Source organism: Streptomyces sp. NPDC028308, assembly GCF_055565855.1.
Genome location: NZ_JBVHTO010000005.1, coordinates 396,035 through 453,585, shown reverse-complemented (window position 1 = coordinate 453,585; position 57,551 = coordinate 396,035). Strand labels below are relative to the sequence as shown.

45 protein-coding genes and 3 pseudogenes (2 of these 48 running past the window's edge) are annotated in these 57,551 nt (G+C 69.8%); 27 read left to right on the top strand and 21 right to left on the bottom strand.

The genetic code is table 11. The features are described 5' to 3' along the window. The 12 genes and pseudogenes from ACZ4VA_RS14350 to ACZ4VA_RS14295 form a co-directional block, all read left to right on the top strand. On the top strand, positions 1 to 1,616 hold the 3' portion of the coding sequence (locus tag ACZ4VA_RS14350; RefSeq protein ID WP_468081450.1) for an MMPL family transporter. It extends 748 nt beyond the left edge of the window; the window shows 1,616 of its 2,364 coding nt (coding positions 749-2,364); its start codon lies off the left edge, out of view; it ends in the stop codon at positions 1,614 to 1,616. 30 nt (positions 1,617 to 1,646) lie between these two features. Then, complete coding sequence (locus ACZ4VA_RS14345; protein WP_468081448.1) at positions 1,647 to 2,507, top strand: SDR family NAD(P)-dependent oxidoreductase; 861 nt, start codon at positions 1,647 to 1,649, stop codon at positions 2,505 to 2,507. A gap of 286 nt (positions 2,508 to 2,793) precedes the next feature. Beyond that, positions 2,794 to 3,108 (top strand): annotated as a pseudogene (locus tag ACZ4VA_RS14340) (Mom family adenine methylcarbamoylation protein); the annotation flags it as partial. A 174-nt stretch (positions 3,109 to 3,282) separates the two neighbouring features. Further along, the gene (locus ACZ4VA_RS14335; RefSeq protein ID WP_468081500.1) at positions 3,283 to 4,410 is read left to right on the top strand and encodes a tyrosine-type recombinase/integrase; all 1,128 of its coding nucleotides are present in this window, start codon (positions 3,283 to 3,285) and stop codon (positions 4,408 to 4,410) included. Positions 4,411 to 4,424: 14 nt separating this feature from the next. Further along, the gene (locus tag ACZ4VA_RS14330) at positions 4,425 to 4,754 is read left to right on the top strand and encodes a helix-turn-helix domain-containing protein (RefSeq protein ID WP_468081446.1); all 330 of its coding nucleotides are present in this window, start codon (positions 4,425 to 4,427) and stop codon (positions 4,752 to 4,754) included. 10 nt (positions 4,755 to 4,764) lie between these two features. Next, the gene (locus ACZ4VA_RS14325) at positions 4,765 to 7,110 is read left to right on the top strand and encodes a hypothetical protein (protein ID WP_468081444.1); all 2,346 of its coding nucleotides are present in this window, start codon (positions 4,765 to 4,767) and stop codon (positions 7,108 to 7,110) included. A 198-nt stretch (positions 7,111 to 7,308) separates the two neighbouring features. Then, positions 7,309 to 11,445, top strand: coding sequence for an AAA family ATPase (locus tag ACZ4VA_RS14320; protein ID WP_468081442.1), 4,137 nt, complete (start codon positions 7,309 to 7,311; stop codon positions 11,443 to 11,445). Then, the gene (locus ACZ4VA_RS14315) at positions 11,442 to 12,278 is read left to right on the top strand and encodes a serine peptidase (protein ID WP_468081440.1); all 837 of its coding nucleotides are present in this window, start codon (positions 11,442 to 11,444) and stop codon (positions 12,276 to 12,278) included. Before ACZ4VA_RS14320 ends, ACZ4VA_RS14315 begins: the two co-directional genes overlap by 4 nt. A gap of 381 nt (positions 12,279 to 12,659) precedes the next feature. Continuing rightward, the gene (locus ACZ4VA_RS14310) at positions 12,660 to 13,001 is read left to right on the top strand and encodes a hypothetical protein (protein WP_468081438.1); all 342 of its coding nucleotides are present in this window, start codon (positions 12,660 to 12,662) and stop codon (positions 12,999 to 13,001) included. Between the two features lie 112 nt (positions 13,002 to 13,113). Then, entirely contained in the window at positions 13,114 to 13,452 is a 339-nt protein-coding gene (locus ACZ4VA_RS14305) for a hypothetical protein (RefSeq protein WP_468081436.1), read from the top strand. Positions 13,453 to 13,567: 115 nt separating this feature from the next. Then, positions 13,568 to 14,245, top strand: coding sequence for a helix-turn-helix transcriptional regulator (locus tag ACZ4VA_RS14300; protein ID WP_468081434.1), 678 nt, complete (start codon positions 13,568 to 13,570; stop codon positions 14,243 to 14,245). 340 nt (positions 14,246 to 14,585) lie between these two features. Further along, a pseudogene (locus ACZ4VA_RS14295) lies at positions 14,586 to 15,478 on the top strand (tyrosine-type recombinase/integrase); the annotation flags it as partial. A 112-nt stretch (positions 15,479 to 15,590) separates the two neighbouring features. Here ACZ4VA_RS14295 and ACZ4VA_RS14290 read toward each other — a convergent pair. The 3 genes from ACZ4VA_RS14290 to ACZ4VA_RS14280 form a co-directional block, all read right to left on the bottom strand. Next, complete coding sequence (locus tag ACZ4VA_RS14290) at positions 15,591 to 16,079, bottom strand: hypothetical protein (RefSeq protein ID WP_468081432.1); 489 nt, start codon at positions 16,077 to 16,079, stop codon at positions 15,591 to 15,593. Further along, positions 16,048 to 23,181, bottom strand: coding sequence for an RHS repeat-associated core domain-containing protein (locus ACZ4VA_RS14285; protein ID WP_468081430.1), 7,134 nt, complete (start codon positions 23,179 to 23,181; stop codon positions 16,048 to 16,050). Before ACZ4VA_RS14285 ends, ACZ4VA_RS14290 begins: the two co-directional genes overlap by 32 nt. Before the next feature lie 911 nt (positions 23,182 to 24,092). Further along, positions 24,093 to 24,284, bottom strand: a complete 192-nt coding sequence (locus ACZ4VA_RS14280) for a hypothetical protein (RefSeq protein WP_468081428.1) — start codon at positions 24,282 to 24,284, stop codon at positions 24,093 to 24,095. Between the two features lie 121 nt (positions 24,285 to 24,405). Between ACZ4VA_RS14280 and ACZ4VA_RS14275 the strand changes: the two genes are divergently transcribed. Both ACZ4VA_RS14275 and ACZ4VA_RS14270 read left to right on the top strand, forming a co-directional pair. After that, the gene (locus ACZ4VA_RS14275; protein ID WP_468081426.1) at positions 24,406 to 27,291 is read left to right on the top strand and encodes a helix-turn-helix domain-containing protein; all 2,886 of its coding nucleotides are present in this window, start codon (positions 24,406 to 24,408) and stop codon (positions 27,289 to 27,291) included. A gap of 245 nt (positions 27,292 to 27,536) precedes the next feature. Continuing rightward, a pseudogene (locus tag ACZ4VA_RS14270) lies at positions 27,537 to 29,021 on the top strand (NPCBM/NEW2 domain-containing protein); the annotation flags it as partial. Positions 29,022 to 29,064: 43 nt separating this feature from the next. On the opposite strand, the gene ACZ4VA_RS14265 reads toward ACZ4VA_RS14270, so the two are convergent. After that, entirely contained in the window at positions 29,065 to 30,015 is a 951-nt protein-coding gene (locus ACZ4VA_RS14265) for an ROK family protein (RefSeq protein WP_468081424.1), read from the bottom strand. 202 nt (positions 30,016 to 30,217) lie between these two features. Here ACZ4VA_RS14265 and ACZ4VA_RS14260 point away from each other — a divergent pair, with 202 nt between their 5' ends. Further along, complete coding sequence (locus tag ACZ4VA_RS14260) at positions 30,218 to 31,300, top strand: LacI family DNA-binding transcriptional regulator (RefSeq protein WP_355790319.1); 1,083 nt, start codon at positions 30,218 to 30,220, stop codon at positions 31,298 to 31,300. A gap of 248 nt (positions 31,301 to 31,548) precedes the next feature. On the opposite strand, the gene ACZ4VA_RS14255 is transcribed toward ACZ4VA_RS14260, so the two are convergent. The 5 genes from ACZ4VA_RS14255 to ACZ4VA_RS14235 form a co-directional block, all read right to left on the bottom strand. Next, on the bottom strand, positions 31,549 to 32,853 hold the full coding sequence (locus ACZ4VA_RS14255) for a DUF6986 family protein (protein ID WP_355790323.1): 1,305 nt from the start codon (positions 32,851 to 32,853) through the stop codon (positions 31,549 to 31,551). 181 nt (positions 32,854 to 33,034) lie between these two features. After that, positions 33,035 to 33,997, bottom strand: a complete 963-nt coding sequence (locus ACZ4VA_RS14250; RefSeq protein WP_355781848.1) for an electron transfer flavoprotein subunit alpha/FixB family protein — start codon at positions 33,995 to 33,997, stop codon at positions 33,035 to 33,037. Positions 33,998 to 34,076: 79 nt separating this feature from the next. Further along, entirely contained in the window at positions 34,077 to 34,862 is a 786-nt protein-coding gene (locus tag ACZ4VA_RS14245) for an electron transfer flavoprotein subunit beta/FixA family protein (RefSeq protein WP_355781851.1), read from the bottom strand. Positions 34,863 to 35,095: 233 nt separating this feature from the next. Continuing rightward, positions 35,096 to 35,605, bottom strand: a complete 510-nt coding sequence (locus ACZ4VA_RS14240) for a flavin reductase family protein (RefSeq protein ID WP_355781853.1) — start codon at positions 35,603 to 35,605, stop codon at positions 35,096 to 35,098. A 242-nt stretch (positions 35,606 to 35,847) separates the two neighbouring features. Further along, positions 35,848 to 36,261, bottom strand: a complete 414-nt coding sequence (locus tag ACZ4VA_RS14235) for a TlpA family protein disulfide reductase (protein WP_355781856.1) — start codon at positions 36,259 to 36,261, stop codon at positions 35,848 to 35,850. Positions 36,262 to 36,336: 75 nt separating this feature from the next. Here ACZ4VA_RS14235 and ACZ4VA_RS14230 point away from each other — a divergent pair, with 75 nt between their 5' ends. Beyond that, entirely contained in the window at positions 36,337 to 36,753 is a 417-nt protein-coding gene (locus tag ACZ4VA_RS14230; protein WP_356165822.1) for a DUF4395 domain-containing protein, read from the top strand. A 184-nt stretch (positions 36,754 to 36,937) separates the two neighbouring features. Beyond that, positions 36,938 to 37,666, top strand: a complete 729-nt coding sequence (locus tag ACZ4VA_RS14225) for a lysophospholipid acyltransferase family protein (RefSeq protein WP_355781862.1) — start codon at positions 36,938 to 36,940, stop codon at positions 37,664 to 37,666. 6 nt (positions 37,667 to 37,672) lie between these two features. On the opposite strand, the gene ACZ4VA_RS14220 is transcribed toward ACZ4VA_RS14225, so the two are convergent. The 5 genes from ACZ4VA_RS14220 to ACZ4VA_RS14200 form a co-directional block, all read right to left on the bottom strand. Continuing rightward, positions 37,673 to 38,365, bottom strand: a complete 693-nt coding sequence (locus tag ACZ4VA_RS14220) for a B3/B4 domain-containing protein (protein ID WP_468081418.1) — start codon at positions 38,363 to 38,365, stop codon at positions 37,673 to 37,675. A 13-nt stretch (positions 38,366 to 38,378) separates the two neighbouring features. Then, on the bottom strand, positions 38,379 to 38,972 hold the full coding sequence (locus ACZ4VA_RS14215) for a transglutaminase-like domain-containing protein (protein ID WP_468081416.1): 594 nt from the start codon (positions 38,970 to 38,972) through the stop codon (positions 38,379 to 38,381). Between the two features lie 88 nt (positions 38,973 to 39,060). Further along, positions 39,061 to 40,131: a threonine aldolase family protein gene (locus ACZ4VA_RS14210; protein WP_356165831.1), complete on the bottom strand. Its 1,071-nt coding sequence runs from the start codon at positions 40,129 to 40,131 to the stop codon at positions 39,061 to 39,063. Next, complete coding sequence (locus ACZ4VA_RS14205; protein ID WP_468081498.1) at positions 40,128 to 40,886, bottom strand: SDR family NAD(P)-dependent oxidoreductase; 759 nt, start codon at positions 40,884 to 40,886, stop codon at positions 40,128 to 40,130. The genes ACZ4VA_RS14210 and ACZ4VA_RS14205 overlap by 4 nt, the downstream gene beginning before the upstream one ends. A gap of 35 nt (positions 40,887 to 40,921) precedes the next feature. Beyond that, positions 40,922 to 42,319, bottom strand: coding sequence for a DUF6421 family protein (locus ACZ4VA_RS14200; protein WP_355781874.1), 1,398 nt, complete (start codon positions 42,317 to 42,319; stop codon positions 40,922 to 40,924). A gap of 473 nt (positions 42,320 to 42,792) precedes the next feature. Between ACZ4VA_RS14200 and ACZ4VA_RS14195 the strand changes: the two genes are divergently transcribed. Further along, a complete protein-coding gene (locus ACZ4VA_RS14195; protein WP_355781876.1) occupies positions 42,793 to 43,476 on the top strand; it encodes a glycerophosphodiester phosphodiesterase in 684 nt (227 codons plus the stop codon). A gap of 48 nt (positions 43,477 to 43,524) precedes the next feature. Here ACZ4VA_RS14195 and ACZ4VA_RS14190 read toward each other — a convergent pair whose 3' ends face one another. Next, complete coding sequence (locus tag ACZ4VA_RS14190) at positions 43,525 to 44,064, bottom strand: GNAT family N-acetyltransferase (protein ID WP_355781878.1); 540 nt, start codon at positions 44,062 to 44,064, stop codon at positions 43,525 to 43,527. Between the two features lie 211 nt (positions 44,065 to 44,275). Here ACZ4VA_RS14190 and ACZ4VA_RS14185 point away from each other — a divergent pair, with 211 nt between their 5' ends. Next, positions 44,276 to 44,668, top strand: a complete 393-nt coding sequence (locus ACZ4VA_RS14185) for a VOC family protein (RefSeq protein ID WP_356165842.1) — start codon at positions 44,276 to 44,278, stop codon at positions 44,666 to 44,668. Positions 44,669 to 44,747: 79 nt separating this feature from the next. Here the strand turns inward: ACZ4VA_RS14185 and ACZ4VA_RS14180 are convergent, their stop codons facing one another. Next, complete coding sequence (locus ACZ4VA_RS14180; protein WP_388904699.1) at positions 44,748 to 45,377, bottom strand: MarR family winged helix-turn-helix transcriptional regulator; 630 nt, start codon at positions 45,375 to 45,377, stop codon at positions 44,748 to 44,750. Then, complete coding sequence (locus ACZ4VA_RS14175; protein ID WP_356165845.1) at positions 45,374 to 47,023, bottom strand: FUSC family protein; 1,650 nt, start codon at positions 47,021 to 47,023, stop codon at positions 45,374 to 45,376. The genes ACZ4VA_RS14180 and ACZ4VA_RS14175 overlap by 4 nt, the downstream gene beginning before the upstream one ends. A gap of 230 nt (positions 47,024 to 47,253) precedes the next feature. Here ACZ4VA_RS14175 and ACZ4VA_RS14170 point away from each other — a divergent pair, with 230 nt between their 5' ends. From ACZ4VA_RS14170 to ACZ4VA_RS14155, 4 genes are all read left to right on the top strand, one after another. Beyond that, complete coding sequence (locus tag ACZ4VA_RS14170) at positions 47,254 to 47,835, top strand: DUF5134 domain-containing protein (protein ID WP_468081411.1); 582 nt, start codon at positions 47,254 to 47,256, stop codon at positions 47,833 to 47,835. 104 nt (positions 47,836 to 47,939) lie between these two features. Beyond that, positions 47,940 to 48,875 (top strand): M56 family metallopeptidase, encoded by a 936-nt coding sequence (locus ACZ4VA_RS14165; protein ID WP_356165850.1) that lies wholly within the window; start codon positions 47,940 to 47,942, stop codon positions 48,873 to 48,875. 454 nt (positions 48,876 to 49,329) lie between these two features. After that, positions 49,330 to 50,013 (top strand): phosphatase PAP2 family protein, encoded by a 684-nt coding sequence (locus tag ACZ4VA_RS14160; RefSeq protein WP_356165853.1) that lies wholly within the window; start codon positions 49,330 to 49,332, stop codon positions 50,011 to 50,013. Positions 50,014 to 50,093: 80 nt separating this feature from the next. After that, positions 50,094 to 50,786, top strand: coding sequence for an HAD family hydrolase (locus ACZ4VA_RS14155; RefSeq protein WP_356165952.1), 693 nt, complete (start codon positions 50,094 to 50,096; stop codon positions 50,784 to 50,786). A 40-nt stretch (positions 50,787 to 50,826) separates the two neighbouring features. Here the strand turns inward: ACZ4VA_RS14155 and ACZ4VA_RS14150 are convergent, their stop codons facing one another. Further along, positions 50,827 to 51,072: a DUF2630 family protein gene (locus tag ACZ4VA_RS14150; RefSeq protein ID WP_356165856.1), complete on the bottom strand. Its 246-nt coding sequence runs from the start codon at positions 51,070 to 51,072 to the stop codon at positions 50,827 to 50,829. Positions 51,073 to 51,271: 199 nt separating this feature from the next. On the opposite strand from ACZ4VA_RS14150, the gene ACZ4VA_RS14145 reads away from it, so the two are divergent. Beyond that, positions 51,272 to 51,964 (top strand): TetR/AcrR family transcriptional regulator, encoded by a 693-nt coding sequence (locus tag ACZ4VA_RS14145; RefSeq protein WP_355791394.1) that lies wholly within the window; start codon positions 51,272 to 51,274, stop codon positions 51,962 to 51,964. Here ACZ4VA_RS14145 and ACZ4VA_RS14140 read toward each other — a convergent pair. Next, complete coding sequence (locus tag ACZ4VA_RS14140; RefSeq protein WP_356165859.1) at positions 51,952 to 53,454, bottom strand: LVIVD repeat-containing protein; 1,503 nt, start codon at positions 53,452 to 53,454, stop codon at positions 51,952 to 51,954. The two genes, ACZ4VA_RS14145 and ACZ4VA_RS14140, sit on opposite strands and share 13 nt — an antisense overlap. A gap of 192 nt (positions 53,455 to 53,646) precedes the next feature. On the opposite strand from ACZ4VA_RS14140, the gene ACZ4VA_RS14135 reads away from it, so the two are divergent. After that, the gene (locus ACZ4VA_RS14135; RefSeq protein ID WP_356238495.1) at positions 53,647 to 54,306 is read left to right on the top strand and encodes a DUF305 domain-containing protein; all 660 of its coding nucleotides are present in this window, start codon (positions 53,647 to 53,649) and stop codon (positions 54,304 to 54,306) included. A 28-nt stretch (positions 54,307 to 54,334) separates the two neighbouring features. Here ACZ4VA_RS14135 and ACZ4VA_RS14130 read toward each other — a convergent pair whose 3' ends face one another. Then, on the bottom strand, positions 54,335 to 54,790 hold the full coding sequence (locus ACZ4VA_RS14130; RefSeq protein WP_355792734.1) for a DUF6214 family protein: 456 nt from the start codon (positions 54,788 to 54,790) through the stop codon (positions 54,335 to 54,337). Between the two features lie 225 nt (positions 54,791 to 55,015). Between ACZ4VA_RS14130 and ACZ4VA_RS14125 the strand changes: the two genes are divergently transcribed. Beyond that, positions 55,016 to 56,365 (top strand): FAD-dependent oxidoreductase, encoded by a 1,350-nt coding sequence (locus ACZ4VA_RS14125; protein ID WP_468081407.1) that lies wholly within the window; start codon positions 55,016 to 55,018, stop codon positions 56,363 to 56,365. A 258-nt stretch (positions 56,366 to 56,623) separates the two neighbouring features. Here the strand turns inward: ACZ4VA_RS14125 and ACZ4VA_RS14120 are convergent, their stop codons facing one another. Beyond that, entirely contained in the window at positions 56,624 to 56,983 is a 360-nt protein-coding gene (locus ACZ4VA_RS14120; protein ID WP_355796058.1) for an ArsR/SmtB family transcription factor, read from the bottom strand. Between the two features lie 163 nt (positions 56,984 to 57,146). On the opposite strand from ACZ4VA_RS14120, the gene ACZ4VA_RS14115 reads away from it, so the two are divergent. After that, positions 57,147 to 57,551, top strand: partial view of an NADH:flavin oxidoreductase/NADH oxidase gene (locus tag ACZ4VA_RS14115; protein WP_468081404.1) — the beginning only. The gene runs 603 nt beyond the window's last position; only the first 405 of its 1,008 coding nucleotides appear in the window; its start codon is at positions 57,147 to 57,149; the stop codon falls past the right edge of the window.

Below are 57,551 nucleotides of genomic sequence, written 5' to 3'. Positions count from 1 at the left end.
TGACCACCGCCACCCCCGTCTCCACCTTCGCCCTCAGTCTCACCACAGCCGTCGGTCTGGCCCTGGCCGTGGACTACAGCCTTTTCCTCGTCGCCCGCTACCGCGAGGAGATCGCCGGCGGCTGTCCGCACCCCGAGGCCGTGATCACCGCCGTCCGCACCGCCGGTCGCACCGTCGCCGCCTCCGCCGGCGTCGTCGCCATCTCCCTGCTGGGTCTCCTGCTCTTCCCCATCCCGCTGATGCGCTCCCTTGGCATGGCCGGCATCAGCGTCGTCCTGCTGGCCGCCGCGGCGTCCCTGCTGATCGTCCCTGCGGCCCTCGCCTGCCTCGGCGAACGCCGGGCCGGGCGCGACTTCCTTGCCCGTCGCCGACAGGCCGCCCGGTCCGCGGCCCGCTGGCACAGCCTGGCGAGCGCCGTCACGCGCCGCCCGCTTGCCGTCCTCACGCTCACCGCGGCCCTGCTGGTCCTGCTCGCGCTGCCCTTCCGCGATGTGAACCTCGGCCTGAGCGACGAGCGGGTGCTGCCCGCCGACTCACCCGTCGTCACCGCCACGGAAGACCTGCGCACAGGCTTCCCCCAGGTAGGCACCGAGGTTGACGTCTTCCTGCCCGGCTGGCGCCCCGCAAGTCCCGACGATGCTGATCGCCTCGACGCCTACGCCCGGCGCCTTTCCGAGCTGCCCGGCGTCCAGGGATTGCGTACCGCGACCGGCACCTACCTGGACGGCAAGTCCGTCGGCGCCCGCTGCGATCCCACCACTGAACTAGCTGCGTCCCGCCCCTGCGCCGGGGTACGGCGGTTCACCCTGCCCACCGGGACTTGGCTGGCCCTCAACTCCGCCCCCCGGCCCTACAGTGCCGCAGCTGCCCACCTCCTGCACACCATCCGTACTCAGCCAGCCCCCGCACCCGCCCTCACCGGCGGCGCCACGGCAGAACTCCTCGACACCCGCGACGTCACATTTCAGTGGCTTCCCGCAGCCCTGGCTGTTGTCGTTGGCGCGACCTTGGCCTTGCTGCTCGTCTTCACCCGAAGTCTCTTCCTGCCGCTCAAGGCCCTGGTAATCAATTTCCTTAGCCTCACGGCGACCTTCGGCGCGATGGTCTACGTCTTTCAGCAAGGTCATCTACGCCACTTGGTCGGTGCCTTCACCGTCACCGGCACCACTGACCTCGCGCTGCCGTTCATCGCGTTCTTCCTCGCGTTCGGCCTGTCGATGGACTACGAAATTCTGCTCCTGGCCCGCGTCAGCGAGGCGTACAACCGCTCCCGCGATACCGCCCGAGCGACAGCCGAGGGGCTGCAGGCCGCTGCGCCTCTGTTCACCGCCTCCGCCGCCGTAGTCCTCGTCGTCCTGCTGGCACTCGCGGCAACAGACGTGACCGACATCAAGATCATCGCTGTCACAGTGGCCCTGTCCGTCCTCTTGGACGCGGTGGTGATCCGCCCCCTGATGGTGCCGGCCGTCATCAAGCTGGCGGGAGCTGCCAACTGGTGGCTGCCGTCTGTCCTGCGGCGCCGTCTTCCCCCGCCGGCGGCCTCCGAGCCTCTTGGGCACGACACCGTCGAGACAACCGTCTCCAAGCCCGCAACCGACGCATCCCTGGTCATCTGACCAGGCGCGGACGAGCCCCGAAAGGGTCCCATGCTCCGCTATGACCTCACTGGACGCACCGTCGTCATCACCGGCTCCACCGGCGGACTCGGCTCTGCAGTCGCCCATGCGTTGCGCTGCCGAGGTGCGCACCTCGCCCTCCTCGCCCGCGACGGGGCCGCTGTCGCCGCTCAGGCCGATGCGCTCGGCGGTTCCCGCGTCGCCTGGGCAGCGCAAGCGGACGTGACCGATCTCGACAGCGTCCGGTCGGCGATCGACCGCGCCGCCGCTCACTTCGGTCGCATCGACGTCGTCATCGCCAACGCCGGCGTGAGCGCCGTTGCTCCGATGGCCACCCTCAACCCTGAGGTTTTCGAACGCGTCGTCGACGTCAACCTGACTGGAGTCTGGCGGACCTTCAAAACCGCGTTGCCGCACGTCGAGCGCCAACGCGGCTATCTGCTGGCCACCTCCTCCATGGCGGCCTTCGTGCACTCCCCGCTCCAGGCCCCCTACACGGCCAGCAAGGCCGGAGTCTGGGCGATGTGCAACAGCATCCGTCTAGAAGTGCGGCACCTCGGCGTTGGCGTCGGGAGCCTGCACCCCACATTCCTCAAAACGCCAATGCTGGACGCGATCCACGCGGATCCGGCAGGTCGGCGCCTGTGGGGCGGAAACGAACGGGGACTGTGGCGGATGTGCACCGTCGACAAGGCCGTGCGCAGCATCGTGTCGGGCATCGAACGCCGGGCGCAGACAATCACCCCGCACCGCGCCCACGCGATCGTCGCAGCAGCGCCCGGTTTCTTCCGGCCGTTCGTTGACCAGGTCGGATTCACGACCAGAACCATCACCGAGGCCAGCGCTGCCGCCTCACCCAGCGGCGGCCTTCCGCCCACACCCCAACCGTGAGATGTGAATTTGAGGAACAAAGCGTTGGATTTGAGGTAGTCGAGGACAAGACCGTCCATGATTGGGCCGGCACGTCCCGCCCCTGCTCGCTGTTCTTCTTCGTCCCTCGCCGCGACGTGCTGCTGTCCCTTAGCCGACCTGTACGCAGAGGTGGACGAGGTCCTACCAACGGGAGCCACGCGTCGCTTGAACTGCGACCCACCTGTCGATCACATCGTTGACGCACAGGTAGAACACCCAGTGACCTGCGAGCTGCACGTCTACCGGTGCGCAGAAGGCCCCTTTCACCGAATCCGTCGAATGCTCCCGGTTCGTTTTGCTCGATGAGTGCCCTTCGAATTCTGAAAGCTGGTTTCTCGCCCGCTGCCACGCCGCGCTTCTCGATGACGGCGTGCGCGGCGTCGTGTCCTTCGCCGACCCCGTCCCAAGGCACACCGCATCCGGCGTCCTGGTGATGCCCGGACACGTGGGGACTATCTACGCCGCGACGAACGCCATCTACACCGGCCGGGCCACCGCCCGGACGGTGAAACTCCTGCCCGACGGCACGGTCTTCAATAGCGGAGTACGCGCGGGTTCCAGAGGCGTGCTGACAACCTGAGAACGTGCATTTCAGCAGATCGATGAGGGTGTTATGCACCCTCGATCCTTCGTGTGGAATCTCTGCAGTAACTCGTAAAATCTGCGAGTGATCGCAGTAATATGCGTTCTCGTGTCAGATTCTGAAAGTCGCGTGCTGACCCTCGTGCGCCCGGACCCGGAACCGACGGCCGTGATGGACCCGGCCGACGTGTCGGTGGAGACCGGGCTCGCCGACGTGGTCACGCTGCAACGGCGGCGCCAGGCCCGGATCTCGGTGCACGACGAGGAGAGCTTCTTCCTCGACACGCTGTCCGAGTACCAGTGGGCGCGCGACGCGGCAGGGCTGGCGCCCACGACGCTGGACGGGCTGATCAAGCCGGTGATCGAGGTATGCGAGTTCTACGGCACCGTGCCGTGGCAGCTGACATCTCGCGAGGTCGACCGGTACTTCGCCGGGCCGGGCAAGCGGGCCCAGTCGACCCTGCGTGGCAAGATCAACAAGCTCGATGCGTACTTCGCGTTCCTGGAGCAGCGCTACGCCGGCGAGATCATGCGCCGCTTCGGCGCCTCCGTCGGGTCGCCGATCGACCCGTTCAACCGGCCGCGTCACCGCGGGGACTTCGGGCTGCGCATCCCGCCGTCCCAGACGGCGATTAAGGACTTCTTCAGCCGGTGGCGCGAGGACCTGCCGAACGCACGGAAGTACGCGGTTGCCTGCCGCGACTACGTGATGACGAAGGTCGCTTACCTCTCCGGCGTCCGGGCGGCGGAGCTGTGCGGGGTGTGCCTGGGCGACATCCACTGGGAGCACGGCCAGTGGGGCAGATTCGTCGTCATGGGGAAGGGTGCCCGGGGCTCCGGTCCCCGCCCCAGGGAGGCGTACCTCTTCCAGGAGGGCCGTGCCCTGCTGTGGTGGTACATCGAGGAGATCCGGGGCGAGTTCGGGGACGACGCGGAGCACCCGCGGGCACCGCTGTGGCCCTCGGAGCGCAAGTCGAAGGCGATCGCCGACCTGAACGTGCCGATCGCACCAGCGATCGTGCCGTCGACGTTCCGGAAGGCGTTGCACACCGCGGCCGCGCACTACCTGACGGGCCCGGTCACCGACCTGTTTCCGCACCTGCTGCGGCATGCCTGCGCGACCCACAACTACCAGCGTGGGATGACACTTTGGGAGGTCCAGAAGGTCCTCGGACACGACTGGGCAACTACGACTCTTCGGTACATGGCAACTGCGCACGCTGACCCGGAGCTCGCGAATCTGGCGGCCAGCTCCCGGGCTGCCCAGCGACTTGTGATGGACAAGGGGAACCTTCGGTGAAGTGGAATCTGCGGATGATCGCCGCCCAGCGGGACCTGTGGCGGCCGACCGAGGTGCTCGCCGCCTTTCAGCAGGTCGGGTTCAACCCGTCGCTGAGCAAGGTGGCCGCACTGTGGAGTGGCACGCCAGTCACGGTGCGCCTCGATGACCTGGACAAGATGTGCGCCGCGCTGAACTGCACGGTCGCCGACCTACTCCAGGCCGAGCCGCTCGCGACGGGCCAAGCCGCGCCGGAGTCCGGCCAGCGCGCGGTCGGTGCCGAGGAAGGGCCAGGGTCGGGTCCGGTGCGGCCCGTGCCGCGCGGTCGCCGTGGTACCGGTTCGCGCTCGCTCCCGCCGAGCTGAGAGCTGGCCGATGACGGCGAACCGTGGGAAGGGCCTGGCACGGAGCTGCCCGGTGTGCCTGGGATGGCTGGTGATCCACTGGAATCGGGTATGCGACGTGTGCCGGCCCTGGGCGAGGAAGTACCCCGAGCGCCGGGTGTGCCCACGGTGTCGGCACGAGGCACACCTCAACTCGGACGGGTTGTGCAAACCGTGCCTCGCAGCGATTCGGACCGAGGACGACGCCGAGTGGGCCCTCGGTTTGGAGGGGGCGCAGCCGCAGCCGGTCCAGCTCACGGTTGGCGGTACGTACGGCGACCGGTCGGTGTCGTCCCGACCCCTGCGTCGGCACACCAAGAATGGCTTGAGCGTGGGGGTCGAGTGGTGGACCAAGCTCCGGAAGCAGCGGGCCGCTCCCGCTGGCCCGCCGGTGCTAGAGACGCAGGTGCGCGGCCAGATCCCGCTCTTCACCGTGCCCAGGGTGCTGGGCGACGCCGCCGTCAGCGCGATCGTCGGCCGGCCGATCGCCGGGTGGGAACAGGCCCGGCAGGTGATCGAGGCAATGGAGGCCGAACACGGGTTGACCGCGGGCTGGCGCCGCAAGGTCGCGGAGATGGTCCGCCTTGCCCTGGCCGTGGGCGAGGCCGAGGGTGCCGAGCGGCTCCCCGAGGCCATGCTGCGGGACCTGCCAGCAAACGGGGACGCGGTCCGCCTCATCCTGCTGCGCGCCGGTCTCCTGGACGAGGCTCCCGAGCCCATGCGGTTTTCCGGGAGGAATCAGCCCGCACGCACCCCATACAGCGCTGATCTGGCGCCGCTGCCGCCTCGTGCACCACGCCAGTGCGCGGACTGCTGCGCCTGGATTCCTGCCGGTCGGCGGGCAGGATTCGTCTGTGATCCGTGTCGGCACTGGCGGGAACGGACGGGGCGGGGCCGGTGCTGTCGCTGTGGTCACGACGGGCTGGCTCTGCGCGACGACCGATGTCGCAGCTGCCATCCCTACCGTCTCCTCGACGAAGCCCGCCCCGCCTCACGGCGGTTCACGCAGCTGGTGTTCTCGCTGCCGACTGGCAAGGGCGGGCCGTTTGAGGCATTCCCCGTCGGCAACACGGAGATGCCGGACTACGACGCGCGGCGACCTGCTCTGCATACGAGCCCCGGACAGATGCCACTGTTCACCCTCCGGCGTGACTGGGCCCCAGTGCTTGCCCGGCTGCGGAGCATGCCCGTGGGCGAGCCGCCGCTGACCTCGACCGCCCGCACTTTGATCGAGGATTTCACCCGCGATCGACCGGCGCAGCGACCGGACTACAAGAAGAACACCCGCACGCTCACGATCCTCGCCTACTGGCTCGGCGCCGAGACGGCCTTCTTCGAACGCGACGTATACGACCTGGCCCGAATCGACGTGAACCTCGCTGCCAAGTCCGTCTGCCAGTTCCTGCGCATCCGGGGCCTGCTAGTGGAGGACCCCGGCCTGCATCAGGACGCGGATCAGGCATGGATCGAGGCGGCCCTGGCCGCGCTGCCGGAGCCGGTTGCGAGCGAAGTGCGCACCTGGGTGAAGGTCCTGCGCGAACAGGGCCCCCGCGAGGGCGAGCCGCGCGGGTACGACGGCATCCGCCGCTATCTCACCAACCTCCAGCCCACTCTCACCGCTTGGACCGCGACGGCCGGCGTGACCTCCTTGAAGGAGATCACGAACGATCACGTCGAGGACGCCGTGGACGACCTGCTCGGCTATGCCCGCCGTGGGCTGGCGACAGCCCTGCGCAGTTTGTTCCGCGCGCTGAAGCGCGAACGAATGATCTTCCGCAACCCCGCCCGGGACCTCCCGGTCGGCGACATCAAGGGCATCCCGAAGTCCATCCCCTCCGACCTCCTGATGGGACTGCTCGATCAGGCCACGACACCGCTCGGCCGCCTCGTCGTGGCTCTCGCCGCCGTCCACGCGCTGCCCGGCAAGGAGATCCGGGCCCTGTGCACCACGGGCCTGGATCTTTCCCGGGGCACTCTCGAAGTTCGGCGCGGTCTGCTGCGGCACACCCTTTACCTGGAGGAGCTCACCCACCAACTCGCCGCTGACTGGACGACCTACCGTCACCACCGCTGGCCAGCCTCGTCCAACCCCCACCTGCTGGTCAGTCAGAAGAGCGCGGTCGACCCCGACCACCCGGCCGTCAGCATCGGCACCCTGAGTGGAGCCCTGCCCCGCGGGCTGACGCTGAGCGGCCTGCGCCAGGACCGCATCCTCAACGAAGCTGCCGAAAGCGCCGACCCGCTCAGGCTGATGCGTCTTTTCGGCATCACCGAACAGACCGCCATGCGCTACGTCACCGCCGCCCACCCCGAGCGCACCACCAAGCTGCCTCGGTGAAGCGTCAGTGCAGGGATCCTCGACACGCCGTGATCGTGCAGCAGCTGCACCATCGTGCCGATGCGACCGAGAGCGGCGTCCCTTATCTCGACTCGGACGGCGAAGTACCTGAACCACGCTCCGTCGACCATGAAGTACCGCATTTTCGTACTATGCCTGCTGAGCGGAGGCCATGCTAGTAGCGCCGTAAGGGGGCGTATGACGCAAGGTGACGCGGTGATCATCGGTGTGGGCACGTTCCGTGACCATGTACCCAAGGGCGAGGAGGTGCCGGTCGGGACACCGACATGGCCCGCGCTGGAGTTCGTGGAATCGCTGGTTCCGCGTGTGCGTGACGCGTTCGGCCAGCTCGGCTATCGAGTGCGGTGCCGCATCGACCCCGTTCAGGAAGACTTGCGGGGTGCTTTGGTCCCTGCTGACGGTGAAGGCGGGGGCGGGCACCGGATTGTGCATGTGATTTCCCACGGCCAGGCCGACCCTGACCGGATGCGGCTGGACATGGTGCCAGCCGACGGTCAGGTTGGCCGCGACACCAACGTTGCCGGATGGATCTCCGACAGTGACGCTGAGGGGCGCCTGTCGCTGTTCCTGGTCGATCTGTGCGGTTCAGGCGTGGCCGCCCGGCTGCCGTCCTCCGCATACGAGGCCGGGCAGCAGACCTACGCGTGGGTAATCGCGGCTTCGGACGGCCGGGAGGAAGCCTACGACGGCCGCTTCAGTACTGCCGTCGCCGAGGTGCTGGAAGACCTGGCTCACACGGGACTGGGCACCGACCCCTCGCAAGAGTTCGTCGACTTTCATCTGGTGGCCCGGCACATCGGGATGCGGCTAGAGGCGGCCGGGGGCCGGGTGCAGACGGTGCGAGCCACGCTGATGGACCCCAGTGCCCCCAAGCCGAAGCTGCCGTTCTTCCCCAACCCCGCACATCCCGCCTTCGCCGCCGACCCTGTCCGCACACGGCGAGCTGCCCTGGACCCGCCGGTGAGGGACTTCCTGGAAGAACTCGACCCGGTCGACGCCCGGCACTTCACCGACAAACCCGGCCGCCACTTCACCGGCCGCCGCAGCCAACTCCGTCTGCTCGCACCTTGGCTGGACGCCCCCGACGCGCCCCGCCTATGTGTGGTCACAGGAAGCCCCGGCACCGGCAAATCCGCCCTGCTCGGCGCCCTCATGTGCGCTGCGCACCCCCAGCTTGCCGAACAGGCCGCACACATCCGCGAACGCCTCCCCGGCGCGTGCCGGCCAGCGTTCCACGAGCTGCTGGCAGCCGTCCAGGCCCGCCAGCGCAGCCTGCCGGCCGTCCTGAGCGCACTCGCACGCCAGCTACACCTGCCCGCACCAGACGACGAATGGACCGCTGAAGAGTTCATGGACGCCCTGCGGGCCATGCCGGAACCGCCGGTACTGGTAGTCGATGCCCTCGATGAGGCGGTCAACCCCAGCCACGTCACCGAGGGCCTGCTGCTGCCCCTTACCGGTGCCTGCCGTCCCGACGGGCAACCGGTGTGCCGGTTGCTGCTCGGCATGCGCCCTTGGGAACAGTTCGACCAGCTCAAAGCCCGCGCGGAAACCACCGGCTTGCTCATGGACCTCGACCGGTCCCCCACAGACGAACTCGAAGAGGACCTGACCGCCTACCTCGACGACGTCCTCACCCACACCAACGGCTACCGGACCGGGCCAGCCCGCCCGGTCCGGGAACATCTCGCCAGCACCGCTGCCGCCCGCCTTGCCCGCACCCCCCAGCAGGGGGAAAAGTGGGGTGAGTTCCTGGTCGCATCCGTCTTCACCAGCTACCTCGTCTCTACCCCGGCAGCCAGAGACATCCCTTCCGCGCAGAACTTGGGTAACAGGGTCCCCGTCACCCTGCCGGACGTTCTCGAACTCGATCTCAGCTCCCGCTCCACCCCCGCCACCGCCCGGGCGCTCCTGGTCGCGATCGCCCACGCCAAAGGCAACGGCATCCCCGCCGAACTTGCCTATCCCCTCGCCAAAGCCCTGCGCCAAACCGCCGACCCAGAGTGCTTCCCTCAGATCCTCGACGAGTCCATGTTCTACCTCCGCACCCACATCGACTCCGACGGCACCACCCTTTACCGCCCCTTCCACCAAGGCCTCGCAGACCACCTCCGCACCCACCCCTACCACCGTGCCTCCCTCCAGGACACCAACGCGCCGCGCGACGAGATCCCTGCGGCCGAACTCGTCCTGAACACGCTGCTTGCTCCCCGCACCCAGGCCGACCGCATCGTCTGGGCCAACGCCGCTCCATATCTGCTCCGCCACTCCATCGAGCACGCCGCAGACGCTGGCAAAATGGAGGAGCTGATCACTGACGCTGAGTTCCTTGTCCACGCCGACGCCTCCACCCTCACTGCGGCGCTCTCCAGCGCCACCTCGCCCACCGCTGCCCTAACCGCAGCCGTGTACCGAACCTCCTTGCATCTCCATCGCCACACCCACCCCGGATCCCGCCGCACGATCCTCGCCACCGATGCTGCACGGCACCGTGCCACCTCCATGCACCATCAACTCACCAGGCCACTTCCCGTCCGAGCGTGGCGGCCCCGATGGGCAACCGGCAGCGCCCTCATGGCAGGACTTCAGCACACCCTCGCTGGCCATACCGACAAGGTGACCGCAGTGGTGGCCACCACCCTCAACGACCGGGCTGTCGCCGTTTCTGGCAGCGTCGACGGCACGGTGCGGGCGTGGGACCTCATCACCGGGGAGCCGCTCGACCAACCCTTAATCAAAGGCCCCCGCGGCGTCTTCGCGATGGCGTGCACCCCTCTCGACGGCCGGACCGTCGCCGTCACTGGCAACCTAGCCAGCACAGTGCGGGTGTGGGACCTCAACTCCGGCGAGCCGCTCCACCAGTTCCTCACCGACCACTTTCAATTGGTGTGTTCGGTGGCGTGCACCGTCCTGGACGGCCGAGCTGTGGTCGTGACCGGCGGCATCGACGGCAGGGCGCGTGTGTGGGACCTCACCTCCACCAAGCCGTACCGCCAAGACCTCTATGACACTAGTCCGGCTGGTGAGGCCGAGGTGGCGTGCACCGCCCTGGACGGCCGAGCTGTGGTCCTCAAAGCAGGCACGGTTGATGTGTTTGACCTCACCTCCGGCCAAGAGTTCGGTAAGCCCCTCAATGGCCGCGCGCAGGACGTGTCTGCGGTGGCGTGTACCGCCCTGGATGGCCGGGCTGTGGCCGTCACCGGCAGCACCGATGGCACGGTGCGCGTGTGGGACCTCACCTCCACCAAGCCGCTCCGTAACACCTTCACCGGCCACACGCGGAAGGTGTCTGCGGTGGCGTGTACCGCCCTGGATGGCCGGGCTGTGGCCGTCACCGGCAGCACCGATGGCACGGTGCGCGTATGGGACCTCACCTCCGGCGAGCCGCTCCAGGAAAACCCCAGCCACGTCGGGGAGTTCAGTGCGCTTGCGTGTACCGCCCTGGATGGCCGGATTGTGGCCGTCACCGGCAGCACCGATGGCACGGTGCGCGTGTGGGACCTCACCTCCACCGAACCGCTTAACCAGCCTCTCGCCGGCCACACGAAAAGTGTGAGCTCGGTGGCACACACCCGTCTGGACGGCCGGGCTGTCGCCGTCACCGGCAGTACCGATGGCACGGTGCGCGTGTGGGACCTCAACTCCGGCGAGCCGCTCCGCCAGATCCTCGTAACCGACCGTTACGGGAAAGGGGTGACTGCTGTGGCGCTCACTGCCCTCGCAGGCTTGACCTTCATGGTCTCCGGCGACGACGACGGCATGGTGCGCATGTGGGACCTTGCCAGCGGGGAGTTACTTCGATCCACCCGCAGCGAGTATCGAGGGGTGTCCTCGGTGGCGTGCGCGGTCCTGGACGGCCGGGCTGTGGCCGTCATCGGCGGAACCGACGGCACGGTCCGTGTGTGGGACCTCGTCCATAGCGATCAACTCGACGACATCCTTACCGGCCACACGGGAGGGGTGTCCGCGGTGGCGTGCGCCGTCCTGGACGGCCGAACCGTCGCTGTCACCGGCGGAACCGACGGCACGGTGCGCGCGTGGGACCTCAACTCCGGCCAACGGATCGGCCAGCCCTTCACCGGCCACACGGGAGGGGTGTCCGCGGTGGCGTGCGCCGTCCTGGACGGCCGAACCGTCGCGGTCACCGGCGGAACCGACGGCACGGTGCGCGCGTGGGATCTGGTTGGCGGTGCTTGTTCCATCGTGGCCGTGGGGCTTGAGGTCCACGCGGTGGCGGCTACAGATGGTGCTCTCGTACTGGGGCTCGACGCTGAAGTCATGGTGATGGACCAAGGAAAGGAGTCATACGGATGAGGATTCTTGGCATCCATGGGGTAGGCAACTTCCGTGCCTCTCAGCCGCCAGACGCAGCAGCCGCGCACCTGGCGGACCTTTGGGCCAGCGCGCTTTGGCGCAGCGAGCACAGAGAGGATGGTCAGGGACCAGAGCCGCGTGTAGAAGTGGCGGTTGCCTATTACGCCGACTTGCTGCGGCGTCAGGGCACTCAAGGAGGAGACGACCTGGACTCCTTCGATGAGTTCGAGCGCGAACTGGTCTCCTTGTGGCTGGACGCATGCGGACTCCCTGATGCCACGGCTGCTGGACGCGCCACCGCTCCGCTGCGCCAGGCTCTGGCATGGCTGGCCAGAACCCGCGGTCTAGGACAGCCTGCCACTGAATGGTTCGTTGCCGTCTGCTTCCGCGAAGTCGCGGCCTACCTACGGGGGCCAGCGCGCCAACAGGTTCGCTCCCGTATCGCCGACGCCCTGGCCGCGCACCAACCTACCGTCGTGATCGCCCACTCCCTCGGCTCCGTCGTGGCGTACGAGACATTGTGGGAACACTCCGAGCTAAGCGTGGATCTGCTGGTCACGCTCGGTTCACCGCTAGCCCTACCCCACGCCGTCTTCCCGCGCCTGCAGCCCACGCCCGTCGACGGGAGGGGCCAGCGGCCCCCAAGCGTGGCTTGCTGGGTCAACCTCGCAGACCCCGGGGACCTCGTCGCCATCCCGCCTCAAGGCATCTCGCGTTGTTTCGAGGGCGTTCAAGAGCCGAGGAATCAACCCATCCACGCCTTCGATTTCCATAAGGTCGCCAACTACCTCGCCTCGCCACAGCTCCGTAATCTCCTCCAGAAGTACGCATAACCGACCTCCCGCTGACAACTAAGTATTCACAGAACGTGCCCGCCGGGTAACAGCAGGCGCGCCAGCGTTCGGTAGCGGGTCCGTCGCTGCCGCCTGGCCGGACGGTGCAACGCTGGCGGGCGTCGACGTTGCCGCTCTTGCACGTGGACCAGCGCCCGCTCGTCGGGTTTCACCGCCAGCCGCTCAAAGCCGCGGACACCATCGTCCACATCCTCGGGTGGGCGGTGAAGAAGCAACGGGCACTGTGGGCTGCCGCTGGCAAGCCTTCCTCCGTCCGGCTGGACCGGCAAATTCGTGCCGGGCAGAACCATGCTATGGGCCGCACTAAGCTATCCGGACGCAACCAGCGACCTCCGACCATCGCGAATCCGCCCCAGAGTCGTGGTTCTGCCGCGATCCTGGGGCGGGTTCACGTTTGCGTGCGTTCAGGATTCCGGGAACTCGCACGCTTCCGACCGGGCCGCCCAGAAGATCCGCCGCCAGGAACAGGGCTACCGATACGCCCAGGAACAGCTCATCGCGCTCGGAGCCCCGCGGCCACGCCCCGGCACCAAACCCGCCGTCTGGCTGCGCGAGGCCCTGGCCGAGGTCGGCACCCGCAACGTCCGGCACCGCGGCGCCCACCGATGGGTGTTCCCGCTCGGTCGCACGCGCCGCGAACGCGAGGAGATCCGGCTCGGGCTGCCAGCCCGACGGCCTCACCCCAAGCAGCCCGACACCTAACGCGTCCCATCGCGAACCGAGCGCTTCGATGGTTCCCCTCCGGGGAAGCGGCAAGCGCGCCCCCTTTTACCGCCCCGTCCGGCAGTCCCGCCTGAAAGGCATACTGAGAGTCATGGCCACCATCACCGAGCTCCTCCTCAAGCTCGCTGCCGAGTCCGCCACCGCCAAGGATGCACGGCTGCGCCGCCTGGTGTACGAGGGTAACGCTCTCTACCACCAGGGGCTTGAAGAGACGCGTAGCGAGCTTGCCGTTCGCTCCCGCGCGCGGACCACCGAGCAACTGTGTGAGGACAGCGCCGCGGCAGGCTTTCCTGGAGCAGAGAACAGGGAGGAGGCGTTGAGCCTTCTGGCTCTGGGCTCATGGCAGCACACTCCGGGTGCGATGGCGTTCGACGAGTTGGCGGCACATGCTGCGCGTCAGGGTGTCTGTCTCCTCGCTGAGAAGTTCTGAGCACTGCATCGTCGGAAAGAGCGGCCGGCAGCTGGACACCCTTCCGACATTGATGCCATTATGGGTTTTGGGTCGGAGGGGCCGGCCCATCGCGCTCAGGACGGATGCGACCACCATGGCTGGCAAGCCGAAGAAGCAGGACCCCGTCGACTCCAGGGAGATCGCCGCGGAACTCGGGCTCAGCGTCGGTCGCATCAACTCGCTGTATGCGGAGCGCGAGAAGAACGGGTTCCCCGCCCATGTCGACCAGCGCGGCCGCGCACGGCTGTGGGACGCGACCGAAGTCCGCAAGTGGTACGAGGCCAGGGAGCGTTCGCGGCTGCAGCAACTGGCTGTGCCCAGCGGGGACCCGGACGAACTCCTGAACCCCGCGCAGGTCGCAAGATTGCTGGGCTACGCGAACCGCAGCCAGATCAGCACCTACCTGATCGAGCACCCGGGCTACTTCCCGGAGCCCGACGAGGTTGAGGAACTCGGCACCAACCAGCGGAAGAAGTGGCGCCGCCGGACCATCGACGCCTGGCTCGCCAGCCGGCCCGGCAAGGGCAAACGCGCGGGAGCGACGCGGCAGGCACCCGCCCTGCCCCACGTGCCGGCGGACGGCGATCCCGACGAGTTGCTGTCAGGTACCCAGGCCGCGGCGCTTCTCGGCTTCAAGAGTCTCAACTCCTTCGCCAGCTCCCTGTCCCAGGGCAACTTGCCGCTGCTGGAAGAGACCGACGGCCTTACTGACCGTGGCAGGCGGGCATGGACGCGCCGGCGCATCCTCGAGCAGAAGGCTCAGCGCGGCTGACGAGGCGGGTACATTCACCGCCCCCGCAATCGCAGTCTTCGGGTATGGGGTTCGTTGTCCCCGCTTGGGCCCGGAGACTGCACGATGGCCGGTATGGCGCGGCTCGCCACCACGCCCCGCGACGGACTTCAACCCGTCGCGAGCCAGCCACCGCACGGAGCCCCGCCCACCTGGGCGGGGCTCCACCTGCTGAGGCACGCCGACCCTCCGACGGTCCCTGCCGTGGAATCGGTGACGGGATAGGCGCCGGAAGCGCTGCTGATCTCGGCCGTGATGCCCGTGTGCCTCCATCGGCCCGCACGTAGAGGACCACCGTCCAGACCAGCCACGCACTGACGCCTGGCTCAACCAGTTCCGCACCACCTGCCAGTGCTGCACGCTCGATATCGACGCCCAACGCGACCCGCCTCGCTGCTGCGCCGCTGGCCAGTGCTGCCACATGCTGCTCTCCCCGCTGACGCTCACCTACATCCACTCCGTACTCAAGTCCGCCCTGGAACACGCCGTCCGCGAGGAAGAGATCCCGCGCAACGTCGCCCGCAACGTCCGCACCGGCAGCCCCACGTCCCCGACGCTTCGAACCCCTCACCACCGACGAAGCCCGCCGACTCCTCACTACGGCCCAGGGCCATAGGCTGCACGCGCTGTTCGAACTCGCCCCTCCACCGGACTCCGTAAGGGCGAGATCCTCGGCCTCCACTGGGAAGACCTCAACCTGAACGCGGGCACCGCCGCCATCCGCCGAACCCTCAGCGCACCAGCGCAGGAGGGCTCACGACGCTGCCCACCAAGACCCGGGCCTCCGAACGCCGCATCGCCCTCCCCACCCGCTGCGCCGAGTCCCTGCAGCTCCACCATGAACAGCAGCAGCGCGAAAGTGAGGCTGCCGGCAGTGCGTGGCAGCACAAGGGGCACGTGTTCACTACAGCGCAGGGCAGACCGATTGACCCGACCAACCTCACCCGCACCTTCACCACATTCCTCCGCAAGGCCGGCCTTCGCCGCATCCGATTTCGCGACCTCAGGCACTCGACTGCGACCCTGCTTCTGGAACAGGGAGTCGAACTCGTCATGATCAAGGAACTCCTCGGTCACGCGCACACCGGCGGCACCGCCACCGTCTACGCCCACGTCCGACTCCGCCTCCAGCGCGACGCTATCGACACTCTCAGCACCGCACTCGGCAGCCCCGAAACCATCGAGACGGCCAACAGCGACGGAGATGAGCCGCCATCCCGCGCCGCCTTCGTCCGCAGACGTTGCCGTCAACTACTGCCGTCACGACGTGCAGAAGCCCCGCCAGAAGCGCGATCTGGCGGGGCTTCATATTTGCGCTTGCGTGCCCTCACAAGCCCCAGGCGGACTCACTGAACTGCCGCACTTCGCACACGCTCGTCACCCACTCGGAGATACGATTCCCATCCTCGTCGACTTCACTGTGAGGCTCTACGTACCGCCACGGCTCTTGCGGGTCGAACGGTTCATCGAGCTCATCCAGGAAGATGAGCGAATTCTGGACGTGGATCATCTCCCCGTCCCGATACATTGGCCAGCAGGAGATGAAATTACTGGTTGCTGGATCGGTGATCGAAGCAATGAGGCAGGAGATCTCCTTCTCGGAGCCTTCGAGTTTCCTCAGAGCACCCTCCCAGCTTCGACGGTATTCATCCACCGCCCAGAAGCTCAGATCCATCAGGAACGTCTCCGTGAAACTGCCGACCCAGATCCTGCCGACAGCCTCAGATGGTGACGGGGTCGCGCCCTCCGAAACCGATTCGTCGATCACCTCGATCGAGAATCCGCTATTCCTTGAGGTAGTTGAGATCTGGGTCATAGGTTCCGATCCGTTGCCCTCTACGGTTGAACATCTTCCAGCCAGCCGTCACGTTATGTCCATCGATATCACGCGAGATGTAATTCTTGCCATTGGAGAACACATCTTGGCCATGTGAATCGATTTTAAGCCCCCTCGCCTTCTGTGGGGGAATTCTTGTCCCATATCCAAGCGCAGCCGCCTGATCCGCCGCAGTCCCGGCGTATAGCTCTCGGTTGCCCCGACTGCGCTCATCTACCTTGTCCGGGTGGTAGGGGTCACCCTTGAGTGCAGGGGAAGAGGTATACCCCTCCGGAAGGTCACAGTTGCTGTTGTGAACGAGTACCGGAGTCTGCCCCGCCAGCACATAGTACGTGTGGAGGCCCTCAATGGTGAGGTTGCGGGTTTCTTGACGCTCATGGAAACCACGCGTCTGCTCGATCTTGACGACCGTGCCTGCGTCAGTGCGCAGGGTCATGCCGGGTTTGAGGTCGTCGGCGTCGATCCATGCGCGTTGCGAGGGCGACCAGAAGGGGTGGTGGTCGGTGGCTACGATGACGCCGGTCTTGTGGCCGGTGTCAAGGGTGAGCTCGGTGAAGTCTTTGTCGTCCTTGGTGATGATGGTGGCGAGGACAGTGCGGGCTTCGGTTTTTCCGGTTTCCGGGTCGGTGGCAAGGATTCTTTCGCCGGTTTTAACATTCTTGATTTTCTTGTGGCTGCCGTCGGCGAGTTCGACTTCAGTGTCCGGGGTGAAGCTGTTGAAGCATTTGTTGATGTGCTCAATCCCAGCTTTCCCCTGACGAAGGGCTCTTATTCCGCCAACCAGTCCGGCGCCGCGTCCGTCCGAACCCGTGTACTGGGAGGTCCGTATGAACTCGGCAGTGAGTGCCTTCTTTTGCAGTGCATCTGTGCAGGCGTCGGAGCCGGGACCGGCACAGGAGTTCACGAAGGCGGCGATGGCGGTATCGCCGGTGTAGTTCCACCTATCGCCCGCTTTGGCGAGCTCCTTGGTGTAGCTCTGAAGCCACGCCGCGTAGACGGTCGGAGGAAGTATCTTCTCGGCGACGGCTGACACCTCTTCGATTACCTGGGTGACCTCGCTTGTGTAGAAGGGGGCCAGGAGGTTGATGGTAGGGGCATAGAAGTCTGAAGTGCTCGGTCCCGCTGGTGTGTCCGGGTTGCAGGAGTTTCCACCGGCACCGCAGAACTCTCGGAGGCCACTGGGGTCGCTGTAGTTGATGGGGTCGTTGTGGCTGTAGCTGTAGGCGGAGAGGTTCTGCGGGTCGTAGGGGGCAAGCAGCGGGTCGGGGCTGAGGAAGCGGCCGAGTGCGGGGTCGTAGGCGCGGGCGCCGAGGAGGGACAGGCCGGTGGAGGTGTCTTCGGTTTTGCCGAGGAAGCCTCGGTCGGTGCCGGAGGGGAGGCTGCCGGAGCGTTCGTCGCCGAATGGCGTGTAGCGGCGTCTTGTGGTGGTGCCGGTTGATGCGTCGATGGCGAGCTGGGTGGATGCCTGGGTGTCGGCGGTCAGGTAGGTGACCTTGCCGGTGCCGGCGTTGGTGGTGCGCATCGCCACGGCGGAGGTGCCGCAGGTGTAGTAGCGGGTGGCGGTGACGGCCTTTCCGTCGGTTGTGGTCAGTTGTGTGCCGCCAAGGTAGGCGACGGTTTCGGCTGGGGTGGTGCGGACGATGAGGGTGCCGTCGGCGTCGTAGGTGTAGCGGGTGAGTTCGCTGCCGCTGGACTTGGTGGTTTTGACGGTGGCGAGCTGGCCGGTCGGGGTCCAGGTGTAGTCGGTGGTTTTGGCGTTGGTTGCGCTGGTGCCGGGTTCGACGCGCTTGAGTGTGGTGCCGTCGGGGTTGTAGGTGAGGGTGTCGGTGGAGACGGTGGTTCCGTTGACGTTGTTCTTGGTGTTGCGGATGGCGTGCGGGTGCTGGGCGTTGGGTGTGGTCCAGGTGCCGGAGTCGTCGTAGCCGGGGTAGAGGTAGTCGCGTTGCTTGAGGGTGCCTGCGTTGTCCTTGTCGGTGATGGACTGGAGATTGCCGAGGCGGTCGTAGCTGTAGGCGGTCTGGTAGGGAGCGGTGCCCTTGAAGTCCGAGTTGGTTACGCCGGTGCAGGAGGCCGTGGTGGTGGTGAGGGCGTTGGTCAGGCGTTGTTGGTCGTCGTAGGTGAAGCACTGCGACTGTGCGGTCTGGGTGTTGGCTTGTTCGCGCAGTTCGGTGAGCTTGCCGGCGAGGTCGTAACCGTAGGTGTCGACCTGCTGTTCGGCGATGAGCTTGTTGATGTTGGTGGTGGTTGAGATGCGGGACAGCCAGCGGGTGCCGTTGGTGTCGTCGTAGCCGTAGCTGCGGGTGGCGTTGACGCCGGTGGTGCTGTAGTCGGCGCCGTATTGCCGCTGGCGAACGCGGTCGTAGGGGTCGTAGTCGGTGTTATTGACGTAGACGGTGCCGTTAAGGCTGGAGGTGGTGCGGGTGGGGTGGTTGTACTCGTCATAGCTGGTGGTGACGGTCTCGGCGGGGAGGCCGCCGGCTGCGGGATATCCGACGGTGGTGACGTTGTCGGCGGCGTCGTATCCGAGGGTGGTGGTGTAGCTGCCGGCCAGGCCTGTCACGCTGGCCGGGATGATCTGGGTGGCGGAGGTGGGGCGTCCGCGGGTATCGAATGCGTCGGTTTTGGTGGTGTAGGCGTTTCCGTCGGCGTCATGGCTGGTGGTCTGGTAGACGCGGCCCTTGCCGTTGGCGATACCGATGCCGTCCCAGGCCCAAGCGGCGAGTTCGGTGCCACCGGAGGTGATGCCGGTTGCGCGGCCCAGATTGTCGTAGGAGTAGCTGATGGTTTTCTGGCCGGTGTTGCTGGTGGTGGTGGCGTTGCTAGTGGTGGTGGCGATCCGGCCGGCTTCGTCGTAGGTAGTGGTGGAGTACCCGGAGTCGGGATCGTCGGTCGAGGTGCGGTCGCCGGCCCAGTTGTAGGTGTAGGTGGTGTTGTTGCCGCGGGTGTCGGTGATGTGGGCGAGTTCGCTCTTGTCGGTGTAGCCGTAGCTGGTGGTGTAGGCGGAGGTTCCCGAGTGCTCGACGACCTTGGCTGTCTGTCCGTAGACGTCGGTGTAGGTGTCCGTGGCCGCGCCGATCGCGGGTTGGACCGTGGTCTTTTCACCGGCGTAGGTAGTGACGACCTTGCCCTGGTCCTTGGGGACGTTGAAGGCCTTGAGCTGGGACAGCGTGGTGCGGCCGGCCCAGTCGACGACGAAGTCGTTGAAGGAGGGCAGCTCTGCGGCCTCGGGGCTGGAGGGTCCGCCGCTGCCCGCAGTGCCCTGGTTGCGGAAGACATTGGAGGTGCCGGCGACATTCCCGGAGGAGTCGTAGCGGGTGACCGTCACCTGCCGGTACGGCACCGTCTGCTTCGTCGCGGAGTCGAAATCGTCCGGCAGCGGTACCTGGGTCTCGCGGGCTCGGCCGAGGGCGTCGGTGTAGGCGTGTGAGGTGACGTACCGGGAGCCGGATTGCAGCACGCTCGAGGTAACGTGCGGGTAGCCGTCCACGCTGTCGGGGACCCCGGAGCTGTTTGTCGAGGTCGGAATCGAGTAGGCAAACTTCTGCGAGGGTGAGCTGCCGGTCTCTGTCGGCTCCCACACCTCGGTGATACGGCCGGCCGAGTCGAGTGTGATCTTGGTGAGGTTGCCGTTGGTGTCCTTGGACTGGTACGGCACGCCCCAGTAACGGGACAACCATGTCGTCGTGGTCAGCGGGCCACGGGCCGATGCGGCACCGTCCGGGTCGGGCGTGGTGGTGGTGATGCCGTTCAGTGGCCAGGTGTTGGCCGGGCTGTACGTGGTGGTGGTGCGGTTGCTCTGGTCCTCAACGGGACGGCTGTTACCGCCCTCTTCGACCCAGGTAACGCGGCCTGCTCTGTCGTAGCCGCCGGTCAGCCTGCGGTACGAGTCAGAGCCTGTGCCGCCCTTGGTGTAAGTGCGGACCTCGGTAGCGTTGCCGTCGGTGGGGTGGTTGTCGGCGACTGCGGTCGAGTTGTCGTAGAGGGTGGAGCTGTAGCCGTCCTGATTGGCGTCGCTGATGCTGGAGCAGCCGACCGAGTAGTGCTTGACCTGGTCTTGGACGACCATCCAGCGCTGGGCGCCAGTGGAGTCGTAGTTGTCGGTGTTGTAGGCGCGTCCGTAGGTGGTGCAGCGGTCGTCGTTTACGCCACTCTCGCCCCAGTCGTGGGTGCGCATGGCCAGGCCGAAGGTGGTGGAGGCACCTTCGTTGTCGTCGTATTCCTGCTCGACGCCGTGTTCGCGCCAGGTGCCGTTGGACTGCAGGGTGCTGGTGACGGCTTGGGACTGGCGGACGAAGCGGGCGTCGGGCAGGCCGTCGTACTGGGCGGTGTTGTGCCTCCAGTAGGAGTAGATGGTGTGAGCTTGACCGGTTCCCTGGTCGTCGCGGGTGGAGGTGGACAGCGTCTGGCCGCTCAGCCACTCGGAGTCGGTGTGGTCGGTGCCGTAGCCGTCGTTGACCTTGACCGACTTCGTGGCCGAGGGGTCGGTCTTGGAGGTGCGGTCGCCGTCCAGGCCACGGTAGAGCCAGTACTTGGTAGAGTGCTTGTTGACGCTGGCACCAGATGTGACCTCGAACTCCTGGTAGCCGCGCCAGCTAGACCAGGACTCGTCCTCATCGGGGCTGAGCGGGTCGTCCGTGAAGCGCCAGCCTGCACCGTCCTCGTAGGTGTAGGTGGTGGTCATCAGCGGCGCGCCGTCCTGGTTGGTGGTGACCGTCGGGTCGACGACCACCTTGGTGACCAGGAACTTCTTGAACCAGCCGGAGCGTGATTCGGTCTCGCCCTCAGGCGTCCACTTCTGCCAGAAGCAGTCCATGGTGTTGGACGACTGGCTGGGCAGGTTGTCCGATGTGCAGGGGTTGGCGAAGCCGTAGGAGACGGTGGTGGTGGCACCGGTGTCGCCGTGGATCTCGCTGACGCGGCGGAAGTTGAGTTCGGTGGAGCCGACCTTGTTGTCGAGGTCGACGCCGTTGAAGTTGATGACTGGCAGCACGGTGCCGGTGCCGTTGCCGTAGGTCTCGCGCTGCAGGTAGTCCAACCAGAGAGTCTTGCCGACCGCCCCGTCGGGGTTGGGCATGCCGTGCTTGGTCTGGAACTGCTCGACAAGGTCCCAGCCGGTGCCGTCCTGGTCCGAGACGTAGGTCTTGATGTCCCAGAGCATGTCGGTGGAGAAGAAGGTGGGGTAGTACGTCTTGCCGGCGCAGTTGTAGTCCGCGGAGGTGCCGTCACACATGAGGTCGATCGGCACGTCGGGATAGGAGGTCGGCTTGTCCTTGAAGGTGGGGCAGGTGGCGGCTGTTTTGCGCAGGGGGTCGTCCTGTGTCATCCGCTCGATGCACCGGTTGACGTGGGACAGCTCGACCTTGGCGGGCGCCGCGCTGCCGGCGATCTGGGAGGCCCAGCCGTACTGGATCTCCTTCACGTAGCCGGAGGAGACGTACGAGCGTGCCTTGTCCGTGTCGGCGACGGACCGGTAGTGGTTGTACTCCTTGTCGTAGAAGTACATCGATTCGACCTCGTTGGCGTCGACGACGCGGTCGAGGTTCCAGCGCCAGGCCTGCGTGCACGGCTCCGGGAACTGGTCGCGGCACGGCTCCCCGGCGTCGTTGCCGACGACGGGGACGGTGAACACGGAGGCGGTGGCGGTGGTGGTGCGCTCGGAGCGTCCCCAGCCGAAGTAGTAGCGGTGCCCGTCCTGGGAGGAGATGACCCAGTACTCGCCGTCACGGCCGGCGCCGTAGCCGCCGAACAGGCGCTGCACCCGCCAGCCCGGGTCGGCCTGGACGTGGTAAGAGCCGGTGCCGGTGTTGTCCTGGATGAGCTCGGAGCTGACACCGTTGAGGTTGATGACGTAGACGGCGCCGTCAGGTTCCTTGGTGCTGTTCGGGGAGTCCCAGCACAGGTCGCCGATGGTCTTCAGGCCGTCCTGGCTGCAGTTGCGATACCGGCGCTCGATGAAGCCGACGCTCAGATCCCAGCCCATGCCGACCCAGGACGCCTGGTTGTTGGACGCGGAGGTGCGTCCGTCCACCGACTGCGAGTTGTACGACATCGCCAGCGAGGGGGCGGAGCCCATCGGCGGGGACGGCAGCCGGATCGGCAGGTTGTAGTTGAACGCTCCGGAACCCGGTGACACGCTCCACGAACCCGTGGGCGACAGAGTGGAGGCGCGGTAATCACCCTTGTCGGAGGACGAGCTGGTGGTAAGCGCGTAGACGCTTGTGCCTGCACTGGTGCCCAGCTGCGTCGTCACGCCTTGCTCGTCCGGTTCGGCGGTCACCGTCGCGGTCAGTGTGCCCGTGGCCGTGTCATTCTCGGCAGGCACGACGTCCCGCTGCTGACACTCCGCCGCATCGGGGGTCTGCAACGCGCAGGCCGGCAGCTTCACCAGCCGCAGCCGGGAGGCGAAATCTCCTCCGTAGGCGTACTTGAAGCCGGAGTAGTCGATGTCGACGCGGACCTGGCCAGGCTCGTCGACCCCGTCGGTACGGGTTACCTGCAGGCCCATGCCGATCCCGCCGGCAGGTGCAACCTCCTCGCGGTCCAGCACCCGTACGTCGACCTGATCCGGCGATACCGACGGTATGGAACTACCGGCCGGGTCGTCCGTTGTGCTCGCCGACGGCGTGGGGACGGGTGACGAGAGCGAAGGGTTCGTGGACGGATCTGCGCTTTGTGTGCTGCTGGCTGTCGGTGAGGCGGTGTCCTCGTCCAGCTGCCGCACGGCGCCGAGTTGCGGCTCAGCCGCCTCCTCTGCGGGCAGCGGCGCGACCTCGACCACGTCGCCGACCTGAGTTTCGGGCTCACCGCTCGCCGATGGTGACGGACTGACCGTGCCCGGACTTCCGGGCTCCACATTCGACAGGTCGACACTCGCCTCGGCCTGCTGCGGCCAATCCGGCGCCGGGAGCGGCTTGCCCACTTCCTCTGCCTGCTGCGGCGGGACAGACCCCAACGACTGCGACGGCACCACCGGTGTCGGATCGCCTGCCGCTCCCGCTTCCTGAGGAGACACGAGCGACACCGTCGACAACAGCCCCGCCAACAATGCTCCGGCCACGCCCGTAGAGACATAGCGCGTCACACGCGCACGCCGAGTAGCCACCTGAAACTCCCACCCCATGCGGCAGCCCCATACCCGGGCCTGGTCCGCTACCCAAACTGAAAGCACCGTCAGGTCCTCTGGCCTCCCGCACTCCCCTGTGCAGGTCGCCGACCAAAGAAGATGATCAGTGGAGATGGAACGTATCTGACGTGAAGCCGACGTGAAAAGTGGCTATGCGGAATAGTTCCCTCAACAGCAAGTGATCCCCGCCACAACAGCGTTTGAGCGGGCGTCAGCCCCAAGCCGTGGATCTGCTCGCCGACGCGACAGGGGAAAGGCTTGGCCCGTGGCACCCGGCGGGACCGGTTCACTGAGCCCTGCCACCTGCAGGGCAACCAGGGCAGGCCGCAACTACCGTCAGAGGCTGTGGCAAGCACCCAGGCCCCGATCCTGTCAAAGCGGCGGCCGGACACGGGTGCGGCCTCGCGCCTGTGCTTGTGCTTGTGCTTGTGCCTGCAGCGGAAGATTGGTGTCACGACCAAGCCAGCAGCAAGGAGGCCCGGCCACGGAGGCTCTACCCGGAAGCCAGATGCTGCCCCAGAAGACCGCGTACCTCGCAGCAGTCACCGTCGTCGAAGAGCCAGAAAAGGCCGACGTCGCCAGCTGACTTGGGCTCAGCCCACTCGCGCGTCGCTAGGGCTCGAGCCGTCCGATGGCTTGCCGGGCTCCTGACTGCAAGCGGCGCTGCGGGGAGCCGGTGCACCATCAGCGAGTTCGGCGGTAAGCGCCCCGGGCGGAGGATCAAGCCTGGCCTGCCTTTCACTCCATCCGGACTTGGGGTGGCGAGGGCGACGACTGGGTCCAGGCCGTCTGCCTGCGGGCGTTCGCAAGCTGGCAGCGGACTGGAGCGCACGAGCTCCATACGGGTAGGACAACGTCCTTCTGGCGATTCAAACGAACAATGCTGCGAGAGCCGCGGTCATGGTCGCGGCGAGAGTAAGGACCGCTGTGAAGGCGACTGCGGCCCGGGTGAGTGCGGTGGGGTACGTGGCGCCGTCCATGCGGGCGAGTTTGCCCGCGCCGGCGGCGGCCAGCAGTGCGACGACGATCACGAGCGCGGTGGTCAGAAGGACGACGGCCACGAGGACTCCCGGTAAGTGATGGGGCGTTGACGCGGTCGAAGGTCATGGAACCGGTGTTCGCCGGGGTTCGCCGGGACGAGAATGAACACCGGCGAACACATCGGGGCCTCGGGGAAGGTACATGGACGAGCAGAACGGCCGCAGCCCGCAACTCACCAAACTGCGCGGGAGACTGGCCGACGGGCTGGCCCAGGCCCGGTTGAACCAGACCCAGCTGGCCCAGCGGGCAGGTCTGGGACGGACCACCGTCTCGGAGGCACTCTCTCCCCAGAAGCCGGTGCCGTCCGCGGAGACGGTGGCGGCGCTGGCACGCGCGCTGCGACTGCCCGAGGCAGAAATGCTGGCATTGCAGCGCGCCGCGGTGCAGCAAGCGGGCACAAGTACGACAGTGGGGCCGGGCCGCCCTATCGGGGAGTGGGCGCCGCATGACCTTGAGGTCCACCGGGCCGGACCCGGCCCGGCGGCTGCGGGCTCCGGCATGTCTGCAGAGCGGGCTTGGCCCGCCTATGTGCGCCGCGAGCATGACCGGGTGCTGGACAAAGCAGTCAATGACACCATGGCCGGCCACAGTCGGATCAAGGTGCTGGTGGGCGCCTCCTCGACGGGCAAGACCCGGGCGTGCTGGGAGGCCGTCCAGCCGCTTGCCGAACAGGGATGGCGGTTGTGGCATCCTTTCGACCCGACCAGGGCGCAGGCCGCGTTGGAGCAGCTGCATCGCGTCGGGCCACGGACGGTGGTGTGGCTGAACGAGGCCCAGCATTACCTCGGCGACCAGGCAGTAGGTGAGCAGATCGCGGCAGCCGTGCACCATCTGCTGGTCAGCCGCGAGCGCGGGCCCGTGCTGGTGCTGGGCACGCTCTGGCCCGAGTACGCCACCCAGTACACGGCTCTGCCCACACCGACCGAGCCGGATCTGCACAGTCGAGTACGAGAGTTACTCGCCGGCCACCTCTTGGCAGTACCCGATGCTTTCGACGCCCCGGCTCTAGCTGCGGCCAGGGCTCTCGCCAAAGATGGTGACTGGCTGCTGGCCGACGCCCTCACCCGTGCACACGCCGACGGCCGGATCACCCAGGACCTGGCCGGTGCTCCCGAGCTCCTCAACCGCTACCAGCATGCTGGCCCAGCCGCCAAGGCAGTGCTGCAGGCCGCTATGGACGCACGCCGCCTCGGCGTCAGCTTGCACCTCCCCCAGGCTTTCCTCACTGATGCCGCCACTGACTACCTCAGCCAGAGTGACTACGACCAGCTCACCGATGGTTGGGCAGAACAGGCATACGCCGAACTCGCCAAGCTTGTCCACGGCAAACAGGCTCCCTTACGACAGACCTCCCCCCGCCCCGTGCGGCGCCCGCCCGCTCCTGCCTCCGCCACCACCACGGGTGGAGAGGTAAGAAGAGGACCTCAGTTCCGGCTCGCCGACTACCTCGAGCAACACGGCCGCACCAGCCGCCGTCACCTGTGCCCACCTGCATCCTTCTGGCATGCCGCCCTCACCCATCTCACTCATCCCGATGACCTGAACCGCGTCGCGGATGCAGCTGAGAAGCGCCTTCGGCTGCAGTGGGCTCACCACTTGCGCCACCAGGCCGCCGCCCACGGAAGCCCTGTGGCCTTGGCCTTACTAGCGGTGTTGCGTGCGGAGGCCGGGGACCTGGACGGCGCCGAAGTTTTAGCCCGACGGGCCGCCGACCACGGCGACACCGACGCCCTGTGCCAAGTGGCTGAGATGCGGGAGGAAGCCGGGGACCGGGATGGCGCCGAAGTCTTAGCCCGGCATGCCGCTGGCCATAGCGACACCGGCGCCCTGCGTCAAGTGGCTGAGATGCGGGAGGAAGCCGGGGACCGGGATGGCGCCGAAGCCCTGCTTCGCCAAGCCGTTGGCCTCGGCGACACCGGCGCCTTGGGCCGGTTGGCGATGATGCGGGAGGAAGCCGGGGACCGGGATGGCGCCGAAGCCCTGCTTCGCCAAGCCGTTGGCCTCGGCGACACCGACGCCCTGCGTCAAGTGGCTGAGATGCGGGAGGAAGCCGGGGACCGGGATGGCGCCGAAGCCCTGCTTCGCCAAGCCGTTGGCCTCGGCGACACCGGCGCCTTGGGCCGGTTGGCGATGATGCGGGAGGAAGCCGGGGACCGGGATGGCGCCGAAGCCCTGATCCAGCGGGCCGCCGACCACGGCGACACCGACGCCCTGTGCCAACTGGCGGTGACACGCGAGCTCGCCGGGGACCGGGACGGTGCCGAAGCCCTGCTTCACCAAGCCGCTGGCCTCGGCGACACCGACGCCCTGCACCAACTGGCTGAGATGCGGGAGGAAGCCGGGGACCGGGATGGCGCCGAAGCCCTGATCCAGCGGGCCGCCGACCACGGCGACACCGACGCCCTGCACCAACTGGCGGTGACACGCGAGCTCGCCGGGGACCGGGACGGTGCCGAAGGCCTGGCCCGGAAGACCGTCATCTACGGTGACGCTATCGCCCTGTGCCGGCTGGCGGTGATACGGGAATCTGCCGGGGACCAGGCGAGCGCGGAAACCCTGGCCAGGCAGGCCGCCAACCACGGCGACACTGACGCCTTGCGTCAGTTGGCGATGAGGCGGGAGGAAGACGGGGACCGGGATGGCGCCGAAGCCCTGAGCCAGCAGGCCGCCGACCGCGGTGACACCATCGCCCTGTGCCAGCTGGCGGTGATGCGGGAGAAAGCCGGGGACCGGGCAAGCGCGGAAACCCTGGCCCTACAGGCCGCCGGCCACGGCGACACTGACGCCCTACACCGACTTGCTGAGATGCGGGAGGAAGCCGGGGACCAGGCGAACGCGACAATCCTGGCGCGGAAGGTTGCCGACTACGGCGGAGCCTCCGTCGAAGACGAACACACGGCGACATCAATGCTCCGCATGCGATGGCCACACGGTATGGACCCGGACGGCACTCCGACGGCCCCCTGGCAACCGACGATGGATATCCCGCACAACCCACTCGCACCATCCCACGCTCCAACGCCATAGGTATGCTGTCGCGTCGCGGTTCGTTGGCCCGGTGCTGGTCACGGCGCGATGCGCTACCCGCTCCGGCCTGTTCCGGGGAGCGATGCCTACCTGCCCCCCTCGCCAATCGTAAGGACACGCTGCCCGACGTCGTCACCCGGCCGCATACAGCCCTCGCCCAGTGGGAGGAAACGCAGCGCGACGACTACCGGCGCCAGCGACCACGGTTGCCGGTTTCGGTAGCGGCTGAGGATGTCCAGCCTCGCAACCAGGGCGTGGACGCGAAGACGCGCTACACGACGATGCGTGACGCGCTCAAGGCGACCGGGAGGCCCATCGTCTACAGCATCTGCGAATGGGGTGAGAACAAACCCTGGGAGTGGGCCTCCGATGTCGGGCATCTGTGGCGCACTACGGGGGACATCAGTGACAACTGGGGGTCGATGCTGTCGATCCTCAAGCAGAACCTGCCCCTCGCCCCGCACGCCGGACCGGGGCACTGGAACGACCCGGACATGCTCGAGGTCGGCAACGGCGGCATGACCGACACCGAGTACCGCTCGCACTTCTCGATGTGGTCGGTCATGGCCGCACCGCTGCTCATCGGCTCGGACCTGCGCACGGCGTCCGACGCGACCTTCGGCATCCTCGGCAACAAGGAGGTCATCGCCGTCGACCAGGACCCCCTCGGCAAGCAGGGCACGGTGCTGTCCTCCACCGGCGGACGCTGGGTCGTCGGGAAGGAGATGAAGGACGGCAGCCGCGCGGTGGCGCTGTTCAACGAGACCGGCAGCGCCCAGCGGATCAGCACGACCGCGCTGGCCGTGGGTCTGCCCGAGGCCGACGCCTACACCCTGCGCGATCTGTGGCAGCACAGGAGCTACAACACCGCGGGCACGATCTCCGCCACCGTCCCTGCGCACGGGACGGTGCTCGTGCGGGTCTCGGCCGACGCCGACTGGTCCGCGTACCCGCCCGCCGCCGAACTCGGCCTCAGCGGCAGCCCGTTGGTGCAGGCGGGCCGCACCGCCACCCTGTCCTCGGTGTTCACCGACCTCGGCCGCACACCGGCCCGGCAGGTCTCCGTGTCCCTCGCAGCGCCTACCGGCTGGCGGGTGAAGGCGACCTCGCCGGCCACCGCGGGCTCGGTCTCCACCGGCCGGTCCCTGCGCACGGCATGGGAGGTCACCGCGCCAGCCGGCACGCCCACGGGCTCGTACGGCCTGACGCTCAAGGCCGTCTACCGCTCCCCGGCCGGGGCCCGCGCCGAGACGGTGGTGTCGCTGACGGCGTCCGTCGTCGTCGCCCCTCCGGCCGGGGTCTCCCAACTCGGCGACCTGCCCTGGATGTCGACGGCCAACGGGTGGGGGCCGGTCGAGCGCAACACGAGCAACGGCGAGAGCGCCGCGGGCGACGGGCATCCGCTCACGATCGGCGGCGTCGTGTACGCCAAGGGGCTCGGCGTGCACGCGGACAGCGCCGTCGAGTACTACACCGGCAAGGCGTGCGAGCGGGTCACCGCCGACGTGGGCGTGGACGACGAGAAGAGCAGCAACGGCTCGGTCGCCTTCGAGATCTGGGCGGACGGCACGAAGGTCGCCTCGACCGGCGTGCTGACCACGGCGATGCCCGCGCAGTCGGTCTCGGCCGACGTGAGCGGCGCCGAGGTCGTCCGGCTGGTCGTCACCGACGGCGGCGACGGCATCGACTCCGACCACGCGGACTGGGCGGACGCCGAACTCACCTGCTGAGAGCGGCGCTCCGGGTCCTGGCCCTGCCTGGACCCGGGGTCCCTCACACCCCGGCGGTCGTGCTCGGCTTCCCGTCGAGCGCGGCCGCCGCCGCACCGACCAGGCCGGCGTCCGTCCCCATCAGCGCGGGGGTCACGGTCAGGCGCTCCACGAACGACAGCGTCGCGTAGGTGCCGAGTGCCTTGCGCAGCGGGGTGAAGAGGACGTCCCCGGCCTTGCCCACTCCCCCGCCGATGACGGCGACGTCGATCTCCACGAGGGTCGCGGTCGCCGCGATGCCGGCGGCGAGAGCCTGCGCGGCGCGCTCGAAGGAGGCCACGGCCACCGGGTCCCCTGCTCGCGCCGCGGCGGCCACCGCGGCCGCGGAGGTGTCGCCGTCGGGCCCCGGCCGCCAGCCGCCCTCGATCGCGCGCCGGGCGATGTTCGGACCGCTCGCGATGCGCTCGACGCAGCCCCGGGAGCCGCACGGGCAGGGGTCGCCGTCGAGGTCCACGCTGATGTGCCCGATGTGACCGGCGTTGCCGGTCGGGCCCGGGTGCAGCCGGCCGTTCAGGACCAGGCCGCCGCCGACGCCGGTCGACACGACCATGCACAGCGCGTTGTCGTGACCGCGGGCGGCGCCCTGCCAGTGCTCGGCCGCGGTGATCGCCACCCCGTCGCCGATCAGCTCGACGGGCAGGCCCGCCGTGGCCGTACGGACCCGCTCCACCAGCGGGAAGCCGCGCCAGCCCGGCACGTTCACGGGACTCACCGTGCCGGCGGAGGCGTCCACCGGGCCCGCGCTGCCGATGCCGACCGCTCGCGCCCGGCTCCAGAGCGGGGAGAGCGTCAGCTCGCCGACGACGTCCTCGACGGCCCGCATCACGGTGTCGCCGTCCTCCCGCGCGGGCGTGGCGCGCTGTGCGCGCACGAGGATCCGGCCGTCGCCGTCCACCAGCGCTCCGGCGATCTTGGTGCCGCCGATGTCGAGCGCGGCCACGAGGTCGGTGTGCATCTGAGTCAGGTCTCCCGCTGCTGTGTCGTGCCGGTCCCGGTGCCCGGCGGCTGCCGTGGCGGGCCCGGATCCCCGGCCGAAGGCTGGCAGGACGACGCTCCCCTGGTGGGAAGCTGGACCGGAGATTGCGGTGGACAGTGTCTCCCGCATCTGACAACGTTGTCCAGGCTCTATGCTCGACGCCACATCCTCATACAACCCCATGGACCTACGCATCCCCGTGGACGACAGGACAGGACAGCACATCGTGGCCGAGACCGCCCGCCGCTCCGAGACCCGCTACGGCAATCGTCCCACCATGAAGGACGTGGCGGCGCGTGCCGGTGTGGGGCTCAAGACGGTCTCCCGCGTGGTCAACGGCGAGCCGGGAGTCACCCCGGACACCGAGCGCCGTGTCCAGGAGGCCATCGAGGCGCTGGGCTTCCGCCGCAACGACAGCGCGCGGGTGCTGCGCAAGGGGCGCACCGCGAGCATCGGTCTCGTCCTGGAGGACCTCGCCGACCCGTTCTACGGCCCGCTGAGCCGCGCGGTCGAGGAGGTCGCCCGTGCGCACGGCGCCCTGCTCATCAACGGGTCGAGCGCGGAGGACCCGGAGCGCGAGCAGGAGCTGGTGCTCGCCCTGTGCGCCCGCCGGGTGGACGGACTGGTCGTCATCCCGGCCGGCGACGACCACCGGTATCTGGAGCCCGAGATCAAGGCGGGCGTCGCCACGGTCTTCGTGGACCGGCCGGCGGGCCGGATCGACGCCGACGTCGTGCTGTCGGACAGCTTCGGCGGGGCGCGTGACGGCGTCGCCCACCTCATCGCCCACGGCCACCGGCGGATCGGCTTCATCGGTGACATGCCCCGCATCCACACCGCCGCCGAGCGACTGCGCGGCTACCGCACCGCGATGGAGGAGGCCGGCATACCGGTGGAGGACGCCTGGATGTCCCTCGGCGTCACCGACCCCGAGCGGGTGCGGCGCGCGGCCGAGGACATGCTGTCCGGCTCCTCCCCCGTCACCGCGGTCTTCGCGGGCAACAACCGCGTGACCGTCACCGTCGTGCGTGTCATCGCCGAACGCGGCCGGCCCGTCGCCCTCGTCGGCTTCGACGACATCGAGCTCGCCGACCTTCTCCAGCCCGGCGTGACGGTCGTCGCGCAGGACGCCGCCGCCCTCGGCCGCACCGCCGCCGAGCGCCTCTTCCGCCAGCTGGACGGGAACCTCGTCACTCCCGAGCGCATCGAGCTGCCCACCCGGCTGATCACCCGGGGCTCGGGCGAACTGCCGCCGTCCGCCTGACGGTTGGGGGGCGCGCAGCGCCGCAGACCCCGGCCGGGGCCGGCCCCCGGAGTCCCCGGAGCGGCGCGCCGGTCCCGCCTCGACGTCCACGCCGCTGTCGTCCCCCCGATGGCGACGACCAGCCACCCGTCCACCCGCCCGAGGGCGCGCGGCGCTCAGCCGCCCGACGTGGGCGGTTCCGCGGCAGGCGGCCGCGCGCCCGCTGCCGCCGCGCGGACGCACCGGCCGCACTCGCGCCGTACGGCCGCCTACTTGGCGGAGGCCGTCAGGTCGCCCCGGCGCGGTGTCGCGAAGGCCTCCAGGTCGGCGCGTGTGAGACCGCTGAGGCGGGCCACCTCGGCGACGTCGAGGGCGCCGCAGTCGAGGCCGCGCAGCAGGTATCCGCTGAGCGCCTTCGCGGTGGCGGGCTCGTCCATGACGTCGCCGCCCGCCTGGTTGGCGTAGCGGGAGAGGCGGGCGGCGGCCTGCTCGAAGCCCTCGCGGTAGAAGGCGAACACGGCCGCGTACCGGGTCGGGATGTGCCCGGGGTGCATGTCCCAGCCCTGGTAGTAGGCGCGGGCGAGGGCGCGGCGGGTGAGGCCGTAGTGCAGGCGCCAGGCGTCGTGGACCTTCGCGGTCGGTCCGACGGGCAGGACGTTCGTGGAGCCGTCCGAGACGCGTACGCCGGTGCCCGCGGCGGCGACCTGCATGACCGCCTTGGCGTGGTCGGCGGCCGGGTGGTCGCTGGCCTGGTAGGCGGCGCTGACGCCGAGGCAGGCGCTGTAGTCGAAGGTGCCGTAGTGCAGCCCCGTGGCGCGGCCCTCGGCGGCCTGGATCATGCGGGCGACGGTGGCGGTGCCGTCGGTGGCGAGGATGGACTGGCTGGTCTCGATCTGGATCTCGAAGCCGATCCGTCCGGCCTCCAGGCCGCGCGCCTTCTCGAACTCCTCCAGGAGCCGGACCATCGCGGTGACCTGTTCCGGGTAGGTCACCTTGGGCAGTGTCAGGACGAGCCCGTCGGGCAGCCCGCCGGCCTCCATCAGGCCGGTCAGGAAGATGTCGAGCGTGCGGATGCCTCGGTCGCGGACCTGGGCCTCCATGCACTTCATGCGGATGCCCATGTACGGGGCGGCCGTGCCGTTCTCGTACGCCTCGGCGATCAGCCGGGCGGCGCGCGCGGCGCTCTCGTCCTCCTCGGCGTCGGGGCGCGGGCCGTAGCCGTCCTCGAAGTCGACGCGCAGGTCCTCCACGGGTTCGCGCTCCAGCTTGGCCCGTACGCGGCCGTACACGGGCTCGGCCAGGTCGTCGGAGAGGCCGAGGACCCGCGCGAAGGAGGCGGCGTCCGGGGCGTGTTCGTCGAGGGCCGCGAGGGCGCGGTCGCCCCAGCTGCGGAGGGTGTCGGCGGCGAAGGCGTCACCGGGGACGTAGACGGTGTGGACGGGCTGGCGGGTGCCGGGGTCTCCCGGGTAGCGGCGCTCCAGCTCCGCGTCGACCGGGGCGAGTGAGGCGCTGATCTCCTCGCTGACGGCGCCCGCGAGGCTCGTCGCCACCTTCTCCTGCTGACCCTGACCCATCCCACACCCTCCTGTTTTCCGCTACACGGAATCAACAATCCGTATAGCGAAGTTAATAGGCGGCCTCGATCTGCGTCAATGGTCACCCGGAACCGGTCGGGGCCGCGCGGTGAAGATCACCACGCGGCCCCGGCGGAAGGTGGGAGGCGCGGCCCTCGCGGGCCCGGCTCCCGGAGAAGGATCAGCCCTTGCGGGTGTTGATCTCCTCGGTGAGCTGGGGGACGACGTCGAAGAGGTCGCCGACCACGCCGTAGTCGACCAGGTCGAAGATCGGGGCCTCGGCGTCCTTGTTGATGGCCACGATGGTCTTCGAGGTCTGCATGCCGGCGCGGTGCTGGATCGCGCCGGAGATGCCGGAGGCGATGTACAGCTGCGGCGACACGGACTTGCCGGTCTGGCCCACCTGGTTGGAGTGCGGGTACCAGCCGGCGTCGACCGCGGCGCGGGAGGCGCCCACGGCCGCGCCGAGGGAGTCGGCGAGGGTCTCGATGATCGAGAAGTTCTCGGCGCCGTTGACGCCGCGGCCGCCGGAGACCACGATCGCGGCCTCGGTCAGCTCGGGGCGGCCGGTCGACTCGCGCGGGGTGCGCGAGGTGACCTTGGTGCCGGTGGCCTTCTCGGAGAAGGAGACCGTGAGGGCCTCGACGGTGCCCGCGGCCGGGGCGGCCTCCACGGGAGCCGAGTTCGGCTTGACCGTGATGACCGGAGTGCCCTTGGAGACACGGGACTTGGTGGTGAAGGAGGCGGCGAACGCGGACTGCGTGGCCACCGGGCCCTCGTCGCCGGCCTCGAGGTCGACGGCGTCGGTGATGATGCCGGAGCCGATGCGGACCGCGAGACGGGCCGCGATCTCCTTGGCCTCGGCGGAGGAGGGCAGCAGCACGGCGGCCGGGGAGACGGCCTCGTAGGCGGCCTGCAGCGCGTCCACCTTCGGGACGACCAGGTAGTCGGCGAACTCGGAGGCGTCGGCGGTGAGGACCTTGACCGCGCCGTGCTCGGCGAGGGCGGCGGCGGTGTTTTCGGCACCGGTGCCGAGGGCGACGGCGACGGGCTCGCCGATGCGGCGGGCCAGCGTCAGCAGCTCCAGGGTGGGCTTGCGGACGGCGCCGTCCACGTGGTCGACGTAGACGAGAACTTCAGCCATGGGACTTCTTCTCTCCTGCTTACGAAGTGTGAGGGGGCGGTGGGGTGCGGCGGACCGGACCCCGGGCGAATCTGGCGGGCTAGATGAACTTCTGGCCCGCGAGGAACTCGGCCAGCTGCTTGCCGCCCTCGCCCTCGTCCTTGACGATCGTGCCGGCGGTGCGCGCCGGACGCTCGGCAGCGGAGTCGACCTTGGTCCAGGAACCCTCGAGACCGACCTCGTCGGCCTCGATCTCCAGGTCCTCCAGGTCCCAGGACTCCACCGGCTTCTTCTTGGCGGCCATGATGCCCTTGAAGGAGGGGTAGCGCGCCTCACCCGACTGGTCGGTGACCGACACGACCGCGGGGAGCGAGGCCTCCAGCTGCTCGGAGGCGGCGTCGCCGTCACGGCGGCCCTTCACGACGCCGTCCTCGACGGAGACCTCGGACAGCAGCGTGACCTGCGGGACGCCCAGGCGCTCGGCGAGCAGCGCGGGGACCACGCCCATCGTGCCGTCGGTGGAGGCCATGCCGGAGACCACGAGGTCGAAGCCGGCCTTCTCGATCGCCTTCGCCAGCACCAGCGAGGTGGCGATGGCGTCGGTGCCGTGCAGGTCGTCGTCCTCGACGTGGATGGCCTTGTCGGCGCCCATCGACAGCGCCTTGCGCAGCGCGTCCTTGGCGTCCTCGGGGCCGATGGTCAGCACGGTGATCTCGGCGTCGTCGGCGTTCTCGGCGATCTGCAGCGCCTGCTCCACCGCGTACTCGTCGAGCTCCGAGAGCAGACCGTCCACGTCGTCGCGGTCCACCGTCAGGTCATCGGAGAAGTGCCGGTCGCCAGTGGCGTCGGGCACGTACTTCACAGTGACAACGATCCTCAAGCTCACGCCGGCTCTCCTACTGCATCGTCATTTCTGGGCTGCCTTCTTGCAGGCAGCATAGGCGCCTGAAGCGGCCGATCCCGGTCGGGGCGACCCGCGCTCCGAACGAAATATTACTCGTCAGTACACCTATCGCATGCCCACTAAGCAAGCGCTTTGAACTGTGACCTTGACAACGCTGCGTAATCAACCGCGGCGCCTGTGGCATCGGCCACACATCCCGTCCCGGCGGGCGTCCGTCAGTCGCGCAGACCGTGGAAACGCCCCTGGTGGTAGAGCAGGGGACGGCCCGCTCCCGAGGGGTCACCGAGGGAGACCTCGGCGAGGACGATGCGGTGGTCCCCGGCCGGCACGCGCGCGACGACCCGGCAGACCAGCCAGGCCAGCACGCCGTCGAGCAGCGGCACGCCCTCGGGTCCCTCGCGCCAGCGGGTGGGCGCCCCGAAGCGGTCGGCGCCGCTGCGGGCGAAGGTGCCCGCCAGGTCCCGCTGGTGCTCGCCGAGTATGTGGACGCCGACGTGGTCCGCCTCGGACACGGCCGGCCAGCTTGAGGCGCGGGTGCCGATGCCGAAGGAGACGAGCGGGGGCTCGGCGGAGACGGAGGTGAGCGAGGTGGCCGTGAACCCGACGGGGCCGCTGTCGCCCCGGGCGGTGATCACGGCGACTCCCGCCGCGTGCTGCCGGAAGACGGAGCGCAGGAGGTCGGGAGAGGCGAGCTGGGCGGTGCCGAGACCGGGCGTGGCCGTCATCGAGTTGTCCTTCTTCGCGAGGTGACGTGGCGGTCCCCCCGCTGCGGCGAGGCCGTGGTCGGGGGCGGGTCCGTGGGTGCTCAACAGCCCGGACAGCGCGCACTCGCGGTGCGGGCCAGGTCCACGTGGACACGCGCGAAGAGAAGGAGTTCCCGGAACATACGGTCAGGCTGACGATAGGTGGCGGGTGCAGTCAAGTGGGTCCCGCCGACTGGGAGATCCCTCACGAAGATCACCGCGGGTCAGACCGCCTCGCCGAGCGCGGCGATGACGTCCGCCTTGCGGGGCTGACCGGTGGCCCGCCGCACGACACGGCCGTCCGCGTCGAGCACGAGGACCGTGGGCGTCTTGAGGATGTCCAGCTCCCGCACGAGTTCGAGGCGGTCCTCGGCGTCGATCTCGACGTGGGACACGCCGGGGACGAGTCCGGCCACCTCGGCGAGCACCCGTCGGGTCGCCCGGCAGGGGGCGCAGAAGGCGCTGGAGAACTGGACGAGGGTGGCCCGTTCGCCGAGCTCCTGCCCCAACTCCGCCACGCCGAGCCGCTTCCCGCCGTCACGCCCGCGCACTCCGACTCTCCCGCTCCGCCGCCGATGCAGCACTCCGTAGGCGCTCGCCGCCGCGAGCACCGCCACGCACACCACAAATCCGGTCATCCCCACCAGCAGCGTTCACGAGACCGCAAAGATTCCCGCCGCCACGAATCGTGCCCCATACGGAATGCTTGATTCATGGACATCGATGTGAGGGGACCCCGGTTCGGGGCGGCCCTGACGGCCGTCGTACTGGCGGCCGTGCTGATCACCGGCAACGCCTGGCTGCTGGCCTGGCAGACGCTGGCGTTCGCGCTGGGCGCGGCCGGCGGTGTCGGGCGCTCGCCGTACGGATGGCTGTTCCGCACGGCCGTGCGCCCCCGGATCGGGCCGCCGACGGAGTTCGAGCCGCCGGAGCCGCCGCGCTTCGCGCAGGTGGTCGGGCTCGCCTTCGCCGTGCTGGGACTGGTCGGTTACGCGGTGGGGCCGCAGTGGCTGGGGATCGCGGCGACCGCGGCCGCGCTCGCCGCGGCGTTCCTCAACGCCGTTTTCGGGTACTGCCTGGGGTGCGAGATGTACCTGCTCGTACGCCGTCTGACGGTGCGTGCGGAGTAAAGGCCGGGGAAAACACCGAGGTCGATCAAGGGTCGACGTGACGAGGATCTCGCCCTTCTCCGGCAACAGGACTGGCCCCCCGTCCGTTCTTGGGGCACGATCTGCGCAATGCCGTAAACCTACGGCTGCGTAACTTTCCCGCCGGGATCCCTTTCCCAGGCAGAGAGAAGGGTCCACCCCGTCCATGGCAGAGCTTGTCTACCGTCCCGTCGTCGGTCTCGCCCTCACGCTGTTCAAGGCCTGGGACCTCAAAATCGACTGCAAGGGATCGGAGAACATTCCGCGCTCGGGCGGCGCCGTGCTGGTGAGCAATCACATCAGCTATCTCGACTTCATCTTCGACGGCATGGCCGCGCTCCCGCAGAAGCGCCTGGTCCGCTTCATGGCGAAGGAGTCGGTGTTCCGGCACAAGGTCTCCGGTCCTCTCATGCGGGGCATGAAGCACATCCCGGTGGACCGCAAGCAGGGCGAGCAGGCGTACTCGCACGCACTGGACTCGCTGCGTTCCGGCGAGATCGTGGGCGTCTTCCCCGAGGCCACCATCTCCCCCTCGTTCACGCTGAAGAGCTTCAAGTCGGGTGCCGCGCGCCTGGCCCAGGAGGCCGGCGTCCCGCTGATCCCGATGGCGCTGTGGGGCACCCAGCGCCTGTGGACCAAGGGGCACCCGCGCAACTTCAAGCGGAGCCACATCCCGATCACCATCCGCGTCGGTGAGCCGGTCGAGGCTCCGAGCGACCAGTACGCGGGTGCGATCACGCGCCGGCTGCGCGACCGGGTCCAGGAGCTCCTGGAAGCCGCGCAGCGCGCCTATCCCGTACGCCCCAAGGGGCCGGACGACACCTGGTGGATGCCCGCCCACCTCGGCGGCACGGCACCGACCCCCGAAGAGGTGCGCGCGGCCGAGTCGCGCTGACCCCCGTCAGGCCGGGGCGTGGACGGTGATCCGCGCCCCGGGGCTGAACTTCTCCAGCAGCCCGGCGAGTTCGGCTCCCGCGCGCTCGACGTCGGCCACCGGCATCGGCGCCAGGCTCTCCAGCAGGAACACCGCTGAGACCGACCGTTCCGTGAGCCGGGTCCGGGGCCCCTGGCGCCAGTTCCAGCGCCGGCAGGTGACGCCCGCGTCGTCGCACCAGACCACCTCGCCCGCGTCCGGGTGCTCGACCGCCTCCGCCCCTCCCGCGACGGTCACGAAGTCCTCGTCGCCCGTGGCGCGTACGAGCCGCATCCCGCCCTCGATCCGGTCGGCGTCCTCACCGCCGACCGGGATCAGATGGGCCACGCTGATCGCGTTGTAGACGTCGACGAGCAGGTTGATCCGGGGCAGCCCCGCGTCCGACAGCGCCCTCTTCGCCAGCGCCTCGGCCGAGTTGCGGGTGCGGGACGGCTTGGAGCCGAACGCCGTGTACGCCTCACGCCAGGCCGCCATGTGCGGATCCTCGTGCGGGGCGCGGCCGTCCAGGCGTACGGCGAGACGGCGGGCCGCGTCGTCGAGCAGCGCCGAACTCCCCTCCGTACTGGGGCCGTTGACGAGCCCCTCGGCCTCGATCGCCACGTGGGTGAAACCGGGCGCGAGCGCGTGGACCTCGTCGGACACGGTGAGCGTGAGAGTCATGGTGTGCCTTGCGTCAGAGTGCGGCGGGAAGCGTCTTCCACAGGTGCGGGCGGTCCGCAGCACCCCTGAGCGCCGCCAGTACCGCCGGATGAGGTCCAGCGTACAGTACTGGATAGTCCATCTCATTGGACTCCGGGTCCGGAATCCAGGCGAGCCTCTCGCCGTCGAGGGAGAAGCGCGCGTCCACCCCCGGCTTGTTGCCCCGGCAGTCCTGGCGGTGCCAGGCCCCGCGGAACCGGACGGCGACGAGGCCGTGCACCACGTGCCCGCCGTCGTTGTCGTGCAGCAGCTTCTGGTAGCAGAGCGCCGCGGGGATGTCCTCGGCGCGCAGCAGCGCGGTCAGCGCGTGCACCTTGGCGTGACAGATGCCGGTGCGCAGTTCCAGCACGTCGGAGGCCCGCCAGGTGACACGCGGGTCGCCGGAGTCCTGGGAGTGCGGAATGCCGTCACGGACGAATTCGTACGCGGACCGCGCATAGTCATACGAGTCCGTCGCGGCGCGCGCGAGGCGGGAGGCCGTCTCGCGCACCAGCGGGTGATGGTGGTCGATGACCTCGTCGGCGGCCAAGTACGCGGACAGGTCGGGGGTTTCCTGGATCAGCTCCATGCCCGCAGAGCATAGGAATACGGCCGACCGGCAGTCAATGACTTTTCGGTCGACCGTATAGCTATGCAGTCAGGTGGCCGTCTCCCCGCTAGCGGGCCATCTCTTCCTTGAGCGCCGCGACGAAGCCGTCCACGTCGTCCTCCGTCGTGTCGAAGGCGCACATCCAGCGGACATCGCCCGCGGTCTCGTCCCAGAAGTAGAAGCGGTAGCGCTTCTGGAGCCGCTCACTGACGTCGTGCGGCAGCCGCGCGAAGACGGCGTTGGCCTGCACCGGGTGGAGGATCTCCACGCCGTGCACGGCACGGACGCCCTCGGCGAGCCGCTGGGCCATCTCGTTGGCGTGCCGGGCGTTGCGCAGCCACAGGTCCTTGGCGAGCAGTGCCTCCAACTGCACAGACACGAAGCGCATCTTGGAGGCGAGCTGCATCGACAGCTTGCGCAGGTGCTTCATGTGGCGGACGGCGTCGTGGTTCAGGACGACCACGGCCTCGCCGAACAGCGCGCCGTTCTTCGTCCCGCCCAGGGAGAGGATGTCGACGCCGACCGCGTTGGTGAACGTCCGCATCGGGACGTCCAGCGCGGCGGCCGCGTTGGCTATCCGGGCGCCGTCGAGGTGGACCCGCATCCCGTGGGCGTGGGCGTGCTCGCAGATCGCGCGGATCTCGTCGGGGGTGTACAGGGTGCCCAGTTCGGTGTTCTGGGCGATCGAGACGACCTGCGGCATCGCGCGGTGCTCGTCGTCCCAGCCGTACGCCTGCCGGTCGATCAGCTCGGGCGTGAGCTTGCCGTCGGGCGTGGGCACGGTGAGCAGCTTGAGGCCGCCCATGCGCTCGGGGGCGCCGCCCTCGTCCACGTTGATGTGCGCGCTCTCGGCGCAGATCACCGCGCCCCAGCGGTCGGTGAGCGCCTGGAGCGCCACCACGTTGGCGCCCGTGCCGTTGAAGACCGGGAACGCCTCGGCGCCGGCCCCGAAGTGGCTGCGGATGATCTGCTGCAGGTTGGCCGTGTAGTCGTCCTCGCCGTACGCGACCTGGTGCCCGCCGTTGGCCAGGGCCAGGGCGGCGAGCACCTCGGGGTGGGCCCCCGCGTAGTTGTCGCTGGCGAAGCCGCGGACGGCCGGGTCGTGGTGACGCCGGGCGTCGGTCTTCGGAGGGTTCACGGCTTCTCGGTCAGCCACAGACGGTTTCCGTTCACTTCACCGGCGGGCCGCTCCCAGACGCCGGCGATGGCCTCGGCCAGGTCGGTGACGTCGGTGAAGCCCGCGAACTTCGCGTTGGGGCGCTCGACGCGCATCGCGTCGTGCACCAGTGCCTTCACCACCAGGATCGCAGCCGCGGAACGCGGGCCGTCCTCGCCCCCCGCCTTGCGGAAGGAGTCGGCCATCGCCAGCGTCCACGCCTCGGCCGCGGCCTTGGAGGCGGAGTAGGCCGCGTTGCCCGCGGTGGGCTTGGAGGCGCCGGCCGCACTGATCAGCAGGTACCGTCCGCGCTCGCTGCGCTGGAGAGCGTCGTGGAAGGCGAGCGAGGTGTGCTGGACCGTGCGGATCAGCAGCTTCTCCAACAGGTCCCAGTCCGCGAGGTCGGTCTGGGTGAAGGAGGCGCTGCCGCGCCAGCCGCCGACCAGGTGGACCAGGCCGTCGACCCGGCCGAAGTCCTTCTCGATGCGGTCGGCCCAGTCACGGGTCGCCTGGAGGTCGAGCAGATCGACCGTGTCGCCGACGACGGTGGCACCGCCGTGGGCGTAGCGGGCCGCGTCGACGGCTTCGGCGAGACGCTGCGGGTCCGCGTCCGCGCCGACCACGACCGCGCCGGCCTCGGCGAGCCGCAGCAGCGCCGCCCGGCCCGCCGGTCCCGCGGCACCCGCCACCGCGATCACCGCGCCCGCGAGTGCTCCGTTGCCGTTCCCCTGAGCCATCGTCTTCGCCTCCTGAGCGTCCTCGGCGCGGGCGCTCACGCGGCGATCCGCTCGGCGTTCTCCGCGGTGATGCCCTTGGTGGAGGCGATCACGTTCTTCAGCTTCTTCGCAAGCGCCTCGTAGAACATGCTGAGCGGAAACTCGTCCGCAAGCACGTCGTCGACGAGCTTGCGCGGCGGCAGGCTCAGGTCGAGCGCGTCGGGGCCCTTGGCCCAGCGCGAGCCGGGGTGCGGGGCGAGGTACTGGGAGACCAGGTCGTAGGCGGCGAACCAGTGGACCAGCTTCGGGCGGTCGATGCCGGCCCGGTAGAGGTCCTCGATCTCGCCGCAGAGCTGGTTGGTGACCTGCGGGGCGCGCTGCCAGTCGATGTGCAGCTTGTTGTCCGTCCAGCGGACGACGTCGTGCTTGTGCAGGTAGGCGAAGAGCAGCTGACCGCCGAGGCCGTCGTAGTTGCGCACGCGCTCACCGGTGACCGGGAAGCGGAACATGCGGTCGAAGAGGACCGCGTACTGCACGTCGCGGGCCTGCGGGACGCCGTCGGCCTCCAGCTTCACGGCCTCCTTGAAGGCGGTGAGGTCGCAGCGCAGCTCCTCCAGGCCGTACATCCAGAACGGCTGCCGCTGCTTGATCATGAAGGGGTCGAAGGGCAGGTCGCCGTGGCTGTGGGTGCGGTCGTGGACCATGTCCCACAGGACGAAGGCCTCCTCGCAGCGCTTCTGGTCGTGGACCATGGCGGCGATGTCCTCGGGCAGCTCCAGGCCCAGGATGCCGACCGCGGCGTCGGTCACGGCACGGAAGCGGGCCGCCTCGCGGTCGCAGAAGATGCCACCCCAGGTGAAGCGCTCGGGGGCCTCGCGCACGGCGATGGTCTCGGGGAAGAGAACGGCGGAGTTGGTGTCGTACCCCGCGGTGAAGTCCTCGAAGGTGATGCCGCAGAACAGCGGGTTGTCGTAACGGGTGCGCTCCAGCTCGGCCAGCCAGTCGGGCCAGACCATGCGCAGCACGACCGCCTCGAAGTTGCGGTCCGGGTTGCCGTTCTGCGTGTACATGGGGAAGAGCACGAGGTGCTGGAGGCCGTCCTCGCGGCGCGCGGCGGGCTGGAAGGCCAGCAGCGAGTCGAGGAAGTCGGGCACCTTGAAGCCGTCGTCGGCCCAGCGCCGCAGGTCCTTGACGAGGGCCTCGTGGTAGGCCGCGTCGTGCGGCAGCAGCGGGGCGAGCTGCTCCACGGCGTCTATGACACGGCGCACGGCCAGCTCGACGTCGGACGCGTCGGGGGCGTTCTCGGCCTCGAAGTCGATCGAGCCGTCCTTGGCCTGCCAGGGCCGTATCTCCTCCACGGCATCCTTGAGCACAGGCCAAGCCGGGTGCTCCACCACCCTGACCAGGGGAGGAATCTTTTCCTCCGTACCCACCTGCACAAGAATTTCCGTCATGACCCATCCTCCACGGGAGAACCTCGCGTATGGACACCGTATGCGTCCGGCGTTCCTTCTTACAAGTGGAGTCTCGGCAAATTATCCTGCGCCACCCCTACCTTCACCGCTTTTTTTCCTGCCTGATACGGGATGGGCGACGACTTCCGCTCCTCACGACCGGGCGTCGCAGGCGGCCTCGGTCCGTCCCGGGGACGCCTCGCTCCCCGCGTGACTGCGGGGCGGCGCCGGGTGGGTGACCGGCCGTCAGGACCGAAAGCGGCCGGCGCGGTCAACCGGCGCGGGACTCGCCCACCCGAGGGTGACCCGCCCCGGCGCCCCCGGCGCAGGCCCTCCTGGCCGAAGGCACCCATTGCCCGGCGTAGGAGCGGGTACATCGCACGGCGGGGCCGTTAGGCTGCGGCCTTGCCGCGTGGACGCCCGTCGGACTCCACGCCGGAGCCGAGCCGCCGTCGACGGAAGCGAGTCGAATCTTGAACTTCCTCACCATCGGACATCGCGGAGTGATGGGCGTCGAACCCGAGAACACCCTGCGTTCCTTCGTCGCCGCCCAGCAAGCGGGCCTCGACCTCATCGAGCTCGATCTGCATCTGAGCAAGGACGGCGCACTCGTCGTCATGCACGACGCCGACGTGGACCGCACGACCGACGGCACCGGACCGATCGCCGAGAAGACGCTCGCGGAACTGCGCGCGCTGGACGCGGGCCGGGGCGAGCGCGTCCCCGTGTTCGAGGAGGTGCTGGACGCCGTACGGTCGCCCCTCCAGGCGGAGATCAAGGACGTGGCGGCCGCGCGGGCGCTGGCGGAGGTCATGATCCGGCGGGACCTCGTCGGACGCGTGGAGGTCCTGTCGTTCCACGACGAGGCGATCGCCGAGATCGCGCGGCTCGTCCCGGGCGTGCGCACCGCCCTGGTCGCCAGCCGGTACGGCGTCGACGTCGTGGACCGCGCCACCGCCGTCGGCGCGACCACCCTGGTGCTCAACATCCGCCGGCTGACCCTGGAGGTCGTCGAACGCGCGCGCAAGGCGGACCTGCGGATCATCGGCTGGGTGGTGAACACCCAGGACCACCTGCGGCTGGTGCGGGCCCTGGGGCTGGACGGCGCGACGACCGACTACCCGGAGATCAAGCGCACCGGCCGCTTCACCGCATGAACGTCACAGCGGCGTCCAGACCCGCACCGCCGCCACCGTGCATGAACGTCACGCCAGCGGCTTGACCAGCAGCTCGAACTCCAGGTCGTCCCGGCGCGGGACACCGAAGCGCTCGTCGCCGTACGGGAAGGGCGTCATCTTTCCCGTACGGCGGTAGCCGCGCCGCTCGTACCAGGCGATGAGGTCGTTCCGCACCGAGATCACGGTCATGTGCATCTCCTGCGCGCCCCAGACCTCGCGCGCGTGCCGCTCCGCCTCGGCGATGATCACCTTGCCGAGGCCGGCGCCCTGAAGGGCCGGGCTCACCGCGAACATCCCGAAGTAGGCGTGCGCACCGCGGTGTTCGAGCTGGCAGCAGGCGACGACCTCACCCTCCCGCTCGACGGTCAGCAGCCGGCTGTCGGGCGACTTGATCACCGCGAGCACGCCCTCGGGGTCGGTCCGCTGCCCGTCCAGGATGTCCGCCTCGGTGGTCCAGCCGGTCCTGCTGCTCTCCCCGCGGTAGGCGGACTCGATCAGCACGACCAGGGCGTCGACATCGGCGTCGGTGGCGTCGCGGAAGGTCAGTCCGGCGGCAGGGGTGTCCATGGAGCGGTTCTCCGATCGGTGGCGCGGCTCGGGCACCGACGAGGGTAACCCCCGCCCGAACCCGGCCGGCGGGCAGCGGCGGTACGTACGCGGTCGGCCGGACCCCGGCGAAGACGGGCCGATCCGGACGGCAGTCTCCAGGTCGGGTCCGCAAAGTCCCGGCGTCGCGGAACAGGCGGGACTGTGCGGACACGGCCTAGGCTCCGGACGCATGGTGCATGTGCTGAGCAGCCGGACCCTTCTGCGTCCCACCGATCCCGAGCGTTCCCGTCGCTTTTACGGCGAGCAGCTGGGCCTCGCCGTCCACCGTGAGTTCGGGACCGGTCCCGAGCGGGGCACGGTGTACTTCCTCGGCGGCGGCTTCCTGGAGGTCGCGGGCCGCTCCGACGTCCCGCCCTCCCCCGCGCTCAAGCTGTGGCTCCAGGTCGCGGACGCGGACGCGGCGCACGAGGAGCTGAGGGCCGCGGGCGTCGACATCGTGCGTCCGCCGGTGAAGGAGCCCTGGGGGCTGATCGAGATGTGGGTCGCCGATCCCGACGGGACCGAGATCGTGCTCGTGGAGATCCCCGGGGACCATCCGCTGCGGTACCGCCCGGGGATCTGACCGGCGGCGCCTCCGTCGGCCCCGCCCGCGGCGGCCGGTGCCCCCGCCACCGTTCGCGTCGTCGCATGCCGGGGCGGGCTCAAACGCGGGGCCGCCCCAGCGCGCCTTCCAGCTGGCCGAGCAACTCACCCAGCAGCAGCGCGAGTTCACGCTGCCGGGCGAGGTCGATCCCGGAGAGGACCGTCGTCTCGTAGGCGAGCTGATCGGGCAGGATGGCGTCCACGAGTTCGCGTCCCTCGTCGGTCAGCCGGACGTGCGCGACCCGGCGGTCCCGGGTGTCTCCGCGGCGCTCGACCAGCCCGCGCTCGGTGAGCTGCTTGAGCCGTTTGGTGACGGCGGCGCCGGAGGAGAAGGTCTCGCGTGCGATCTCGCTCGGGGTCAGCTCGTGGCCGGTGCGCCGCAGCGTGCCGAGGACGTCGAACTCGGGGCGGGTGAGTCCGGCACGGCGCAGCGGGGCGTCCTCCGCCTGCTGCAGGAGGGCCGCGCTGCGGTTGATGCGGCCGATGAGTTCCATGGGCCCGGTGTCGAGGCCGGGGTGCACGGCTTGCCACTGCCGCACGACGACGGACATGGTGTCCACCGGGCCCGCCGCCTCCGCCACGGGCCGGTCGCCCCCGGGCGCCGCGTCCGGGGCCTCCCCGGTAGGCGCCCGCCCGGCCGCGTCCCGCCCGGCCGCCGCCTTCGCCGCCCGCCCGTGTGCTGCCGTCATGCCTGTGCGTCCTCCAAGGAGTGGGGTCGACGTCGTACCGTCGCCGCGAGCGTACGGTGTGCGTCCTGTTCCGCCCGCATCACGCGCTCCTCCGGCAGGGCGCGCTGCCACCACTCGCCCGCCGCGGCGTCGGCCGCGGCCCGCAGGTCCACGACGGCCGCGGCGAGGGCGCGCCGCACCGACTCCACGGCGCCCGGAGCGGGCTGCCGGTCGGCCAGGACGCGGGCCGCCTGTTCCCGGGCGCGTTCGACGGAGTCGAGGGCGTCCTCGATGCGGTCGCCGGCCCGCCGGTTGGTGACCGCGACCGCCGCGACGAATCCGACCAGCGCGCCGACGAGGGTGTCGACGACCCGGTCGGTCATCAGCTGCCCGGCCTCCTGGGGGCGCGCGAACTCGGTGATGAGGAGCGCCATGGGGGTGACGCAGACGCTGCCGAGCCAGTAGTTGCGGCCGATGAGCGCCTCGGCCCCGAAGTTGAGCACCAGGCAGCTCAGCACGAGCGCCGCCGGGCCGAGGTGCGCGAGGGGGACGATCGCCGCGAAGGCCAGTACGCCGACGAGGTTGCCGACGACGCGCTGGACGCCCCGGCTCCAGGTCAGGGTGACGTTGGCCTGGTAGAGCGAGGCCGCGGTGACCAGCGCCCAGTAGGGACGGCCGATCCCGAGCGCCAGGGAGACGTATCCGGCCAGGGCGCAGCCGAGCGCGGTGCGCAGGGCGAGGGGGCCCAGCGGGGCGAGCCGGGCCCGCCACGAGGGTGCGGGGGTGTCGAGTTCGGCCTCGACGCCCAGCAGCTCGCCGGTGTCCGGGTCGTCCGCCGGCGGGACGGGCCCGGTGCCGCGGAGCAGGCGGGCCCAGTGGCGCAGTCGTTCTGCCTCGGCGTCGGCGGGCGCTGCGAGGGCGATCTCCGCGCGGACCACGAGCCGTCCGAGGGCGCGCCGGGACGCGGAACGGGCGCCGGTGGAGAGCAGCGTCTGCCAGGCGTTGTGTACGGCGGCGGCTCCGGCGGCGCGGCTCTTCGCGGCACCGTCGCCGGTTCCCCGCGTCGCGGCGTACGCGGCGGCGGCGTCGAGCGCCTGGGCGGTGGCCCGCCGCTCGGGCCCGTGCGGCCGTACGAGGCCGGGCGCCATGCCGACGAGCCAGGCCCAGGCGCCCGCGCCGACGGCGAGCCCCAGGTGTCCGGGGACCTGGCCGAGGCTCTGCGGGGCGAACAGGGACGCGGAGCTGATGAAGGTGAGGACGACGTGGCCGGGCGGTCCGATACGGGTGGCGTCGCACAGCACCTTCTGGACGGCGGCCAGCAGGGCGCCGACCGTGACCAGGACGACGGCGTGCGTGGTGAGCGACGCCGCGACGAGGGCGACGGCCAGTCCGCCGAGCATGCCGAGCACCACCCAGGCGAGGACCCGGGCCCGGGCGGCGTACGGGCGGTTGTGGGCGTAGAGGGCGCACAGGGAACCGGCCATGGTGTACATCGCGAGATCGAGGCGGCCCAGGGCGAGCAGCGTGAGGTTGGGCGGGGCGACCGCGGCCACGACGCTCAGCGCGGGCTTGAACCAGATGTCGGACGGCCTGCCGAGACGCAGTGCACCGGCGAGCGGGAGGCGGCGGGCACGGGCGAGGGGGGATGTGGGGGGCGCACTGCTCATACCCACAACGTTAACAGGTGTTTTACTCGTGAAGGACCCATCCGGGACCAGGCCGGGAAGGGGCCCGTCCCATAGCCGTCGTACGCACGCCCTCTCCAGTCCCCCGGGCGCCCCGCCTGCGGTGTACCCCCGCACGCTCCCCCGTGTACACCCTTGCGCTCGCTTGCGCACCGAGCGGGCCGGGCATGCCCAGACCGACCGTCCGACACCGTCGAAGGGGGAGGTGCGCGGTGCACGGACCGGCTTCGCCCGGCTGGCTGCTGGTCGCGCTGTGCGCGGCGACCGGCGCCTACTGCCTGCTGCGGATGCGCAGCCCGGTCGACGAGCAGCGCCGCGCCGCGGGCGGCGAGGCGCTCATGGGTTTCGGCATGGCCGCGATGGCCGTCCCGGCGGCCGTGGCCGCGCCGCCGCGCTGGGTGTGGCTGGTGTACGCGGCCGTCTTCGGCACCGCCGCGGTGCGCGCGCTCTGGGCGGCCCGCGGCAGCGCACACCATCTCCACCACCTGGTGGGCGCCTTCGCCATGGCCTACATGGGCGGGGCCATGGCCGCGTCCCCGTCCGCGCACGCCGGGCACGCGGGGTCCGGCATACCCGTGGTGACCGGAACACTCCTCCTCTACTTCGCCGCCTACGTCCTGTGGTCCGGAAGCAGACTGGTGCCGGTGCCCGGGATCGCCGGGACCGGCCCCGCCTCCCCGGCGCGAGCGCGACCCTCCGGTGGCACCGTCGGCTGGGGCGACCGGCCCGAGCTGGCGCGGGCGTGCCGGCTGTCGATGGGGATCGCCATGGTCGCGATGCTGCTGACGCTCTGAACCCCGTCCACGGGTCCGGCCACGCTGCGCCGGGCCCCCGTGGTGTGCGTCACTTGCCGCGGCAGCCCGTATCGTCCGGCGGCCCCCGCTCATAGGCTTCGACCATGATGGTCCCCGCGGCACTGCTGCTGCTCGGCGCGCTGGCCGCCGTCGTCGCCCCGAGGCTGCTCGCCCGGGCCGACTGGCCGGATCGCGAACCGGTGGTCGCCCTGTGGGTGTGGCAGTGCGTGGTGGCAGCCGTCCTGCTGTGCTGCGTGCTGTCGATGACCCTGAGCGCTGCCGCCGCCTGGATGGCCGTGCGGGGCCATGTGTTCGCCCCGGCACCGCACTCGGTCGTCGACGCCTACGCGCTGGGCACGGGCGGCGCCTGGGCCGCGGCGACCGCCGTGGTGCTCGCCGGCGGGGGCCTGTGGACCGCGGCGATGCTGACCCGCGAGATCGTGCGGGCCGGGGCGCGCCGTCGCCGGAGCCGCTCCGAACTCCTGGACCGCGCGCCGCTGTTGCCCGGTGAGGAACCCGGCAGCGACCGCCTGGTGGTCCTGGAAGGTGAACGTCCGGACGCCTGGTGGCTGCCCGGCACGGCGCCCCAACTCGTCATCACCACAGCCGCGTTGCGGCGGCTGCACGGACGTCAGCTGGACGCCGTGCTGGCCCACGAGCAGGGGCACGCGCAGGCACGCCACGACTGGCTGCTGCACTGTTCCGCCGCGCTGGCCAACGGATTTCCGCAGGTTCCGGTCTTCGCCGCGTTCCGCGACGAGATGCACCGCCTGGTCGAACTCGCCGCCGACGACATGGCGTCCCGGCGCTTCGGCCGCCTGACCATCGCGCTCGCCCTCGTCGAACTCAACGAGGACCGGGGCGTGTTCGGCCCCGCTCCGACTCCGCAGGCGCACGTCCCGCAGCGTGTCCACCGGCTCCTGACCCCGCCGGACCGACTCACGGCCGCGCGCCGGCTGCGCCTGACGGCGGCCGGCGCTCTGGTGCCGGTGGTCCCCCTGCTGATCGCGTTCGTACCGGGCCTGCGGGCGCTCGGCTAGCGACCCCGGCCGGCCACGGAGAGCCGACCAACGGACCCACCCTCCGCCCCGGCCGCGTCCCGGGGCACCGCTGAATCCCGACGGCCGCGCGCCCAGCCGAGGCACGCGGACCCGCACCCTGGCACCTCGCCGGCCCCTGACAGCACAAGGGCCGGACACGCGCGCTTGTGGGCACTGCCGGCGACCGGGACCCGCCGCTCCCGCAGCCCCACGAACCGGCGGGCACGCCTCCGAGTCCCGGCCTGCGGGAGGGCGCACGTCCGGCCCCTCGGCACGGAACGGCGTGAGCGCGTGCCGGAGGCCGTGCAAGCCTTCCGGGTGCGCGTGTGCGTCCCTGGGATTGGGCGCCCGGGCCCTGCGCCGCCAGTCGCCAGGGATCTCCCCGGCGCCCGAGCTGCGGGCCCGACACCCCCGGTGTTGGCATCGGACGCCCGGGTTCGGCGAGGATCGTCATATGCACCCCCCGCACGTCGGCTCACCCGCCCGCACACCGGCTCCGCGGGCCGCGGCTGCCCTCGCGGTCCCGCTCGCCATGGCCTCGGTGGTGCTCCTCGTGCTGGTCGCGTCCTCCTGGCATCCGCTGATGGACATCGACGGCGACGTCTCACGCACCACGCACCGCTGGGCGGTCGAGGACCCGGGCACCACCCACGCCTTCCGCGTGCTGACCGACTGGGTGTGGGACCCCACGACCCTGCGCATCCTGTGCGCGGTCGTGGTCCTGTGGCTGGTGCTCCGGCGCTCCGCGTGGCGGACCGCCCTCTGGCTGGCGGTCACCTGCGCGGTGGGCACGCTATTGCAGCAGAGCCTCAAGGCCGCCGTCGACCGGCCGCGTCCCGTGTGGCCCGACCCGGTGGACTCGGCCCACTACACCGCCTTCCCCTCCGGGCACGCGCTGACGGCCACGGTGGTGTGCGGACTCCTGCTCTGGCTGCTGCGCCGCCACGGTGCCGGACCCGCCCTGTGGTGGTCCGCGTGCGCCCTGGCGGTCGTCTCCGTCGCGGGTGTCGGCCTCACCCGCGTGTGGCTGGGCGTCCACTGGCCCTCGGACGTCCTGGGCGGCTGGCTCATCGGGGCGCTCGTGGTCGCGCTGGCGGTGATGACGTACCACCGCTGGGTCGAACCCCGCGGCAACTGATCCGGCCGCGGGCCGGACCCCGTACGACGGGGCGGTCTTGACCCGTACGGCGGAGCGATCAAGGATCGTCGTCCATGGCGATCAAAGGTGCGCTCTTCGACTTCTCCGGAACCCTCTTCCGCATCGAATCGACCGAGTCCTGGCTCCGCGCCGTGGTGACGGACGCCGATGTCCACGTCCCCGAGCCGGAGTTGACCGACCTGGCACGCGAGCTGGAGTCGGTGGGCGCGCTCCCCGGCGGGGCCCCGGCGACCAGGCCGGTACCGGCCGAGCTTGCCGAGGTGTGGGCGGCCCGGGACCGCGGCGCCGACCTGCACCGGGCCGCGTACACCGGCGTCGCCCGCCAGGTGCCGCTGCCGGACCCCCTGCTGTACGACGCCCTGTACGACCGGCACCGCGCGCCGGCCGCCTGGTCCGCCTACCCCGACGCGCGGGAGGTGCTGGCGGGGCTGCGCGGGCGCGGGATCGCCGTGGGCGTGGTCAGCAACATCGGCTGGGATCTGCGGCCGGTCTTCCGCGAGCACGGCCTGGACGCGTACGTCGACGCGTACGTGCTGTCGTACGAGCACGGCATCCAGAAGCCGGACGTGCGGCTGTTCGCGACGGCCTGCGACGCGCTCGGGGTCGCCCCGCAGGACACCCTGATGGTCGGGGACGACCGCCGCGCGGACGGGGGCGCCGCGGCGCTGGGCTGCGCGGTGCACTTCGTGGACCATCTGCCGGTCGCGCACCGCCCCGCCGGACTGCGTCCCGTGCTCGGCCTGATCGACTGACGGGCGGGGGCGGCGCCCCCGTGCCGACGGGGCCGCCGCCTCAGCTCTGGTAGCCCTCGACCTGCGAAGCGGGGCGGACCTGCGCCTCGTCGGGGTTCTCCCCGAACTCGGTCTTGGCGCGGCGCTGGCGCAGCAGGTCCCAGCAGCGGTCGAGCTCGCGCTCCAGCTGGCCGAGCCGTTCGTTCTCCGTGGCGCTGTCGATCTGTCCGGAGGCGAGCGCGTCCCGCAGGCGCCGCTCGTCGTCCACCATGGCCGTGATCCTGGCCAGGATCTGCTCTTGATCCATGTCCTTCTGCCTCCTCGGCCCCCGTGCCCCACTGTAGGGACGGTTCACCGGCCGTGCGACAGCTGGCCTCGCACGTCCGTCCTGGACGATCCCCCGCGTCGCCCAGGACGGACGGCAGCCCGGAACGGACCCGCGAAGGGTCTTGGCCGGACGCGTTGAGTATAGTTGGCTGGCAGCCAGTCAACGCAGGAGTTACAGCATGTCCCCGCGCAGCGCCTCGGTCAATGAAGAGTTGCGGCGGCGTTCCCGGGAGCGGCTTCTGCAAGCGGCGGTCGAACTGGTCCGCGAGCGCGGCTACGACGCGACGACGCTCGGCGACATCGCGGACCGCGCGGGTTCGGCGCGGGGTCTGGTGTCGTACTACTTCCCCGGCAAGCGCCAGCTCCTGCAGTCGGCCGTGCACCGTCTGATGCACCGCACGCTGGAGGAGGCGCTGGAGCGGGAACCGCGCACCGAGGACGGCCGGGAGCGGATGGCCCGGGCGATCGACGCCATTCTGGGCCTCACCCAGGACCACCCCGTCCTCATGCGCCAGCACATGGCGGGGATCCTTCAGGCCGAGGGTTTCGTGCAGTGCCCGGAGCAGCAGCGGCTCGCCGAGCTCCTGCGGGAGACGGTCGCCCGGCACGGCTCACCGGACGCCGCCGCCGACTATCCGATGCTCAGGGCGCTGCTGATGGGCGCCGTGTTCGCGGCGCTGGTGCCGGGTGTCCCCATGCCGGTGCCGGTGCTGCGGGCCGAGCTGTTCAAGCGCTACGGCCTGGACCGCACGATGGGGATCCCGCCGGGTGCCGGGGCACCCGGCGGGACGGACGACGAGGACCTGTCACGGTTCTTCGCGACGGAGAGCCGCGACTCGTCGGGGCCGGGCCGCTCCGGTCAGTCGAAGTAGTCCGGCTGCGTCTGGACGTTGAGCTCATCCAGTCGGATCCGCTTCGCGGCGTCGGTGCGCTTGTCGCTGAGCTTCAGCACGTCGAAGCCCTTGGCGATGTCGTTCGAGTAGATGTAGCCGTTGTAGTAGTACGCCGACCAGGCGCCGCCGGTCGCGAGCGTGGTGGTGGACAGCGGTCCGCGCTCGAAGTAGGCGATCTCCTTCGGGTTCGTGGAGTCCGTGAAGTCCCAGACGGAGACGCCGCCCTGGTACCAGGCCTGGACCATCAGGTCCTTGCCCTTGACCGGGATGAGCGAGCCGTTGTGGGCCACGCAGTTCTCCGTGTCGGCCTGGTGGCGCGGGATCTTGTAGTAGCCCTTGAAGACGAGCTTGCGGTGGTCGCCCCGGCCGACGATGTCGTAGATGCCGTCGGCGCCGCGGTTCGGGCCGATGGCCGCGTTGCAGGTGGGCGCGCCGCCGCCGCCGAGCTCGTCGGTGAAGACGACCTTGTTGGCCTTCTGGTTGAAGGTCGCCGAGTGCCAGAACGCGAAGTTCACGTTGTCCTGGACCTGGTCGATGACCTTCGGGTTCTCCGGGTCCTCGATGGAGAAGAGGATGCCGTCGCCCATGCAGGCGCCCGCCGCGAGGTCCTTGGAGGGCAGCACGGTGATGTCGTGGCAGCCGGTGGTCTTGGAGACGCCCGGGTTGGTGGGCGCGCCGGGGTTGCCGCCGCCGTCGGGGCCCTCACCGGGGAACAGGACGGGGAAGTTCACCACCGCGGCCTTCTCGGGGGCCTTGCGCGGCACCTTGATGACCGTGATGCCGTCGTGCGGCGGCTGGCAGTCGGGGAAGGACGCGTTGGGCGAGTACGAGGAGACGTAGATGTAGACGTTCCTGCGCTCGGGCACCAGCGTGTGCGTGTGCGAGCCGCAGGCGGTCTCGACGGCGGCGACGTACTTCGGGTTCGTCTTGTCGCTGATGTCGAAAACCTTCATGCCCTCCCACGAGGACTTCTCGGTCGCGGGCTGCGTGGTGCTGCTGCAGGAGTTGTCGCTGCGCGAGGAGTCGGTGGACAGGAAGAGCAGGTTCCCGGAGACGGAGATGTCGTTCTGCGAACCGGGGCAGAGCACCTGCGCGACCGTCTTGGGCGCCTTCGGGTCACTGATGTCGAAGATGCGGAAACCGTCGTAGTTGCCGGCGAACGCGTAGTGGCCCTGGAACGCCAGGTCCGAGTTGGTTCCGGCGAGGGTCTCCTTGGGGATGTTGACCAGGTGTTCGATGTTGTCGGAGTGGACGACCTCGTCCTGTCCGGGTATCTCACCGGCCGCTATGTCCGCCTTGACCTCGGCGGCCTCGCTCTTGGAGATCTTCTCCTGTGCGACGGGGCCGTCCCCGGGGTCGGGGGTGGCGGCCGCCGGACCGGCCGTGAGCAGCGCTGCCATGAGTCCTGCCGCGGCTGCGGCAACTCCCAGGCGTCTGCGCCGGGTTCGGGGATCGTTCAACAGGGTCACTGTGCCCTCCCTAGTCGCCGTTCGGGTTCGAACGGTGCACGGACCCCCGAAGTATCGTCTTCATCATGCACAGATCAACAGATGGCAACGGAGCCTTAATAAAAGTTTTTGATCACCGGCACCCCGATGCGTGCTAGGACGGTCCTCAGCACCGAGAGGTGTCCGTCAACGTCAGGGCCACAGGAGGTCGTTGTGCTCGTTCGCCGTACGTCCCGAGCGTGCCTGGTCACGGCGTCGCTCACGGTCGCCGCCGTACTCGCCCTCGCCGGCTGCGACTCCGGCTCCCCCGACGCGGACGCCAAGTCCCCCAAGGCGAACGGGCCTTCGGTGATCGCTCCCGGAAAACCCGGGGAGGCGGCCGAGACGCTCTCCGCCGAGGACGCCCGCAAGCAGAACTCCGGCGACGGCGCTCCCAACTCCGCGGACATCTCCTACGCGCGGATGATGATCGAACACCACAGCCAAGCCCTGGAGATGACCGAACTGGCCCCGAAGCGGGCGGCGTCGGGCAAGGTACGGCTGCTCGCCGAGCGCATCACGGCGGCCCAGGGGCCGGAGATCGCGGTCATGAAGAGCTGGCTGAAAAAGCACGGCGGTTCGAAGGGGGGCACGGGGCACCACCACGAGGCCATGCCCGGGATGGCGACCGAGGCGCAGCTCGCGAAGCTGCGGGCGGCCCACGGGAAGTCCTTCGACGAACTCTTCCTGAAGCTGATGATCACCCATCACGACGGGGCGATCACGATGGCCACCGACGTGAAGGCGCAGGGCAACAACGTCCAGATCGAGGAGATGGCCGACGACGTGATCGCCCAGCAGACGAGCGAGATCAGCCGGATGCGCGACATGTGACGGCGGCGGGCGGCGCCCACGGGCCCGCTCAGCGGCGGGCGTGGCGCGGGGTGAGGAATCCCGCGTCGCGGGCGCCCGCGATCAGGCGCAGCGAGCGCCGACGGCTGTGGCCGGTCGCGCACATGACGGCGAGGACGGGGTCCTTGCCGTCCTCCTGCGCCGCCCGGTACTCCTCCGCCACCAGGCGCCGCCCCTCGGTGCCGCGCGGCCAGGCGGGCCGGGCCCGGCGGGCCGGCGTCTGCGGGGACTCCGCGGACCCGCCGCCGCACGCCTCGAAGAGGGGGCCCTCGATCCACTCGGCGAGCACCGTCAGGTCGTCGAGCGAGAGCGGCGGGCAGGCCCGTACGTCCTCGACGGACACGCCCTCCGGGGAGACCACCGCGAGGACGTCGACCCCGGCGCCGTCACCGAAGCAGAGCCGGACGTCGAACCACGACGTCCGGTGCCCGTCCTCCCGCACCTGCCACGCGGGCCGCACGGACACCGCGCCATCCGGTCGTTCTCGATCAGAAAGATTAAGAAAGGATGCTTCCAGCACATACGCAACGTAACCGCATGATCACATTCAATGCGAATAGGCTCGCATGCCGACCGCCGGGACCGTACCCCGTCGGCGCAGCCCCGCACCCCTCCCGCCCGGCGCCGCCCGGTGCCATGCTGGAGGCACCAGCGATCTCCTCGCCGTTCGACGTCGGGAAGGAGTTCCGCCGTGCTGAATGTCGCCGTCGTGGGCTCGGGGCCCAGCGGGGTCTACACCGCCCAGAGCCTCCTCCAGCAGCGCCTGGTGCCCGAGGTGCGCGTGGACGTGCTCGACCGGCTGCCGTGCCCGTACGGCCTGGTGAGGTACGGGGTGGCGCCCGACCACGAGAAGATCAAGTCCCTCCAGAACAATCTGCGTACGGTCCTGGAGGACGAGCGCGTCCGGTTCCTGGGCGGCGTCCAGGTGGGACCCGGTGGACTGCCGGCGGCCCGCCTGCGCGAGCTGTACCACGCGGTCGTGTACTGCGTGGGCGCCGCCACCGACCGCCATCTCGGCATCCCCGGCGAGGAGTTGCCCGGCAGCTGGTCGGCGACCGAGTTCGTGTCCTGGTACAGCGCCCACCCCGACTCCACCGCCGACGGCTTCGTGACCGGCGCACGCCGGGCCGTCGTCATCGGCGTGGGGAACGTCGCCGTCGACGTGACGCGGATGCTAGCCCGCGGCAGCACCGAACTCAGCCCCACGGACATGCCGCACGCGGCCCTCACCGCCCTGGCCGCCAGCGAGATCACCGAGATCCACATGGTGGGCCGCCGCGGCCCCTCGCAGGCCCGCTTCACCACCAAGGAACTGCGCGAGCTGGGCGCGATGCCCGACGTCGACGTGACGGTCGATCCGCGGGAGCTGGCCCTCGACCCCGGATACACCGACCCCTCGGCCCTGCCCGCCGCGAGCCGCCGCAACGTCGAGGTGATGCGGGCCTGGGCCGCGGCGCCGCCCGCGACGGGACGGCGCAGGATCGGGCTGCGCTTCTTCCTCCGCCCGGTCGAACTCCTCGCCGTGGACGGGCGCGTGGGCGCGGTGCGGTTCGAGCGGACGGTGCCGGACGGGCACGGCGGAGTCACGGGCACGGGGCGGTACGAGACCATCGAGGCGCAGTTGGTGCTGCGCTCGGTGGGCTATCGCGGCGTACCCCTCGAAGGGCTGCCGTTCGACGCCGTACGCGGCACGGTGCCGCATCTCGCGGGGCGCGTCCTGCGGGACGGTGCCGTCGCTCCGGGCGAGTACGTGGCGGGCTGGATCAAGCGCGGCCCGACGGGCGTCATAGGCACCAACCGGCCGTGCGCCAAGGAGACGGTGACCTCGCTGATCGAGGACGCCCCCACCCTCGTACGACGGGACGTGCCCGGTGATCCGCTCGCGGCCCTGCGGGCGGCCGGGGTGTCGCCGGTGGAGTGGGCCGGGTGGCGGGCGATCGAGCGGGCGGAGGCGGAGCTGGGAGCCTCGCTCGGGCGGGGCGTCGTGAAGCTCCCCGACTGGACGTCGCTGCTGGCGGCGGCCCGGACGGAAGGGCCGTGACGGCGGCTGCCGTTCCCCTGGCGGGCGAACGCGCCCGGCGCTCCCCGCGGCCACCTCGGCGGGGCGGACGGTCAGGGGCCCGACCGTGACGGTCGGCCGGGACCACGTCGATCACCTCCCCGCGAGCGCGCGAACTGCCGCTCACTGACCAGGAGTTCACCGACCGCCGCTCACCGACCAGGAGTTCACCGAGGCGCTGAGCCTCGGCGATCCAACCACCCGCCGGGCACACCCCGTTGGATCGCAGGCACGGGCTCCTCAGACTCCTTGGAGCCGGTCCGCCTGTCGGGCCGCCGCTTCGAGGACGCTGTCGAGGAGTCCGGGGAACAGCGCGTCCAGGTCGTCCTTGCGCAGCCCGTTCATCTTCGCCGTACCTCGGTACACCTGCCGGATCACCCCGCTCTCGCGCAGCACCCGGAAGTGGTGCGTGGTCGTGGACTTCGTGACCGGCAGGTCGAAGCGCGAGCAGGACAGCTCACCTCCGTCGGCGGCGAGCTCGCGCACGACCTGGAGCCGCATCGGGTCGGAGAGGGCGTGCAGCACGCTCTCCAGCCGGATCTCCTCGTTGGCGGGGTGCGGAAGATCGCGGCTGCTGCCTGCGGGGGCGGCGGTCGTCACGGCGGCTCCAGTTCGTCGGGGCGGGCCGCACGTCCGGCGACGCACGCGGAGTCCGGTCCACCGCTTCCCATTGTACGAGAAGCCTCGTAGTTTGACATCCTCCGTACTACGAAGGCTATCGTACGAGACGTACCGCGGCCCCCCGCGACGAATGGAGTCCGACGTGAGCGCGCTCTTCGAGCCCTACACCCTGCGCGATCTGACCATCCCGAACCGGGTGTGGATGCCCCCGATGTGCCAGTACTCCGCGGCCCCCGCGGGACCTGACGCGGGCGTGCCGAACGACTGGCACTTCTCCCACTACTCCGCCCGCGCGGCCGGCGGCACGGGCCTGATCATCGTCGAGGCGACCGCCGTCTCCCCCGAGGGCCGCATCAGCCCCTACGACCTCGGCATCTGGAACGACACGCAGGTCGAGGCGTTCCGCCGGATCACGCGTTTCCTCGTCTCGCAGGGCACGGTGCCCGGCATCCAGCTCGCGCACAGCGGGCGCAAGGCCTCCACCGAACGGCCCTGGAAGGGCGGGGCCCCGGTCGGTGCCGACGGGCACGGCTGGCAGCCGCTCGCG

Excerpts from the sequence above, each read along its gene's own strand:
- ACZ4VA_RS14345 (WP_468081448.1), top strand. The coding sequence starts at position 1,647 with ATGCTCCGCTATGACCTCACTGGACGCACCGTCGTCATCACCGGCTCC.
- ACZ4VA_RS14335 (WP_468081500.1), top strand. The coding sequence starts at position 3,283 with ATGGACCCGGCCGACGTGTCGGTGGAGACCGGGCTCGCCGACGTGGTC.
- ACZ4VA_RS14330 (WP_468081446.1), top strand. The coding sequence starts at position 4,425 with ATGATCGCCGCCCAGCGGGACCTGTGGCGGCCGACCGAGGTGCTCGCC.
- ACZ4VA_RS14325 (WP_468081444.1), top strand. The coding sequence starts at position 4,765 with ATGACGGCGAACCGTGGGAAGGGCCTGGCACGGAGCTGCCCGGTGTGC.
- ACZ4VA_RS14320 (WP_468081442.1), top strand. The coding sequence starts at position 7,309 with ATGACGCAAGGTGACGCGGTGATCATCGGTGTGGGCACGTTCCGTGAC.
- ACZ4VA_RS14315 (WP_468081440.1), top strand. The coding sequence starts at position 11,442 with ATGAGGATTCTTGGCATCCATGGGGTAGGCAACTTCCGTGCCTCTCAG.
- ACZ4VA_RS14305 (WP_468081436.1), top strand. The coding sequence starts at position 13,114 with ATGGCCACCATCACCGAGCTCCTCCTCAAGCTCGCTGCCGAGTCCGCC.
- ACZ4VA_RS14300 (WP_468081434.1), top strand. The coding sequence starts at position 13,568 with ATGGCTGGCAAGCCGAAGAAGCAGGACCCCGTCGACTCCAGGGAGATC.
- ACZ4VA_RS14290 (WP_468081432.1), bottom strand. The coding sequence starts at position 16,079 with ATGACCCAGATCTCAACTACCTCAAGGAATAGCGGATTCTCGATCGAG.
- ACZ4VA_RS14275 (WP_468081426.1), top strand. The coding sequence starts at position 24,406 with ATGGACGAGCAGAACGGCCGCAGCCCGCAACTCACCAAACTGCGCGGG.
- ACZ4VA_RS14265 (WP_468081424.1), bottom strand. The coding sequence starts at position 30,015 with ATGCACACCGACCTCGTGGCCGCGCTCGACATCGGCGGCACCAAGATC.
- ACZ4VA_RS14260 (WP_355790319.1), top strand. The coding sequence starts at position 30,218 with ATGGACCTACGCATCCCCGTGGACGACAGGACAGGACAGCACATCGTG.
- ACZ4VA_RS14255 (WP_355790323.1), bottom strand. The coding sequence starts at position 32,853 with ATGGGTCAGGGTCAGCAGGAGAAGGTGGCGACGAGCCTCGCGGGCGCC.
- ACZ4VA_RS14250 (WP_355781848.1), bottom strand. The coding sequence starts at position 33,997 with ATGGCTGAAGTTCTCGTCTACGTCGACCACGTGGACGGCGCCGTCCGC.
- ACZ4VA_RS14240 (WP_355781853.1), bottom strand. The coding sequence starts at position 35,605 with ATGACGGCCACGCCCGGTCTCGGCACCGCCCAGCTCGCCTCTCCCGAC.
- ACZ4VA_RS14235 (WP_355781856.1), bottom strand. The coding sequence starts at position 36,261 with ATGACCGGATTTGTGGTGTGCGTGGCGGTGCTCGCGGCGGCGAGCGCC.
- ACZ4VA_RS14230 (WP_356165822.1), top strand. The coding sequence starts at position 36,337 with ATGGACATCGATGTGAGGGGACCCCGGTTCGGGGCGGCCCTGACGGCC.
- ACZ4VA_RS14225 (WP_355781862.1), top strand. The coding sequence starts at position 36,938 with ATGGCAGAGCTTGTCTACCGTCCCGTCGTCGGTCTCGCCCTCACGCTG.
- ACZ4VA_RS14220 (WP_468081418.1), bottom strand. The coding sequence starts at position 38,365 with ATGACTCTCACGCTCACCGTGTCCGACGAGGTCCACGCGCTCGCGCCC.
- ACZ4VA_RS14215 (WP_468081416.1), bottom strand. The coding sequence starts at position 38,972 with ATGGAGCTGATCCAGGAAACCCCCGACCTGTCCGCGTACTTGGCCGCC.
- ACZ4VA_RS14205 (WP_468081498.1), bottom strand. The coding sequence starts at position 40,886 with ATGGCTCAGGGGAACGGCAACGGAGCACTCGCGGGCGCGGTGATCGCG.
- ACZ4VA_RS14200 (WP_355781874.1), bottom strand. The coding sequence starts at position 42,319 with ATGACGGAAATTCTTGTGCAGGTGGGTACGGAGGAAAAGATTCCTCCC.
- ACZ4VA_RS14190 (WP_355781878.1), bottom strand. The coding sequence starts at position 44,064 with ATGGACACCCCTGCCGCCGGACTGACCTTCCGCGACGCCACCGACGCC.
- ACZ4VA_RS14185 (WP_356165842.1), top strand. The coding sequence starts at position 44,276 with ATGGTGCATGTGCTGAGCAGCCGGACCCTTCTGCGTCCCACCGATCCC.
- ACZ4VA_RS14180 (WP_388904699.1), bottom strand. The coding sequence starts at position 45,377 with ATGACGGCAGCACACGGGCGGGCGGCGAAGGCGGCGGCCGGGCGGGAC.
- ACZ4VA_RS14175 (WP_356165845.1), bottom strand. The coding sequence starts at position 47,023 with ATGAGCAGTGCGCCCCCCACATCCCCCCTCGCCCGTGCCCGCCGCCTC.
- ACZ4VA_RS14165 (WP_356165850.1), top strand. The coding sequence starts at position 47,940 with ATGATGGTCCCCGCGGCACTGCTGCTGCTCGGCGCGCTGGCCGCCGTC.
- ACZ4VA_RS14160 (WP_356165853.1), top strand. The coding sequence starts at position 49,330 with ATGCACCCCCCGCACGTCGGCTCACCCGCCCGCACACCGGCTCCGCGG.
- ACZ4VA_RS14150 (WP_356165856.1), bottom strand. The coding sequence starts at position 51,072 with ATGGATCAAGAGCAGATCCTGGCCAGGATCACGGCCATGGTGGACGAC.
- ACZ4VA_RS14145 (WP_355791394.1), top strand. The coding sequence starts at position 51,272 with ATGTCCCCGCGCAGCGCCTCGGTCAATGAAGAGTTGCGGCGGCGTTCC.